The 56,313-nt window shown below is 66.6% G+C and carries 54 protein-coding genes (1 of these 54 only partly in view); 21 read left to right on the forward strand and 33 right to left on the reverse strand.

The genetic code is table 11. The features are described from left to right. The 4 genes from OSH10_RS20910 to OSH10_RS20925 form a co-directional block, all read right to left on the reverse strand. A protein-coding gene (locus OSH10_RS20910) for a tellurite resistance TerB family protein (protein ID WP_266334336.1) crosses the window boundary here: on the reverse strand, positions 1-302 show its 5' portion. 184 nt of this gene lie to the left of the window's left edge; 302 of the gene's 486 nt are visible here — the first part of the coding sequence; its start codon is at positions 300-302; its stop codon lies beyond the left edge, outside the window. A 683-nt stretch (positions 303-985) separates the two neighbouring features. Next, positions 986-1,267 (reverse strand): translation initiation factor IF-1, encoded by a 282-nt coding sequence (gene infA, locus OSH10_RS20915; protein WP_018182468.1) that lies wholly within the window; start codon positions 1,265-1,267, stop codon positions 986-988. 10 nt (positions 1,268-1,277) lie between these two features. After that, positions 1,278-1,484, reverse strand: coding sequence for a cold-shock protein (locus OSH10_RS20920; protein ID WP_018182467.1), 207 nt, complete (start codon positions 1,482-1,484; stop codon positions 1,278-1,280). A 53-nt stretch (positions 1,485-1,537) separates the two neighbouring features. After that, the gene (locus OSH10_RS20925) at positions 1,538-2,758 is read right to left on the reverse strand and encodes a DEAD/DEAH box helicase (protein WP_266334340.1); all 1,221 of its coding nucleotides are present in this window, start codon (positions 2,756-2,758) and stop codon (positions 1,538-1,540) included. A 356-nt stretch (positions 2,759-3,114) separates the two neighbouring features. Between OSH10_RS20925 and OSH10_RS20930 the strand changes: the two genes are divergently transcribed. The 3 genes from OSH10_RS20930 to OSH10_RS20940 all read left to right on the forward strand — a co-directional run bounded on the left by OSH10_RS20930 (position 3,115) and on the right by OSH10_RS20940 (position 6,824). Next, positions 3,115-4,059 carry a DMT family transporter gene (locus tag OSH10_RS20930; protein ID WP_266334342.1) on the forward strand — a complete coding sequence of 315 codons (945 nt, stop codon included), beginning with the start codon at positions 3,115-3,117 and terminating at the stop codon, positions 4,057-4,059. A gap of 155 nt (positions 4,060-4,214) precedes the next feature. After that, positions 4,215-5,360, forward strand: coding sequence for a GNAT family N-acetyltransferase/peptidase C39 family protein (locus OSH10_RS20935; protein ID WP_266334344.1), 1,146 nt, complete (start codon positions 4,215-4,217; stop codon positions 5,358-5,360). A 3-nt stretch (positions 5,361-5,363) separates the two neighbouring features. Then, entirely contained in the window at positions 5,364-6,824 is a 1,461-nt protein-coding gene (locus OSH10_RS20940; RefSeq protein WP_266334346.1) for a RimK family protein, read from the forward strand. Positions 6,825-6,839: 15 nt separating this feature from the next. Here the strand turns inward: OSH10_RS20940 and OSH10_RS20945 are convergent, their stop codons facing one another. The 3 genes from OSH10_RS20945 to gndA form a co-directional block, all read right to left on the reverse strand. Further along, positions 6,840-7,193, reverse strand: a complete 354-nt coding sequence (locus OSH10_RS20945; RefSeq protein WP_266334348.1) for a nuclear transport factor 2 family protein — start codon at positions 7,191-7,193, stop codon at positions 6,840-6,842. Positions 7,194-7,379: 186 nt separating this feature from the next. Further along, positions 7,380-7,754: a hypothetical protein gene (locus tag OSH10_RS20950; RefSeq protein ID WP_266334350.1), complete on the reverse strand. Its 375-nt coding sequence runs from the start codon at positions 7,752-7,754 to the stop codon at positions 7,380-7,382. Positions 7,755-7,916: 162 nt separating this feature from the next. Next, positions 7,917-9,347, reverse strand: coding sequence for an NADP-dependent phosphogluconate dehydrogenase (gene gndA, locus OSH10_RS20955; RefSeq protein ID WP_266334352.1), 1,431 nt, complete (start codon positions 9,345-9,347; stop codon positions 7,917-7,919). A gap of 239 nt (positions 9,348-9,586) precedes the next feature. On the opposite strand from gndA, the gene OSH10_RS20960 reads away from it, so the two are divergent. Continuing rightward, positions 9,587-9,988: a lysozyme inhibitor LprI family protein gene (locus tag OSH10_RS20960; RefSeq protein ID WP_266334354.1), complete on the forward strand. Its 402-nt coding sequence runs from the start codon at positions 9,587-9,589 to the stop codon at positions 9,986-9,988. Positions 9,989-10,012: 24 nt separating this feature from the next. Here OSH10_RS20960 and gyrB read toward each other — a convergent pair whose 3' ends face one another. The 10 genes from gyrB to mutM all read right to left on the reverse strand — a co-directional run bounded on the left by gyrB (position 10,013) and on the right by mutM (position 22,572). Next, on the reverse strand, positions 10,013-12,442 hold the full coding sequence (gene gyrB / locus OSH10_RS20965) for a DNA topoisomerase (ATP-hydrolyzing) subunit B (RefSeq protein WP_266334356.1): 2,430 nt from the start codon (positions 12,440-12,442) through the stop codon (positions 10,013-10,015). 207 nt (positions 12,443-12,649) lie between these two features. Then, positions 12,650-14,458 (reverse strand): DNA helicase RecQ, encoded by a 1,809-nt coding sequence (gene recQ, locus OSH10_RS20970; RefSeq protein WP_266334358.1) that lies wholly within the window; start codon positions 14,456-14,458, stop codon positions 12,650-12,652. Positions 14,459-14,564: 106 nt separating this feature from the next. Next, complete coding sequence (locus OSH10_RS20975; protein WP_266334360.1) at positions 14,565-15,188, reverse strand: LysE family translocator; 624 nt, start codon at positions 15,186-15,188, stop codon at positions 14,565-14,567. Positions 15,189-15,225: 37 nt separating this feature from the next. After that, a complete protein-coding gene (recF, locus tag OSH10_RS20980; protein WP_407660746.1) occupies positions 15,226-16,365 on the reverse strand; it encodes a DNA replication/repair protein RecF in 1,140 nt (379 codons plus the stop codon). Beyond that, positions 16,365-17,486, reverse strand: a complete 1,122-nt coding sequence (gene dnaN / locus OSH10_RS20985) for a DNA polymerase III subunit beta (RefSeq protein ID WP_266334364.1) — start codon at positions 17,484-17,486, stop codon at positions 16,365-16,367. Before dnaN ends, recF begins: the two co-directional genes overlap by 1 nt. 201 nt (positions 17,487-17,687) lie before the next feature. Then, the gene (gene dnaA / locus OSH10_RS20990) at positions 17,688-19,130 is read right to left on the reverse strand and encodes a chromosomal replication initiator protein DnaA (RefSeq protein WP_266334509.1); all 1,443 of its coding nucleotides are present in this window, start codon (positions 19,128-19,130) and stop codon (positions 17,688-17,690) included. A 109-nt stretch (positions 19,131-19,239) separates the two neighbouring features. Continuing rightward, positions 19,240-19,686: a rhodanese-like domain-containing protein gene (locus OSH10_RS20995; RefSeq protein ID WP_266334366.1), complete on the reverse strand. Its 447-nt coding sequence runs from the start codon at positions 19,684-19,686 to the stop codon at positions 19,240-19,242. A gap of 662 nt (positions 19,687-20,348) precedes the next feature. Next, on the reverse strand, positions 20,349-20,615 hold the full coding sequence (gene rpsT, locus OSH10_RS21000) for a 30S ribosomal protein S20 (protein WP_018182451.1): 267 nt from the start codon (positions 20,613-20,615) through the stop codon (positions 20,349-20,351). Between the two features lie 155 nt (positions 20,616-20,770). Continuing rightward, positions 20,771-21,574, reverse strand: a complete 804-nt coding sequence (locus OSH10_RS21005) for an enoyl-CoA hydratase (RefSeq protein ID WP_266334368.1) — start codon at positions 21,572-21,574, stop codon at positions 20,771-20,773. 128 nt (positions 21,575-21,702) lie between these two features. Continuing rightward, on the reverse strand, positions 21,703-22,572 hold the full coding sequence (mutM, locus tag OSH10_RS21010) for a bifunctional DNA-formamidopyrimidine glycosylase/DNA-(apurinic or apyrimidinic site) lyase (protein WP_266334370.1): 870 nt from the start codon (positions 22,570-22,572) through the stop codon (positions 21,703-21,705). Positions 22,573-22,736: 164 nt separating this feature from the next. Here mutM and ubiE point away from each other — a divergent pair, with 164 nt between their 5' ends. From ubiE to cysK, 6 genes are all read left to right on the forward strand, one after another. Then, positions 22,737-23,516, forward strand: coding sequence for a bifunctional demethylmenaquinone methyltransferase/2-methoxy-6-polyprenyl-1,4-benzoquinol methylase UbiE (gene ubiE / locus OSH10_RS21015; protein WP_266334372.1), 780 nt, complete (start codon positions 22,737-22,739; stop codon positions 23,514-23,516). A 4-nt stretch (positions 23,517-23,520) separates the two neighbouring features. Then, positions 23,521-25,095: a 2-polyprenylphenol 6-hydroxylase gene (ubiB, locus tag OSH10_RS21020; RefSeq protein ID WP_266334374.1), complete on the forward strand. Its 1,575-nt coding sequence runs from the start codon at positions 23,521-23,523 to the stop codon at positions 25,093-25,095. A 45-nt stretch (positions 25,096-25,140) separates the two neighbouring features. Then, a complete protein-coding gene (gene coaBC, locus OSH10_RS21025; RefSeq protein ID WP_266334376.1) occupies positions 25,141-26,403 on the forward strand; it encodes a bifunctional phosphopantothenoylcysteine decarboxylase/phosphopantothenate--cysteine ligase CoaBC in 1,263 nt (420 codons plus the stop codon). 64 nt (positions 26,404-26,467) lie between these two features. Beyond that, entirely contained in the window at positions 26,468-27,427 is a 960-nt protein-coding gene (locus tag OSH10_RS21030) for an Lnb N-terminal periplasmic domain-containing protein (RefSeq protein ID WP_266334378.1), read from the forward strand. 38 nt (positions 27,428-27,465) lie between these two features. Further along, positions 27,466-27,942 (forward strand): dUTP diphosphatase, encoded by a 477-nt coding sequence (gene dut, locus OSH10_RS21035; protein WP_266334380.1) that lies wholly within the window; start codon positions 27,466-27,468, stop codon positions 27,940-27,942. Positions 27,943-28,013: 71 nt separating this feature from the next. Beyond that, positions 28,014-28,979, forward strand: coding sequence for a cysteine synthase A (cysK, locus tag OSH10_RS21040; protein WP_266334382.1), 966 nt, complete (start codon positions 28,014-28,016; stop codon positions 28,977-28,979). A 667-nt stretch (positions 28,980-29,646) separates the two neighbouring features. On the opposite strand, the gene OSH10_RS21045 is transcribed toward cysK, so the two are convergent. Together OSH10_RS21045 and OSH10_RS21050 are read right to left on the reverse strand one after the other, a co-directional pair. Then, a complete protein-coding gene (locus tag OSH10_RS21045; protein WP_266334384.1) occupies positions 29,647-30,408 on the reverse strand; it encodes an SDR family NAD(P)-dependent oxidoreductase in 762 nt (253 codons plus the stop codon). 139 nt (positions 30,409-30,547) lie between these two features. Further along, positions 30,548-31,441: an MBL fold metallo-hydrolase gene (locus tag OSH10_RS21050; protein WP_266334386.1), complete on the reverse strand. Its 894-nt coding sequence runs from the start codon at positions 31,439-31,441 to the stop codon at positions 30,548-30,550. A gap of 83 nt (positions 31,442-31,524) precedes the next feature. On the opposite strand from OSH10_RS21050, the gene OSH10_RS21055 reads away from it, so the two are divergent. The 6 genes from OSH10_RS21055 to OSH10_RS21080 all read left to right on the forward strand — a co-directional run bounded on the left by OSH10_RS21055 (position 31,525) and on the right by OSH10_RS21080 (position 35,536). Continuing rightward, entirely contained in the window at positions 31,525-31,863 is a 339-nt protein-coding gene (locus tag OSH10_RS21055) for an ArsR/SmtB family transcription factor (protein WP_266334388.1), read from the forward strand. A gap of 17 nt (positions 31,864-31,880) precedes the next feature. Beyond that, positions 31,881-32,408 carry a rhodanese family protein gene (locus OSH10_RS21060; protein WP_266334390.1) on the forward strand — a complete coding sequence of 176 codons (528 nt, stop codon included), beginning with the start codon at positions 31,881-31,883 and terminating at the stop codon, positions 32,406-32,408. 16 nt (positions 32,409-32,424) lie between these two features. Continuing rightward, positions 32,425-33,213 carry a sulfite exporter TauE/SafE family protein gene (locus OSH10_RS21065; RefSeq protein ID WP_266334392.1) on the forward strand — a complete coding sequence of 263 codons (789 nt, stop codon included), beginning with the start codon at positions 32,425-32,427 and terminating at the stop codon, positions 33,211-33,213. An 84-nt stretch (positions 33,214-33,297) separates the two neighbouring features. Further along, positions 33,298-34,224, forward strand: a complete 927-nt coding sequence (locus tag OSH10_RS21070; RefSeq protein ID WP_266334394.1) for a cation diffusion facilitator family transporter — start codon at positions 33,298-33,300, stop codon at positions 34,222-34,224. Positions 34,225-34,340: 116 nt separating this feature from the next. Continuing rightward, the gene (locus OSH10_RS21075) at positions 34,341-35,054 is read left to right on the forward strand and encodes a DUF899 family protein (protein WP_266334396.1); all 714 of its coding nucleotides are present in this window, start codon (positions 34,341-34,343) and stop codon (positions 35,052-35,054) included. 41 nt (positions 35,055-35,095) lie between these two features. Beyond that, positions 35,096-35,536, forward strand: coding sequence for a YciI family protein (locus OSH10_RS21080; protein ID WP_266334398.1), 441 nt, complete (start codon positions 35,096-35,098; stop codon positions 35,534-35,536). Here OSH10_RS21080 and deoA read toward each other — a convergent pair. From deoA to OSH10_RS21115, 7 genes are all read right to left on the reverse strand, one after another. Next, entirely contained in the window at positions 35,502-36,812 is a 1,311-nt protein-coding gene (gene deoA / locus OSH10_RS21085; protein WP_266334400.1) for a thymidine phosphorylase, read from the reverse strand. The two genes, OSH10_RS21080 and deoA, sit on opposite strands and share 35 nt — an antisense overlap. A 99-nt stretch (positions 36,813-36,911) precedes the next feature. Beyond that, positions 36,912-37,730: a purine-nucleoside phosphorylase gene (locus tag OSH10_RS21090; RefSeq protein WP_266334402.1), complete on the reverse strand. Its 819-nt coding sequence runs from the start codon at positions 37,728-37,730 to the stop codon at positions 36,912-36,914. After that, positions 37,730-38,155 (reverse strand): cytidine deaminase, encoded by a 426-nt coding sequence (gene cdd, locus OSH10_RS21095; RefSeq protein WP_266334404.1) that lies wholly within the window; start codon positions 38,153-38,155, stop codon positions 37,730-37,732. Before cdd ends, OSH10_RS21090 begins: the two co-directional genes overlap by 1 nt. 1 nt (position 38,156) lies before the next feature. Further along, positions 38,157-39,125 carry an ABC transporter permease gene (locus tag OSH10_RS21100; protein ID WP_266334406.1) on the reverse strand — a complete coding sequence of 323 codons (969 nt, stop codon included), beginning with the start codon at positions 39,123-39,125 and terminating at the stop codon, positions 38,157-38,159. Between the two features lie 9 nt (positions 39,126-39,134). Next, on the reverse strand, positions 39,135-40,265 hold the full coding sequence (locus OSH10_RS21105) for an ABC transporter permease (RefSeq protein WP_266334408.1): 1,131 nt from the start codon (positions 40,263-40,265) through the stop codon (positions 39,135-39,137). 196 nt (positions 40,266-40,461) lie between these two features. Continuing rightward, the gene (locus OSH10_RS21110; RefSeq protein ID WP_266334510.1) at positions 40,462-41,994 is read right to left on the reverse strand and encodes an ABC transporter ATP-binding protein; all 1,533 of its coding nucleotides are present in this window, start codon (positions 41,992-41,994) and stop codon (positions 40,462-40,464) included. Between the two features lie 220 nt (positions 41,995-42,214). Beyond that, the gene (locus OSH10_RS21115) at positions 42,215-43,207 is read right to left on the reverse strand and encodes a BMP family lipoprotein (RefSeq protein WP_266334410.1); all 993 of its coding nucleotides are present in this window, start codon (positions 43,205-43,207) and stop codon (positions 42,215-42,217) included. A 409-nt stretch (positions 43,208-43,616) separates the two neighbouring features. On the opposite strand from OSH10_RS21115, the gene OSH10_RS21120 reads away from it, so the two are divergent. Next, positions 43,617-44,009 (forward strand): methylglyoxal synthase, encoded by a 393-nt coding sequence (locus OSH10_RS21120; protein WP_266334511.1) that lies wholly within the window; start codon positions 43,617-43,619, stop codon positions 44,007-44,009. Positions 44,010-44,062: 53 nt separating this feature from the next. Then, positions 44,063-45,100 (forward strand): glucokinase, encoded by a 1,038-nt coding sequence (glk, locus tag OSH10_RS21125; protein ID WP_266334412.1) that lies wholly within the window; start codon positions 44,063-44,065, stop codon positions 45,098-45,100. A gap of 225 nt (positions 45,101-45,325) precedes the next feature. On the opposite strand, the gene OSH10_RS21130 is transcribed toward glk, so the two are convergent. The 5 genes from OSH10_RS21130 to fabA form a co-directional block, all read right to left on the reverse strand. Further along, positions 45,326-45,553, reverse strand: a complete 228-nt coding sequence (locus tag OSH10_RS21130) for a DUF2442 domain-containing protein (RefSeq protein ID WP_266334414.1) — start codon at positions 45,551-45,553, stop codon at positions 45,326-45,328. Between the two features lie 86 nt (positions 45,554-45,639). Then, positions 45,640-48,093, reverse strand: coding sequence for an ATP-dependent helicase HrpB (hrpB, locus tag OSH10_RS21135; RefSeq protein WP_266334417.1), 2,454 nt, complete (start codon positions 48,091-48,093; stop codon positions 45,640-45,642). A 274-nt stretch (positions 48,094-48,367) separates the two neighbouring features. After that, positions 48,368-49,213: an enoyl-ACP reductase FabI gene (fabI, locus tag OSH10_RS21140; RefSeq protein ID WP_266334420.1), complete on the reverse strand. Its 846-nt coding sequence runs from the start codon at positions 49,211-49,213 to the stop codon at positions 48,368-48,370. Between the two features lie 26 nt (positions 49,214-49,239). Beyond that, positions 49,240-50,463, reverse strand: coding sequence for a beta-ketoacyl-ACP synthase I (gene fabB, locus OSH10_RS21145; protein ID WP_266334422.1), 1,224 nt, complete (start codon positions 50,461-50,463; stop codon positions 49,240-49,242). A gap of 67 nt (positions 50,464-50,530) precedes the next feature. After that, on the reverse strand, positions 50,531-51,058 hold the full coding sequence (fabA, locus tag OSH10_RS21150; protein WP_266334424.1) for a 3-hydroxyacyl-[acyl-carrier-protein] dehydratase FabA: 528 nt from the start codon (positions 51,056-51,058) through the stop codon (positions 50,531-50,533). 219 nt (positions 51,059-51,277) lie between these two features. Between fabA and OSH10_RS21155 the strand changes: the two genes are divergently transcribed. Further along, a complete protein-coding gene (locus OSH10_RS21155) occupies positions 51,278-51,616 on the forward strand; it encodes a hypothetical protein (RefSeq protein ID WP_266334426.1) in 339 nt (112 codons plus the stop codon). Between the two features lie 75 nt (positions 51,617-51,691). On the opposite strand, the gene OSH10_RS21160 is transcribed toward OSH10_RS21155, so the two are convergent. After that, positions 51,692-52,249 carry an ActR/PrrA/RegA family redox response regulator transcription factor gene (locus tag OSH10_RS21160; RefSeq protein WP_266334428.1) on the reverse strand — a complete coding sequence of 186 codons (558 nt, stop codon included), beginning with the start codon at positions 52,247-52,249 and terminating at the stop codon, positions 51,692-51,694. A gap of 134 nt (positions 52,250-52,383) precedes the next feature. After that, positions 52,384-53,751, reverse strand: coding sequence for an ActS/PrrB/RegB family redox-sensitive histidine kinase (locus OSH10_RS21165; protein WP_266334430.1), 1,368 nt, complete (start codon positions 53,749-53,751; stop codon positions 52,384-52,386). Positions 53,752-53,972: 221 nt separating this feature from the next. Between OSH10_RS21165 and phaZ the strand changes: the two genes are divergently transcribed. Continuing rightward, complete coding sequence (gene phaZ, locus OSH10_RS21170) at positions 53,973-55,637, forward strand: polyhydroxyalkanoate depolymerase (protein WP_266334512.1); 1,665 nt, start codon at positions 53,973-53,975, stop codon at positions 55,635-55,637. 67 nt (positions 55,638-55,704) lie between these two features. Continuing rightward, the gene (locus tag OSH10_RS21175; protein ID WP_266334432.1) at positions 55,705-56,178 is read left to right on the forward strand and encodes a DUF2852 domain-containing protein; all 474 of its coding nucleotides are present in this window, start codon (positions 55,705-55,707) and stop codon (positions 56,176-56,178) included. The last annotated feature ends 135 nt before the right edge of the window (positions 56,179-56,313 follow it).

Genomic DNA, 56,313 nt, shown 5'->3' on the forward strand with positions numbered 1-56,313 from the left:
TCGCGATCGATCTCGTCCAGCTGCGCCTTGAGCACGCTGGTGAAGCGATAGAAATCGACCGCCTCGTCATCGGCCTCGACGGCGGCGCGCACGAGATCGTCCGTCGCCTCCTCGTCCAGGCTGTAGCGCGCCTTGAGCAGTTCATGCAGGCGCACGCGCTCGGCTTCGGCCACGTCACCGTCAACCGCGACGACGTGATAGAGAAGCGCCGCGGCGGCGAGGCGATGGTCGTCATCGCCAAACTGCCGGGGAGCCGTCTCACCCGTCAGTTCGGCAATGAAATTGCGAAGCACATTCAGCATTCGATCTCTCCGGGGCCGGCCGATTCCAATATCGATTCGACCAACGTGACGGTCCAAGCTGCATGACAATACGGCAAGGTTAGGAAACAGGCACGCGACAAGCCGTCGCCGGACCCAGATCATTCCGGCGCCGCCGCGGAAATGCCGGAATCTCGCCTGGCGGGGAAGGCGCCCCTGGCAACGGTTGCGAAAGCAAACCGCGCACAAAAACAAACCGCCGACCTTTTGGGCCGGCGGCTAAAACATAACTAAATAAGAACAACTCTTTGCCCGAACCAAAAAAAACTCGAGCTCATTAATTCTAACTACAACTGCGCGTCAAATAACCTTCGAATACACTTCTAACCGGGAAATTCCCGAAGCTGCCTTGGACTACGGGACTTAAGATCTTTTGAATCGTCCGCCCCGCGACAAGAAAAAGAATATGGGCTTCCGTGGCGGGACGCAAGTGGGTTTTGCCCTCCGGGCGCCACATTTTCACAATCTGCCGGATTTCAGCCCAAAATAGCATGAATCCCGATAAACCATATCTGCCGTAGCAACGCCGCGCCGGCGGCCGGCGGCAGCGCCCGCCCGAGGTGGCCGCAAGCGAACGGCCCATTCCTCGCAGCCGACCGGCCAAAGGAAAAGGGCCGGCGCGATAACTCGCGTCGGCCCCCTTGATCTTCACCTGGCGTCGGATGTCAGCGTCGACGCGCCGCGCCACCGCGGAAAGGCGGCCTGGGTGCTTGCGAGGCAAGCGGTTCGCCCTTGTGCCGGAAAACCAGTCGCGCACGATCGAGATCGTATGGCGTCATCTCGACGGTTACGCGGTCGCCCGCCAGCGTCTTGATCCGGTTCTTCTTCATCCGGCCCGCGGTGTAGGCGACGACGACATGCCCGTTCTCGAGTTCCACGCGGAACTTGGCGTCGGGCAGTACCTCGACGACCGTACCCTCGAATTCGAGCGCTTCTTCCTTCGCCATGTGTTGTTCCTTACGAGACCTTCAGTTCCGTCGCGGACGTCTTGCCGCGACGATCGGTCTCGAGTTCGTACGAGATCTTGGCGCCGTCGCGCAGCGTCGACAAACCAGCACGCTCAACCGCGCTGATGTGCACGAACACATCCTGACCACCCTGATCGGGCTGGATGAATCCATAGCCCTTCGTCGCATTGAACCACTTCACTGTACCCGTCGCCATGGAAATCTCCTTCAGTCTGGCGGTAGAGAACTTTGCTAACGACCGTCCCGTCGTCAAGCCGCTCGGCGGCGTTGTTGGCCACGCCACCGATTTTTCTTGCTCTTTTCTTCGTTCGGCAGGCTGTCACGCACCGACTTGTCGCCCCGCTGCGTATCCGCAACGGGCCGAGGCGCGGCGTGCGAGGCCTTGAATTGGGTCGCGACTTCGGGGATCGGACGGCGAATCAGCCGCTCGATGGCCTTCAGGCGCGCCGATTCACCGGCGTCGAACAGAGAGAGGGCGAGCCCGCTGCGACCGGCGCGGGCGGTACGTCCAATGCGATGGACATACGATTCCGGCTCGTCGGGCAGGTCGAAATTCACAACATGGGTGATGCCGGAGACATCAATGCCGCGAGCGGCGATGTCGGTCGCGACGAGCACCCGGAGACTTCCATCCTTGAAGCCCTCCAGCGCCTTCTGACGGGCGCCCTGGGACTTATTGCCATGCAGGGCCAGCGTCTCGACGCGGGCCTTCTGCAGGTGCTGCGCGACGCGGTCGGCGCCGTGCTTGGTGCGCGTGAAGACGATCACGCGCTCCATCTCCGGATTGGCGAGCAGATCCAGGAGGAAATTACGCTTCTCGGCCGTCGGCACGCGATAGAGCTTCTGGTCGATACGGTCGACGGTGACCGCTTCCGGCGTGACCTCGACCCGGACCGGGTCCTTGAGGATCTTGCGCGAAAGCGTGGCCACTTCGGCCGGCATGGTGGCCGAGAACAGCAGCGACTGGCGGTTTTCCGGCAGCAGCGCCACGATCTTCATGACGTCGCGGACGAAACCCATGTCGAGCATGCGGTCGGCCTCGTCGAGCACCAGGTGGGAGACCTGGTCCAGACGGACGACGCGCGCCTGCAGATGGTCGAGCAGTCGGCCAGGCGTGGCGACGAGAATGTCGACACCCTTTTCGAGCGCCCGGATCTGCGGCTGATGGCCAACACCGCCAAAGACGAGCGCGTGCCGGATGCCGAGGAACTTCGAGAACTTGCGCAGCTCGGAATCGATCTGGATCGCAAGTTCGCGCGTCGGGGCGAGAATGAGGGAACGGGCACTCTTCGGCTGGAGACCATCCGCGCGGCGCGACAGATGCTGCAGGAGCGGCAGGCCGAACGCGGCGGTCTTGCCGGTTCCGGTCTGCGCAATGCCGAGCATGTCGCGGCCTTCGAGAAGTGCGGGAATTGCCTGGGCCTGGATCGGCGTCGGCGTCGTAATGCCGGCCACGTCAAGCGCACGCACGAGCGGCTCGGCAAGTGCCAAAGCCGCAAAATTTGTCAATTGATTCAAGAAGAAAGCCTAATTATGCGAACACCATCCGGTATCCGACTTCTAGCCATGACCCACGCGCGACAGGATCAGAGGACGGGGTCGTGTCCTACCTTACCAGCAGGATAGAGCCACCGAAATCTCGTGTGGCACAGCGCGATCACGATGATCGTCGCCGCGTATATGCAGACTCGCGACGGAAAAAGCAAACGAAAAGTCGCACGGTCGCAGAATAGATCGCGAGATCGCGGCGGAAGCGCCCGGATGTTCTTGTCTCTGCCGCCCTTCTGTGCAGAGTGCCCATTCTAGCAGCCCCTTGTGTGATTTGCATGTCCGCCAGCAGCCCAACCGCCCCCGCCCGCGCATTTTCCGGTCCGCTTCTCGGCATTGCGCTGATGATTCTCGGCATCCTGCTGTATTCGGTCAATGACACGCTGGGCAAGTGGCTGGTCGGGACCTATTCGGTCGGCATGATCCTGCTGATCCGGTCGCTGGCCGCGCTTCTGGTCATGCTGCCGGTCATCTGCCGCGACAATGGCGTGCGCCAGCTCGCCCAGGCGCCGCGTCCCTGGATGCAGCTGCTGCGGGTGGGCGTGATCACCGGCGAGATCGGCTTCTTCTATTGGGCCGTGTCGCTGCTGCCGCTGGCCGACGTCATGACCTATTACCTGGCCGGACCGATCTATGTGACCGCGCTGTCGGCGCTGCTGCTGAAGGAAAAGGTCGATGGCCCGCGCTGGGCGGCGATCGTCGCCGGCTTCCTCGGCGTGCTGATCGTGCTGCAGCCCTCGTCCGACAGCCTGAGCTGGGGCGCGCTGATCGCCATTGGCGGCAGCCTGTTCTTCGCCGCGCTGATGATCGTGACCCGCCAGCTGCGCGGAACGCCGGACAAGACGCTGCTAACCTTCTCGACGGTAAGCACGCTGGTGGTCGGCGCCGTGATCGCCCCCTTCGCCTGGGTGATGCCGACGGGGATCGATTTCGGGCTGCTGGGGCTGCTCGGCGTCGTCGCGCTGATGGCGCAGTTCTGCGTCACGCGCTCGCTCAAGCTGGCGCCGGCCTCGGTGGTCGTGCCCTATCAGTACACGATGCTGATCTGGGCCGTGGTGTTCGGCTATTTCGTCTTCGGCGACCAGCCGAAGCCGTCCATGCTGATCGGCGCCGCCATCATCATCGCCTCCGGACTGTTCATCTTCATGCGCGAGCAGCGCGAGGCGCGCACGAAGACCGGCGAGAGCATCGCCGAGGAAGTCGGCGACAACGTCCCCGGCTAGTCCCCGGAGACGGCCGGCCGAGGCTGGCCGGAACAGCCGCCACACTCACGATTGCGTGTGGGAATAGGCCATAGCCGCGCCGCAATTGCGGCCCGAGATCCGGCCTCCGGATGGCGCGTCGATCCCGATACGCCGGCTCTTGCGGATCGGTCGAAATGGGCGTTCCATCGCGCCTTGTGAGTGCAGTCGACACCCCCTCGCCTCCCCTGTTCACCGTGCGGCCCGCCTCGGCCGCCGATCTCGACGGGCTGGTCGCGATCGAGGCCGCCTCGTTCCAGACCGACAGGATGGCGCGGCGCAGTTTCCGCAAGCTGGTCGAAGCGCCGACCGCCGCCCTCACCGTCGCCGCCCTCGCCGACGGCCGCCTCGTCGGCTACGCGCTGCTGCTGTTCCGGGCCGGCACCGGCATGGCGCGGCTCTATTCCATCGCCGTGCTGGCGGCCCTGCGCGGCAGCGGCGTCGGCGCGGCGCTGGTGACCGAATCCGAGCGCGTCGCCTACGAGCGGGACCGCTTCCTGCTGCGGCTCGAGGTGCGCGAGGACAACGCGGCCGGCATCCGCCTCTACGAACGGCTCGGCTATCGCCGCATCGGCCGCTATCTCGACTATTACGAAGATCACGCCAACGCGCTGCGCTACGAGAAGCGGCTGCGCGGCGACGCGCTCTCGACCTCGGTGCGCTATTACGAGCAGACCACCGATTTCACCTGCGGCCCCTGCTGCGTGATGATGGCGCTCGGCCATCTCCGTCGGGACTACGCCATGAGCCCGGTCGAGGAGATCAAGCTCTGGCGGCAGGCGACGACGGTGTTCATGATGGCGGGGCTGGGCGGATGCGATCCGCATGGGCTGGCCGTCTCGGCCGCCCGCAACGGGCTCTCGGCCTCGATCCATGTCAGTCGCGAGGGCTCGCTGTTCCTGGAATCGGTGCGCGACCCGGAGAAGCGCCGCGTCATGCAACTGGCGCAGGAGGATTTCCGCCACCAGACGATCGCCTTCGAGATCCCGATCCACCACCGGCCGCTCGACGTCGCCGCGATACGCTCGGCCCTCGCGCAGGGCGCCCTCGTGATCGTGCTGATCTCGGCCTACCGGATGTTCGGCAAGAAGGTGCCGCACTGGGTGCTGGTGGTGGGCGATGACGGGCGTCATCTGTTCATCCACGACCCCTGGGTCGAGGACCGCGAGCACGAGACTCATTCGGACGCGGCCAACCTGCCGATCCCCTATGCCGATTTCGAGCATATGGCGCGCTGGGGCCGGGAACCGTTGCGCGCGGCCGTCGTTCTCAGACCGAGGTGAACCATGGCGGATTGGGTTATCCTGGTCGATGCGGCGAAGGACTTTCCAAACGAGGATACGCCCCACAAGGTCATCACGACGAAGGACTATCTGGCCCGTGCCAATCTGTTCCGCGGGTCCCGCCCCAAAATCATCAATCTGTCGCGCTCCTTCGCCTATCAGAGCCGGGGTTATTATGCCTCGCTGCTGGCCGGGGCGCGCGGCCACCGGGTCGTGCCGAACGTCGAGACAATGATCGATCTCGCCAGCCGCGCCCTCTATGCCCAGGCGCTGCCCGAGCTCGAGGATCAACTGGTCAAGGCGATCTCCGCCTCGGGCGACAAGGACATGCCCGGCCGGTTGCTGGTGATGTTCGGCATCAGCGACGACCATCGCTTCGATCGCTTTTCACGCCTGCTCTTCGACTGGTTCCGCTGTCCCGTGCTGGAGGTGACGATCGACCAGACGAGCCGGGCCGAAATCCGCAAGCTCGCCCCGGTGCCGATCAACAAGCTGACGTCGCACGAGCTCGCCTTCTTCCATGAGGCGCTGCACGACCACACCCGGCGCGAATGGCGCTCGAAAAAGGCGACGCGCTCGGCGCCGCGCTATTCCTTCGCCGTGCTGCACGATCCGACCGAGGCGATGCCGCCCTCCAACCTCGGTTCGCTGAAGCACTGGGCCCGCACGGTCGAAAAGCTCGGCGTCGAAGTCGAGCCGATCACCAGGAAGGACCTGGCGCGGCTGGCGGAGTTCGACGCGCTGTTCATTCGCGAAACCACCTCGATCGACAACCACACCTATCGTTTCGCCCGGCGCGCCGTCCAGGAAGGCATGCCGGTGATCGACGACCCCGTTTCGATGATCCGCTGCACCAACAAGGTCTACCTGCAGGAACTGATGACCGGCAACGGCATCGCTGTGCCGCCCACGATCATCCTGGGCGGCAATGGCGATCTCCAGCGCGCCGCAGACGAGCTGGGCTTTCCGCTCGTCATGAAGATCCCGGATTCCTCCTTCTCGCGCGGCGTCAAGAAGGTCGACAACCATCGCCAGATGGACGAGCTGGCGCGGGCCTGGTTCAAGGACACCGACCTGCTGCTGGCGCAGAAATTCATGCCGACGGAATTCGACTGGCGCGTCGGCGTGCTGGGCGGAAAGCCGCTGTTCGTCTGCCAGTACACCATGGCCAAGAAGCACTGGCAGATCGTCAAGCACCAGCCCAACGGCAAGGCGCTGGAAGGCGGGCTGCGCTCCATGACCATCAGCCAGGCGCCCCCCGAGGTGATCGACATCGGCCTGCGCGCCGCGCAGCTGATCGGCAACGGGCTCTACGGCGTCGACATCAAGCAGACCGAAGACGGGTTCTTCGTCATCGAGGTGAACGACAATCCCAACATCGAGCACGGCATCGAGGACGCGGCCGAAAAGGATCAGGTCTGGATCGAGCTGACCCGCTGGTTCGTCGACCGGCTGGAGCGGTGACGTATTCGGCCGACCCTAGTGATCCCAGGCCTGGATGTTGGTCTGGCGGCGGATCTTGCCGTCGGCGAGTTCCAGCATCGCGCTCATGTAGACCTTGACGCCATCGGGATAGGTGCAGGTCTCGGCGAAGGCGAGATGGCTGCCGTCCATGAGCCCGTCGTCGAGATGATGCTTCATGGCGCGGCCGCAGACATCGTTGAGCATGGCGCCGATCGCCTGCTTGCCCTTGAGCACCAGCGGACGGCTCGGCGGATGGTCCTGGTCGATCACGCGGACTTCGGCGTCATCGGCATAGAAAGCCGTCAGGGCCTTGGCATCATTGCCTTCCACCGCCCGGCGAAGGCTGGAGAGATTGACCGCGTTCTGCATGGCTTCCTCCTGCGAGAGCGCCGGGAGGCTGGCGGGGCAATGGCTGCATTTCTGTTCCGCCTCGTCCAAGACGACAAACCCCGGCGCGAGGGGACAATCTATCCCAATGCGGCCCGGGTGAGGCAGGATCTGGCGGCAAGGCGGATCACATTCGAGCGATCCGCGGCCAAAACGGGAGAGAGAGCGTCAGCGACGCTCTTCGTCGGTTTCGACGACGCGATATTCGGCGTCGATGATCACCTCGTCCGTCCGGCCCCGCGGCGGTGCGCGGAACGGATGGGGCTCTTCATACGCGGCCTGGGCGGCGGGATCGGGGCGCGGTCCCGGACCGGCAGCGCCGGGCGGCATAGCACGCGCCAGGAAGCTCCGCAGGATGCGTCGCCGGAACAGGTAGACCACGGCCAGCACGGGAATGAGGATCAGCGCGATGGACAACGACAGGACCAGCGCCGCGAAGACCACGCTGGCGCCAACCACAAGCGCCAGTCCGAGCCGAAGCTTGTCCTTCCAGCTCGTGGTGCCACGGGGGCCTGAAATCGTGAAGGTCCGGTAGGTCGTCATCGTCTCCGCCTGTTTCAATCGCGCACCACATGTGGGTGCGCTGTCCTCCTCGCGCAACGGCTGGGCCGCGGGAAGAAGACGCTGTGTCAGGATCGATGGCGATTGCGCCGGGAATTTGACCGGCCCGCAAGGAAACTTTGCGGGCCGGTATCGTTTTGTGGCTCAGGCGTCGATCTCGGAGCCGTCCTGGCTCCAGCGCGTGTGGAACTTGCCCGGCTTGTCGAGGCGGCCATAGGTGTGGGCGCCGAAATAGTCGCGCAGGCCCTGCAGCAGGTTGGCCGGGCCGCGCGCGCGGCGCAGGCCGTCGTAATAGGCGATCGACGACGAGAAGGCGGGGACCGGAATGCCCTGCTCGATCGCCAGGCCCACGACCTTGCGCCAGTTCGGCTCGGCCTTCGAAACCGCGTCGCGGAAGTAATCCTGCAGCAGCAGGTTCGGGCCGGCGACGCCTGCGTCATAGGCATCGCGGATGCGGTTGAGGAAGCGGGCGCGGATGATGCAGCCGCCGCGCCAGAGCGAGGCGACTTCGCCAAGCTTCAGATCCCAGCCGAACTGCTCGGAGGCAACCGTCAGATGCTCGAAGCCCTGGGCATAGGCGACGATCTTGGAGGCGTAGAGCGCATCCTTGACGGCGTCGATGTCGGCCTGGGTGATCTGGCGCTTGGCCGGAGCCGCGTGCGGGAACAGCTTTTCGGCTTCGGCGCGCTGGGCGCGACGGCCCGAAAGCGCACGCGCGAACACGGCCTCGGTGATCGAGGTCAGCGGGACGCCGAGATCGAGCGCCGACTGCGCCGTCCAGCGTCCGGTGCCCTTCTGCTCGGCCTCGTCGACGATCGAATCGACCAGCGGCTTGCCCGTGCTGTCGATCTTGCGCAGCACGGCGGAGGTGATGTCGATCAGGTAGGAATCGAGATCACCCTTCATCCATTCGGCGAAGATGTCGGCGATCGCCGGCGCCTCGAGGCCATAGACCGTCTTGAACAGGTCGTAGGCTTCGGTGATCAGCTGCATATCGGCATATTCGATGCCGTTATGGACCATCTTGACGTAGTGGCCGGAGCCTTCGGTGCCGATATAGGCGCAGCAGGGCTCGCCATCGACCTGGGCCGCCATCTTGGTGACGATCGGCTCGATGCGGGCATAGGCCTCGCGCGTGCCGCCCGGCATCATGCTCGGACCTTCGAGCGCGCCCTCTTCACCGCCGGACACGCCCATGCCGATGAACTTGATGTCGCGCTCCTTCAGATAGTGGAAGCGCCGGTTCGTGTCGGTATAGAGCGAGTTGCCGCCATCGATGATGATGTCGCCCGTCTCGAGATGCGGCAGCAGCTCCTCGATCACCTGATCGACCGGCTGACCGGCCTTGACCATGATGATGATGGCGCGCGGCTTGGCGATCGAAGCGACAAAATCCGGAATTGTCTTCGACGGCGTGAAGCGGCCCTCGGAGCCGTGCTCGCCGATCAGTTCGTCGGTGCGGGCCCCATTGCGGTTGAACACGGCGACGCCGAATCCCTTTCGGGCCGCGTTGCGGGCGAGGTTCGCGCCCATGACGGCGAGACCAAGCACGCCAATATCAGCGAGTTGCTGCAAAGTGTTTCATCCCTGATGCGTGTTAGACTTTTGGACCATCGCGGGGAACTACGTTGGCCTGCGAGTTTGACATCAGCCGAGAGGCTGATCGGACGGGTGCACAGACAGACGGTATGGACCGAGGACGGGATCAGGGCAATATGCCGCCCGAAAATTGCTGCGACACCCGAAACATCGACGGCTTGCCGGAAAGCCGGATTCCGACTCTACTCGGGCTGCACAACCTCCAGGAGAAATCCATGCGCCGTATCATCCTCACCGCCGCGCTGACACTTGCGGGAATCTCGGTCGCGAACGCGATGGATTGCGACAATGCCCCGGACCAGGCGACGATGCATGTCTGCGCCGACATGGCGCTGAAGGCGACCGACAAGCAGCTCAACATCACCTATCAGGCGATCACCCGCCGCCTCGCCGACAACCCGGATACGGCGAAGCTTCTCGTCAAGTCGCAGCGCGCTTGGATGGCCTTCCGCGATGCGGAATGCGCGTTCCGCACTTCCGGCGTCAGCGGCGGCAGCGCCTATCCGACGGTACTGCTCACCTGCATCGACGGCATGACGCGCACCCGTCTGGATACGCTCAAGGAACTCATGAATTGCCAGGAAGGCGACATGAGTTGCCCCGTGCCGGCGGAATGAGGCCGCCGGCGGGGAGCGAAACCGTCAGACGTCGAGATTGACGACGCTGAGCGCGTTGTCCTGGATGAACTCGCGGCGCGGCTCGACTTCGTCGCCCATCAGCTTGGTGAAGAGATCGTCGGCGGCGTCCGCCTCCTTGATCTTCACCTGCAGCAGCGAACGGACGTTGGGATCGAGCGTCGTTTCCCAGAGCTGGCTGGCGTTCATCTCGCCAAGGCCCTTGTAGCGCTGCATCTGGATGCCCTTGCGGCCCTGCAGGAAGACGGCTTCCAGCAGCGAGCGCGGCCCGAAGATCGGCGTGCTCATCTCCTTGCGGCGCAGGGTCGACGGCTTGGCGAAGACATCGGAAATGCGGGACGAAACGGCGTGCAGCTTGCGCGCGTCGGCCGAATCGATCAGCGCCATGTCGATGGTGTGCACCTCGCGCACGCCACGCACCTCGCGCTCGAAACGATACCCACCCTGGGGGTCGAGCGTGCCCTGCCAGCCGCGCTCCGTCTCCTCCGCGATCAGGTCGAGCCGGGTCGCGATCGCCTGGGCGGCGGCGGTGGCGCGATCCTTGTCTTCCAGCAGAGCGGGGTCGAGCCCGCCGGCCATGGCGGCCTGCTCGACCATGCCGCGATCATAGCGGGTATGGATGCCGCTGAGGATCGAGGCGATCTGGCGCGCATCCTGGATCAGGTGATCGAGATCGGCGCCGGCGCGGGCTTCCCCGTCCTCCAGCAGGAGGGCGGCCTCGTCGAGGCCCTGCTGGATCAGGTAATCCTCCAGCGCGCGCTCGTTCTTCAGATACTGCTCGGAACGGCCCTTGGTGACCTTATAGAGCGGCGGCTGGGCGATGTAGACATGGCCGCGCTCGATGAGTTCCGGCATCTGCCGGAAGAAGAAGGTCAGCAGCAGGGTGCGGATATGGGCGCCATCGACGTCAGCATCCGTCATGATGATGATCTTGTGATAGCGCAGCTTGTCCGGCGCGAACTCGTCCTTGCCGATCGAGGTGCCGAGCGCGATGATCAGCATGCCGATCTGCTCGGACGACAGCATCTTGTCGAAGCGCGCGCGCTCGACGTTCAGGATCTTGCCGCGCAGCGGCAGCACGGCCTGGTTCTCGCGGTTGCGGCCCTGCTTGGCCGAGCCGCCTGCCGAGTCACCCTCGACGATGAAGATTTCGGACTTGGCCGGGTCGCGTTCCTGGCAGTCGGCGAGCTTGCCGGGCAGCGAGGCGATGTCGAGCGCGCCCTTTCGGCGGGTCAGATCGCGCGCCTTGCGCGCCGCCTCGCGCGCCGTGGCGGCCTCGACAACCTTGGCGAGGATGATCTTCGATTCCGCCGGATGTTCCTCGAACCACATGCCGAGCATCTCGTTGACGGCGTTCTCGACGATTGGACGCACTTCCGACGAGACCAGCTTGTCCTTGGTCTGCGACGAGAATTTCGGATCCGGCACCTTGACCGAAAGCACCGCCGTTAGGCCTTCGCGGCAATCGTCGGCGGACAGAGTCACCTTCTCGCGCTTCGAGATGCCCTGGCTGTCGGCATAGCCGGTGACCTGGCGCGTCAGCGCGCCGCGGAAACCGGCGAGATGCGTGCCGCCGTCGCGCTGCGGGATGTTGTTGGTGAAGCAGTGGACGTTCTCGTGGTAGCTGTCGTTCCACCACATCGAGACCTCGACGGTGATGCCGTCGCGCTCGCTGGTCATGTAGATCGGCGCCGTCATCAGCGGCTTCTTGGTGCGGTCGAGATAGCGCACGAAGGCATCGAGGCCGCCGTCATAGACCAGCTCTTCGCGCCGGACTTCAACGCCGCGCTTGTCGGTCAGCACGATGCGCACGCCCGAATTCAGGAAGGCGAGCTCGCGCAGGCGATGTTCCAGCGTGTCGAAATCGAACTCGACCTGGGTGAAGGTGTCGGTCGAGGGCAGGAAGGTGACCTCGGTGCCGTTGCGCCCGTCCCAGTCGCCGATGATCTTGAGCGGCGACACGGCGTTGCCATGCGCGAACTCGATCTCGTGCACCTTGCCGTTGCGCCAGATCGTCAGCTTCAGCATGCTCGACAGCGCATTCACGACCGAGACGCCGACGCCGTGCAGACCGCCGGAGACCTTGTAGGAATTCTGGTCGAACTTACCGCCGGCATGCAGCTGGGTCATGATGACCTCGGCCGCCGAAACGCCCTCCTCGGCATGCAGATCCGTCGGAATGCCGCGGCCATTGTCGCGAACCGTGACGGATCCGTCCGCATTGAGGGTGACATTGACCTCGTCGGCATGGCCGGCGAGAGCCTCGTCGATGGCGTTGTCGACCACCTCATAGACCATGTGGTGGAGGCCGGAGCCGTCGTCCGTGTCGCCGATATACATGCCCGGGCGCTTGCGGACGGCATCCAAGCCCTTGAGCACCTTGATAGAATCGGCGCCGTAGGCATCAGAGGCTTGATCGCGGGCGGTATCGGACATTCAGGCTTCCTTGAAAGCGTCGCGCGCCTGCGCGCGCGATACGTCGAATCGAGAGGCTAATATATTGCTTCGACAAGCAAATTGCACGGTTACCCTTACACGCAAACGCGGCGCTTCGGTGACAAAAACGGCAGAATCGCTGGCCTTGCCGGGCGCGCGACGATCAGCCGCCGCGCCAGCCTGCCGAAGGTCGCGTCGTGGCAATCGTCAGCGGGCGGAATGCAGCGCCTCGAGGAAGGCCTCGCCATAGAGCGTGAGCTTGCGCTCGCCGACCCCCTGCACGCCGCGCATCTCGTCGAGCGTGCCGGGCATGGCTTCCGCCATCTCGATCAGCGTACGGTCGGGGAAGACCATATAGGCCGGCACCCCCTCGTCGCGGGCGATCTCGCGCCGCAGCGCGCGCAGCTGCTCGAACATGGTCGCCGTCGCCTCGTCGAGACCGTCGGCGCGGTCGTCCTTCTCGCTCCGCCTGCCGCGGCCCTTCGCCGGCGCCTCGCGGATCGAGCGCAGCGCGATCCGCTCGTGCCCGAACAGCACCGCCTCGCCCTCCGGCGTGATGCGGAAGCCGCCATGCTCCTCGCTCGCCTGGGCCAGCGCGCCGGCGGCGAAAAGCTGGCGCACCAGCGTCCGCCAGACATGGGCGCTGCGGTCGATGCCGACGCCGAATGTCTTGATCTTGTCATGGCCCTGGCGTTGCACGGCGTCGGTCGCCTCGCCCCGCAGGACATCGACCAGATGCGCCGCGCCATAGCGCTGGCCGGTGCGCACCACGGCCGAGAGCACCTTCTGCGCGTCGACCGTCGCATCGACCAGTTCCGCGCCGCCCTGGCAGAGGTCGCAATGGCCGCAGCGGCCGGTCGGCTCGCCGAAATAGGCGAGCAGAGCCTGCCGCCGGCAGGTCGCGGACTCCGCGAGATCGGTCATCGCCGCGAGCCGCTTCTGCTCCACCCGGCGCTGCGCCTCGCTGATCGCCTTCTCGTCGATCTGGCGACGGCGGAAGGCCATGTCGTCGAGCCCGTACAGCGTCAGCGTATCGGCCGGCAGCCCATCCCGGCCGGCGCGGCCGATCTCCTGGTAATAAGCTTCGACACCGGCAGGCATGTCGGCATGGATGACGAAGCGGACATCCGGCTTGTTGATGCCCATGCCGAAGGCGACGGTGGCGACGACGACCACGCCATCCTCCTGCAGGAAGATGTCCTGATGCTTGGAGCGGATGCCGGCGTCGAGACCGGCATGATAGGGCACCGAGCGGATGCCCTTGCCGACCAGCCATTCCGACAGCTTCTCGGTCTTGTCGCGCGACGAGGCATAGATGATGCCGCTGCCGCCCTTGTGGCGGGCGAGGAAGTCGGCGATCTGCGTGCGCGGCCGGTCCTTGGCCTCGAAGCGGAGATGGATGTTGGGCCGGTCGAAGGAATGGACGACGACGCGCGGCGGCGCCGGGAAGAGCTGGGCCGCGATATCGTTGCGGGTCGCCTGGTCGGCCGTCGCCGTCAGCGCCACCACCTGCACGCCGCCCAGCGCCTCGCGCACGGAGGCGAGCTGGCGATATTCGGGGCGGAAGTCATGGCCCCATTGCGAGACGCAATGCGCCTCGTCGATCGCCAGCCGGCGCACGTCGCAGGCGGCCAGCAGCGAGACCAGCCCATCGCCGGCGAGCCGCTCGGGCGAGACGAACAGAAGCGAGATCTCGCCGGCGCGCAGGCGGCGCAGCGTCTCGCGATTGGCGTCGTCGCCATTGGTCGAGTTCAGCGTCGCCGCCGCCACGCCGACATGCTGCATCTGCTGCACCTGATCGCGCATCAGCGCGATCAGCGGCGAGACAACGACCGTCAGGCCGCCGTCGACGATCGCCGGCAGCTGGTAGCACATCGACTTGCCGGAACCGGTCGGCATGACCGCGAGCACATGCTCGCCGCTCATCACCGCCGCGATGACCTCGTCCTGGCCGGGGCGGAAATCATCGTAGCCAAAGACAGTTTTAAGCGCTGCGCGGGCGCGCGATAGCGGCATGGAGCATCCGGGGGAAAGTGATTCGAGTTTCCGGCGATGCTAGCCGCTCGGCAGCCGGCTTACACGCGCGAATGCCGCCCCGCGTCGATCCGTCTGGCCCGGCGCGCTATCGCGTGGCGATCGCGATGGCTGCTCCCGCCATGACCACGCTGCTGCCGCGGTTGACCCGCTGCACCGCTTTCGCGCTGGTGATCAGGCGGCGTGCGCGCAGGGTCACGCCGACATAAAAGGCGAACACCATGCCGACCACGGACAGCGTCACCATCGAGAGCTCGAGGAAGGCCAGCCCGTCAATGCGGGTGACGTCGAGGATCGAGGGCAGCAGGGCCAGATAGAACACCATCGTCTTCGGGTTGCCCATGCAGACGGCGAGGCCGGCCAGGAACAGCCGAAGGCGGCTCTCGCGCAGGGCGACCGGCGCGATGTCAGGGGCGGCGGCCGGGGCCTTCCACATCTTCCAGGCGACATAGAGCAGATAGGCGGCGCCGGCATATTTGAGCAGCGCGAACACTTCATGGAAGGTCTGCGCCACCATGGCGAGGCCCAGCACGGCCAGCGTCAGCCAGACGATATCGCCGATCGCCATGCCGGCGGTGAAGGCAAAGGCGCCATGACGGCCACGACCGAGGACGCGGGCGACGATCGCCGCGATGCCGGGGCCCGGCGAAAAAGCGGCGACCGCGAGGGCGGCGGCGAACAGCGCCAGTCCGGAAATCGAAAGTCCTGTCATCCCACCCTCTTCGGCCGTGTCCGAGCAGCCCGGCGCGTCACAATGTTTCGACGCGTCCCGGCGTCACCGTTAAAATCTGGGCCGAATCCGGCAATTCGGCAAACAGCGCCGGATCGGCCCCCGTCATGAACACCTGTCCGCCCAGCCTGTCCAGTGCCTCGAACAGGGCCGCGCGGCGGCGCTGGTCGAGATGGGCGGCGATCTCGTCGAGCAGGACGATCGGCGCCAGCCCGCTCATCCGCGCCACCAGCCTGGCATGCGCCAGCACGATGCCGACGAGAAGCGCCTTCTGCTCGCCGGTCGAGGCGCGGCCGGCGGGTACGTCCTTCGGGCCGTGGCGCACGACGAGGTCGCTCGCCTGCGGGCCGATCAGCGTACGGCCGGCGGCGCGGTCGCGGGCCCGGCCGTTGCGGAGGGCGGCGCGATAGCGATCCTCGGCCTCGACGGCCGGTCCCTGACCGATCCAGCCCTCGACATCGCCTTCAAGCGCCAGCACCGCGAAGGGAAAAGGCGAACTGTCGTCGCGCTCCTCGGCGATGAGACCGGCGAGCCGCTCCGCCGTCTCCTTGCGGGCGGCGGCGACCGCGACGCCGATCTCGGCGATCTCGGCTTCCAAGCCGTCGAGCCAGGCCCGGTCCGGCGACGGATCTTCGAGCAGCCGGTTGCGGCCCCGCACCGCCTTCTCGAAGGCATTGACCCGCGTGCCATGCTGCGAATCGACCGCCAGGACCAGGCGATCGAGGAAGCGCCGGCGGTCGCCGGCGGGGCCCGTGAACAGGCCATCCAGCGCCGGCGTCAGCCAGACGATGCGCAGATATTCGGCGAAAGCGGTGGCCGAGGAAACCGCCGCGCCATCGATGCGGCAGCGGCGCGACGGCGGCGTGCCGTCCAGCGCCGTGCCCAGCCGGACGGGGCCGTTCGCCGTATCGAGATCGACCGCGACGACGAAGCCGCCGCCCCCGCCAATCCGCGCCATCTCGGCCATGTCGGCGCGGCGCAGGCCGCGGCCGGGCGACAGCAGCGAGATCGCTTCGAGCAGATTGGTCTTGCCGGCGCCATTCTCGCCGGAAAGGGCGACCAGGCGACCGGAGATGGCGACATCGAGACGGCTATAGGATCGGAAGTCGGCCAGCGTCAACCGCGTGATGCGCGGCTGGCCGGCCTCGGCCGTGAGGATCACACGCGCATCGGCATCAGGACGTAGAGCGCGTCCTCGTCGCCGTCATCCTGGATCAGCGTCGGCGAGCCGGGATCGGCCAGCTTGAACAGCGCCGTGCCGGTCTTGAGCTGGCCGGCGATGTCGAGCAGATAGCGCGAATTGAAGCCGATATCGATCGGATCGGCGGCGTAGTCGACGTCAAGCTCTTCCGTCGCCGAACCCGAATCCGGATTGTTGACGGTGAGCGCCAGGCGGCCCTCCGACGACAGCGACAGCTTGACGGCACGTCCGCGCTCGCTGGCGATGGTCGAGACGCGGTCGACGGCGTTGGAGAAGGTGCCGCGATCGACCTTGAGCAGCTTGTCATTGCCCTGCGGGATGACGCGGGCATAGTCCGGGAAAGTGCCGTCGATCAGCTTCGAGGTCAGGACCACCGCGCCAAAGGAGACGCGGATCTTGGTCTCGGACAATTCGATGGTCGCGACCTCTTCCGAGCTTTCGAGCAGCTTCTGGATCTCGCCAACCGCCTTGCGCGGCACGATCACGCCCGGCATGCCTTCCGAGCCGATCGGCGCATTGGTCTGCGCCCGGGCCAGGCGGTGGCCATCGGTCGCAACCGCGCGCAGCACCGTGCGGCCTTCGATCGTCGGCGTGTGCAGGTAGATGCCGTTCAGATAATAGCGGGTTTCTTCCGTCGAGATCGCGAACTGGGTGCGATCGATCAACGTCTTGAAGGCCGAGGCCGGCATTTCGAAGCGGATCGGGAACTCGCCCGTGGTCAGGTCCGGGAAATCGGTCTCCGGCAGCATCTGCAGCGAGAAGTTGGAGCGGCCCGAGCGAACCGTCAGCGTCTGGCCATCGGCCGAGGTCTCCAGCGCCACTTCCGAGCCGTCCGGCAGCTTGCGCACGATGTCGTAGAGCATATGCGCCGGCACCGTGGTGGCGCCCGGGCGACCGACATCGGCGGCAATGGTTTCCAGGATCTCGAGATCGAGATCGGTCGCCTTCAGCGTCAGTTCCGAGCCGGAGGCCCGCAGCAGGACGTTGGAGAGGATCGGGATCGTGTTCCGTCGTTCGACCACGCGGTGAACGTGGTTGAGGGACTTCAGGAGGTTGGATCGCTCGAGGGTCGCTCTCATGAAACGCAGGAACCTTGATAGAAAAGCCGCGCAGATGGCGCGGCATCGACATAAGGCGGACAGAGCGTCCGGTACGGACCGTGGAAATTGGCTTGTTCGAGGCCGGAACGCAAGGCCCCCTCGACAATCGGCCGGGGGTGGCGCGGAAGGCCCGAACGAGAAAGGGCCGGCGAAGATCCCCGCCGGCCCCGGGCAGACCGACTATTCGTCGATCATGCGCTTCAGCAACTCGATCTCTTCCTTCAGATGCTGGTCTCCCTGCATCATCTCCTCGACCTTGCGGACCGCATGCAGCACCGTGGTATGGTCGCGGCCGCCGAAACGACGGCCGATTTCCGGCAGCGAGCGGGGGGTCAGCGTCTTGGACAAATACATAGCGATTTGACGGGGACGCACGATGGTGCGGGTGCGTCGGCTCGACAGCAGGTCGGCCTTCGACACGTTGTAGTGGCGCGAGACGACCTTCTGGATGTCCTCGATCTTGACCCGGCGCGGCTCGGAGGCGCCGACGAGATCGCGAAGCGTGATCTCGGCCGAATTCATCGTCACCGGCTGGTTGGTGAACTGCCACTGCGCCACGAGGCGGTTCAACGCGCCTTCCAGGTCGCGGCCGTTCGAGACGACCGACTGGGCGACATATTCGATGACCGTCTCGGGGACGTCGACGCCGGGATTCTGCGACTGCGCGATCGCATAGCGTGACTTCAGTATATCGCGGCGCAGATCCAGATCCGGCGAGCCGATCTCGAAGGCGACGCCGCCGCGAAGGCGCGAGCGGACGCGTTCGTCCAGCGTCTCCAGCTCGGCCGCGGGACGGTCCGCCGCCACCACAACCTGGCGCGCGCCGTCGATCAGCGCGTTCAGCATGTGGCAGAATTCCTGCTGCACCGACTTGCCCTGCAGGAACTGCAGATCGTCGATCAGCAGCAGATCGATGTCGCGCAGGTTCTCCTTGAACGCGATCGCCGACTGGTTCTTCAGCGCCGCGACGAAGCGGAACATGAAGTGCTCTGCGGTCAGATAGACCACCTTGCGGTTCGGATCGGCGCGGCGCGCCGCCTGGGCGACGGCATGCAGCAGATGCGTCTTGCCGCGACCGACACAGGCGTGAAGGTAGAGCGGGTTGTAGGGCGTCGGCCGGCCGGCCGGGGTCTCGGCGACGGCGCGAGCGGCGGCATAGGCAACGCGGTTGGCGCCGCCCTCGCAGAAGGTCTCGAAGGTGAAGCGCGGATCGACCGGCGAGCCGGCGCCATCGGCCTCGATGCGGGCGGGGCTCGCCTGCATCAGGACCGGGGCAGCACTGGCCGCGGGAATGAAGGTCGGGGTCGGATTGGCGGCGACGCTTGCCACGGCCGGCTTGTCGACCTTGGCGGGAGCGCGCGCCCGGACGGCGCCGCGGACGACGAGCTCGACGCGGCGGACGCTGTCGACTTCCGCCGTCCAGAGACCCAGCAGCTTGTCGAAATAATGCGCCTGGATCCACGATTTCAGAAACCGCGTCGGCACCGAAAGATTGACGGATGCGCCATCGGCGCCTTCGAACTCAACACGCGCAAACCAGCTTGAGAAGACGTCCTCGCCCAGCTCCGTCCGAAGCCGCGTCTTGACGCGCTCCCACAGCACCGCATCGGCACGCCCGCTCATCGGCTGAACCTCTTCGACGGCGATAGCCCGCAGGGCCGAAGCCCCCGATCCGAATTCGCCAGTCCTGTCGTCGCGCATCTGAGCCCCTCTCGTAACGATTGGCATCTAATCATGATTGGACCCAAGGCAGTCCCGCAGCTTTCCAGCCATCCACGGAACCGCGATGTCGGCCCTCGTCCAGCGGCCCTTCAAAGCCGCCGGCAATGTTGAAGCACCGGTCGAAACCGGCATCGGCCAGGGCGTTCGCTGCCGCGAGGCTGCGCGCGCCGGACCGGCACAGAAAATACAAGGCCGTCTCGCGACCGACGCCGCGTCGGTCCAGTTCGGCCGCGAGCACCTCGGCGAAGTCGGCATTGACCGCCATCGTCGGGTAGCTCTGCCATTCCACCAGCAGCGTCTCCTTGCCGATGGCGCTCAGGTCGACAATGCCGACATAAGCCCACTCGGCCCGGGTCCGCACGTCGATCAGCATCGACTGCGGCTCGCTGGAGAGACCTTCCCAAGCCTCATCGGCCGAAACGTCGCCGGCGAAGCTGCCGGCAGGCGAACGAGACATACTGCCCCCTCACGCACATGACCGGCGGGTCACGCACTATGTAAAACGGTCGTTGATACAGGGTGGTGGAGGTTCTTCCAGAACGCGGAAGCAGTTAAATACGCAAAAACACTACATATAGAGCAAACTTAATGTTCGCGATTTCACTGCCGTTGCGCCCCTAGACTCTCAGAGGCGAGAAACGCCTGTTTGAATAATTGCCGGATCACCCCTCCGGCGGACGACGACTTTTGCTGTCGTGTCCATGAAGGGGAAAATACACAGCGGGTTGGTGGCTCGCAACGGCGCAACACCAAGATTCGCCCGCGCCCCGGCGCCGCACCCCCTGGCTCCCACCCCATCCCCCCCTCCAGCCCGTCCGAATCCCTTACGACTCAAAGGGTTCAGATGGCGGCGGCGGGGGCCGAGAAAAGATCCGAAGCAGGCGAAAAATATTCGACCCGCGGCCCTTGACTCGACTGGAATCCCGCCGAGTCGATGGGGGTCATGCCGACCGCCCGATAAGCCATTGATTTTGCTCACTAAATGATGCGAAGCAGTCTGGCTTGCCGCGCTTCCGCAAGGGCCATAACGGCATTTCTGAGGCAGGGCAGACACTTACCCGCATAACAAAAAAGCCCGGCCGAAGCCGAGCTTTTGTCAATCCCCAGAAAGTCTGCAGATCAGGCGGAAATCGCCTTCACGCGCGCTGCGAGGCGCGAAACCTTGCGGGAAGCGGTGTTCTTGTGCAGCACGCCCTTCTGGGCAGCGCGCATCAGTTCCGGCTGGGCGTTCTTGAGCGCCTCGGCGGCAGCGGCGGCGTTGCCGGACGCGATCGCCTCTTCAACCTTGCGCACATGCGTGCGCATGCGGCTGCGGCGATTGCGGTTGACCTCGGCACGGCGAGCAATCTTGCGGGTCGCCTTCTTGGCGGACGGCGTATTGGCCATGAGGGGCCTTCCTGAAAAAGCGGTTCGTTGGACTTTCCGTGCCACGAACCCATAGGAGTTCAGGCTAAACGGAAGAGGCAGCTTCGCGGCCGCCCCGGGTTCATGGGCGGCTTATAATCATCTGCCCGCGCGCCGTCAATCGGGAAGCGCAGGATTCAGCGGTTGCGGAACGCCGCTGGCCGCTTGTCGAGGAACGCCGCCATTCCCTCCCGCGCGTCCTCGGTTGCGAACAGCGAATGGAACAGCCGCCGCTCGGTACGGATGCCGTCGGCGAGCGGGCTTTCGAAGGCGCGGTTGACCGCCTCCTTGGCCATCAGCACGGACGGTCGCGACAGGCTCGCGATCTTCTGCGCGGCGGCAATCGCCTGGTCGACCAGTTCCGCCGTCGGGACGACGCGCGACACCAGGCCGATACGCTCGGCCTCCGCCGCGTCGATCATCCGGCCGGTCAGCACCATGTCCATGGTCTTGGCCTTGCCGATCGAACGGGCGAGGCGCTGGGTGCCGCCGGCGCCCGGCATCAGGCCCAGCGTGATCTCCGGCTGGCCGAACTTCGCGTTGTCAGCCGCGATGACAAGATCGCACATGAGCGCCAGTTCGCAGCCGCCGCCCAGCGCGAAGCCCGCCACCGCCGCCACGACCGGCTTGCGGACGGCCGCGAGGCGCTCCCAGCGGGCGACGAAATCATCCAGGAAGACGTCGACATAACCGAGCGCCTGCATCTCCTTGATATCGGCGCCGGCGGCAAAGGCCTTTTCCGAGCCCGTGAGCACGATGGCGCCGATGCCGTCATCCGCCTCGAAACCGTCGAGCGCCGCATTCAGGTCGGCGATCAGCTGGCGGCTCAGCGCATTCAGCGCCTTCGGCCGGTTCAGCCGGATCAGGCCGACGGCGGAATGGGTCTCGACCAGGACGGTCTCGTAGGTCGCGTCTTCGGACGGCGTGATCTTCGACGACATGGCGCGCTCCCGCATTCGGCTCGTCGCCCTCCCGCCAATCGGCAAATCAGCAGGGCGACCTTGCCGCAGGCCTAAAGGAGGCAGGCCCGGCATTCAAGCGGCGCGGCGGGCGGCGGCGCCGTTCCCGCTCATTTCTGGCAGACAGGGCAATAGAAGGTCGAGCGGCCGGACTGCACCTTGCGCGCAATCACGCCGGAACAGCCAGGCGTCGGGCATGGCTCGCCTTCGCGGTCATAGACGCGAAACGAGTGCTGGAAATAGCCAAGCTCGCCATTGGCCTGGCGGTGATCGCGCAGCGACGAGCCGCCGGCGGCGATGGCGGCGGCCAGAACCTCGCGGATCGAGGTGGCGAGCCGCTCCGCCGATTTCGCCGTGAGCGCCCCGGCGCTTTTCTCCGGCGACAGGCCGGACATATGCAGCGCCTCGCAGACATAGATATTGCCGAGGCCGGCGATCAGCCGCTGGTCGAGCAGCGCCGCCTTCAGCGGCGTCTTCTTGCCCTGGAACAAAGCGTGCAGCGCCTTGCCATCGAAAGCATTGCCGACCGGCTCGATGCCGAGGCCGACGAGATGCCGGGCCGCCTCGATCTCCGCGCGGGCCACCAGATCCATGAAGCCGAAGCGGCGCGGGTCATTATAGATGACGCGCTTTCCGTTCGAGAGATGGAACACGACGTGGTCATGCGCGGCGGCTTTTCCGCGCGGATGATGGAACTCGCCCGGCGTCTCGGCATCGACGCCCGGCCCGTCCTCGATCCGGAACGAACCCGACATGCCGAGATGCATGATCAGCACCGCGCCATCGTCGAGATCGGCGAGCAGGTATTTCGCACGCCGGCCGAGCCCCTCGATCCGCCGGCCTGTCAGCCTTTCGGCAAAGCGCTCGGGAAAGGGAAAGCGAAGGTCGGGCCGGCGCTGCTCCAGGCGTTCGATCACGGCGCCCTCCATGGCGGGGGCAAGGCCCTGGCGGACGGTTTCTACCTCGGGAAGTTCTGGCATTTAGGCTGCGTCAACTCTGCGGGTATGGGGGCCGTGGCGCGCTGGATGCGCATCAGCTATCAAGGACTTCGATTTTTCCCAGATCGGGCGGTGGTCGCCGCATTCGCGGGCTTTCCCGCACCGCGATCGCTGGCTCACATGCGTAATATAAGGAGTGGGACGCCATGGCGACCGAATCTCGCAGCGAGACGCCCGAAAAGGGCCGTGCCTCCTTCGGATTCCGCGATGTCGACGTCGATGCCAAGCAGGGCATGGTCAACGACGTCTTCCACAAGGTGGCCTCGCGCTACGATCTGATGAACGATCTGATGTCGGCCGGCCTGCACCGCATCTGGAAGGATGCGATGGTGTCGTGGCTGACGCCGCCGCGCAACCGGCCATTCGAGGTGCTGGATGTCGCCGGCGGCACCGGCGACGTGTCGTTCCGCATCGTCGAGCGCTCGCAGAAATCGGCGACCGCGACGGTCTGCGACATCAACGCCTCGATGCTGGAAGTCGGCCGCGAGCGCGCGGAAAAGCGCGGCCTCGCCGACCATGTCAGCTTCGTCGAGGGCAATGCCGAGGAGCTCCCCTTCGAGGATGGCCGTTTCGACGCCTATACGATCGCCTTCGGCATCCGCAACGTGCCGCGCATCGACCAGGCACTGAAGGAGGCCTATCGGGTACTGAAGCCCGGCGGCCGCTTCCTCTGCCTGGAATTTTCCGACGTCGACGTTCCCGGCCTCGACAAGGTCTACAATTTCTATTCGTTCAACGTCATTCCGGCGATGGGCAAGGCGGTCGCCGGTGACAGCGAGAGCTATCGCTATCTGGTCGAATCGATCCGCCGCTTCCCGCATCAGGAGCGCTTTGCCGAGATGATCCGCCAGGCCGGCTTCGCCAAGGTCTCCTATCGCAATCTGACGGGCGGCATCGCCGCCATTCACTCGGGCTGGAAAATCTGACGCGATGGCGCTCGGCATAGCCGCCCTTTTCCGCCTCGCCGCGGCCGGTTTCGTTCTGGCGCGTGAAGGCGCGTTCAGCCTCGTCGATATCGATGACCTGCCCTCCGGCGCGCGCCTCGGCGTCCGGCTCGGCCGCCTGGTCGAGCGCCGCTCGGCGCTGGTCGCCGATCGCGGCGAGCGGATCACCGCCGCCCTCAACAGGCTCGGCCCTTCCTATGTGAAGCTCGGCCAGTTCATGGCGACCCGGCCCGACTTCGTCGGCGAGGATGTCGCCGATGCGCTGGGGAGGCTGCGCGACGAGATCGAGCCCTTCGGCGAGCCGGCGGCCCGTGTCGTCATCGAGAAGAATTTCGGCAAGCCGGTCGAGGCGATCTTCGCCAATTTCTCGCCGCCGATCGCCGCCGCCTCCATCGCCCAGGTGCACAAGGCCGACGTGATCGAGGCCGACGGCACCTTGCGCGCCGTGGCCGTCAAGGTACTGCGCCCGGGCGTGCGCAGCCGCTTTCGCCGCGATCTCGAGACCTTCTATGCCGGCGCGCATCTGGTCGAGCGGCTCGATCCCGCCATGCAGCGGCTGAAGCCGCTCGCCGTGGTCGACACGCTGGCGCGCTCCGTCTCGATGGAGATGGATCTGCGCCTCGAGGCGGCGGCGCTTTCCGAAATGGCCGAGCGCACCCAGGGCGACCCCGGCTTCCGCGTGCCCAAGGTCGACTGGGCCCGCACGGCGCGCGACGTGCTGACGCTGGAATGGATCGACGGCGTCAAGCTTTCCGATCCCGCCGGCATCGAGGCGGCCGGCCATGACCGCAAGGCGGTCGCGCGACGGCTGATGCAGGCCTTCCTGCGCCACGCCATGCGCGACGGCTTCTTCCATGCCGACATGCACCAGGGCAACCTGTTCGTCGACGCGGCCGGCGATGTCGTGGCCGTCGATTTCGGCATCATGGGACGGCTCGGCCAGGCCGAGCGGCGCTTCCTCGCCGAAATCCTCTACGGTTTCATCAAGCGTGACTATCTGCGCATCGCCGAAGTGCATATGGAGGCCGGCTACGTCCCCGCCCGCCACGCGCCGGAGGATTTCGCCCAGGCGCTGCGCGCCATTGGCGAGCCGATCCACGGCCAGCCGGCCAGCGACATCTCGATGGCCAAGCTGCTGACGCTGCTGTTCGAAGTCACCGAACTTTTCGACATGCAGACGCGGCCGGAGCTTCTGATGCTGCAGAAGACGATGGTCGTCGTCGAAGGCGTCGCCCGCTCGCTCGATCCCACCTTCGACATGTGGGACGCCTCCGAGCCGGTGGTGCGCGAATGGATCGAGCGCAATCTCGGCCCCCTCGGCAAGCTGCAGGAGGCCGGCTCCGGCATCGCCGATCTCGGCCGCGCCGTCACCAGCCTGCCCACCATGCTGCAGCATGGCGCCCGGATCGCCGCGCAGTTGAGCGACGCGACCCGCGACGGCATCACCCTGTCGCCGGAAACTGTCGAGGCGATCGGCCGCGCCGAGGGCCGCGGCAATCGCTGGCTGACGGTCGGCGTCTGGGTGGCGGTTGTGCTGCTCGCCTGGAATATGTTCACGTAGCTCTGGCCCTCGCGCACCGCGCGGAGACGACAGCGGGGAAGCATCATGGCGCATTCGGACGCGACGCTTCAGGACAAGCGCATCCTGCTCGTCATCGCCGGCGGCATAGCCGCCTATAAGGGCCTCGACCTGATCCGCCGCCTCAAGGAGCGCGGCGCGACGGTTCGAGTCGTCATGACCAAGGGCGCGACGGAATTCATCACCCCGCTCGCAGCCGGCGCGCTCGCCGGCGGCACGGTCTATACCGAGCTGTTCGACCGGGAAGCCGAGCAGGATGTCGGCCATATCCGGCTGGCCCGCGAGGCCGATCTGATCGTTGTTGCCCCCGCCACCGCCGACCTGATGGCAAAAATGGCGGGCGGCCATGCCGACGACCTCGCCAGCGCGATCCTGCTCGCGACCCGACTGCCCGTCCTCGTCGCGCCGGCGATGAACCCGGCCATGTGGGTGCATCCGGCGACCCAGCGCAATATCGCGACCCTGCTCGCCGACGGCATCCGGCTCGCCGGTCCCGAACGCGGCGAGATGGCCGAGAGCGGCGAGGCCGGAACCGGGCGGATGTCCGAGCCGCTCGCTATCGTCGCCGCCGTCGAGGCGCTTCTTGCGGCAGGCAAAGCTGATTCATCCGACAACGTCGCCGATGCCAAGCCTTTGTTGGGCAAGCATGTTCTTGTGACAGCCGGACCGACGCACGAGCCGATCGATCCCGTCCGCTACATTGCCAACCGCTCCTCCGGCAAGCAGGGCTTTGCCATCGCGGCCGCGGCCGCCGCCGCCGGCGCCCGCGTGACGCTGGTCGCCGGGCCGGTCGGCTTGGCGGATCCGGACGGCGTCTCGGTGCGCCGGGTCGAGACGGCGCGCGACATGCTCGCCGCCGTCGAGATCGCGCTTCCCGCCGACATCGCGATCTTCGCCGCCGCTGTCGCCGACTGGCGGCCGGCGCATGAGGCGGGCTCGAAGCTGAAGAAGGACGGCAGCGGTATCGTGCCGCCCCTGCACGTGACCGAGAATCCCGACATCCTCGCGACCATCGCGCATCGCCGGGATGGCCGCCCCGGCCTCGTCGTCGGCTTTGCCGCCGAGACGGACGATGTACTTGAAAACGCGGAGAAAAAGCTGGGTCGCAAGGGCGCCGACATCATCGTCGCCAACGATGTTTCGCCGGCGAACAATGTCATGGGCGGCGCCGCCAACACCGTGCATCTGGTGACGCCGGAGGGGATCGAAAGCTGGCCGCAGCTGCCGAAAGACGAGGTGGCGCGCCGCCTGGTGCACTGGATCGCCGGCCGCCTGAAGCCGACCGCCTGAACGAGGCCCCATCATCCGCGCCCTCCTGACCCTCCTCCGCTGGATCGGACGACTGCTCCTCTGGTTGCTGATCGCGCTCACGGCCGCGCTGGTCGGCATGGCCTTCTGGTACCAGCTGCCGCTGCCGCCAACGGCCGTGAAGATCGCCATCGGCATCTGGGGCGCGTTCGCGCTCGGGGTTCTTTTCCTTGAAATGACAAGACGTTCGTGGATCGTTCGCGGCGTCTATGCGCTGGCGCTGATCGCGGCGCTGCTGTGGTGGACGAGCATAAAGCCGAGCTTCGATCACGAATGGGCGCCGGATGTCGAACACATCGTCACCGGCACCCGTGACGGCGACATCGTCACGCTGCAAAACGTCCGCAACTTCGACTGGCAGACCGAGACCGCGTTCACGCCGCGCTGGGAAACGCGGTCCTACGACCTGTCGAAGATCGAATCGGTCGACCTGTTCCTGTCCTATTGGGCGGGACCGGCGATTGCCCACACGCTTGTCTCCTTCGGTTTCGAAGACGGACAACATGTTGTTTTCTCGGCGGAAATCCGCAAGGAGCAGGGCGAGAGCTTCTCCTCGATCGGCGGTTTCTTCAAGGAATTCGACCTGGCGCTGATCGCCGCCGACGAGCGCGACATCATCCGCCTTCGCACCAACATCCGGGGAGAGGACGTCTATCTCTATCCCGTCCACATGCCCAAGGCCGGGATGCGGGCACTGTTCCTGTCCTATCTGGAGACCGGCAACCATCTGGCGGAGGTGCCGACCTTCTACAACACGGTCACCACCAATTGTACGACGGTGGTTTTCCAGCTGCTGCGCGCGCTCGACCCGGCGCTGCCCTTCGATTACCGCATCCTGCTATCCGGCTATCTGCCGAGCTATATCTACCAGAATCAAGGCTTTAGCACCGGCCTGTCCGAGGCCGAATTCCGCCGCCGCGCGGCGATCAGCGCGCTCGGCATCGCCGCCGGCGACAGCCCCGACTTTTCCCGCGCCATCCGGGTTAACAGCCTACTCTCGCGTTAACCCCTCGTTAGCCTTCCGTTACCGTTGAGGACCTTGCCGTGCCGAACCAGCCGACCATCGAACTGAAGGTGCTCGACCCGCGCCTCGAGGCCTGGGGCATGCCCGCCTATCAGAGCGACATGGCGGCGGCGATCGACCTGCGCGCCGCGATCGACGCCCCGCTCTCGATCGAGGCCGGCTCGCCGGCCGTGCTGATCCCGAGCGGGCTGTCGCTGTTCATCCGCGACCCGTTCGTTGCCGCGATGATCCTGCCCCGCTCCGGCCTCGGCCATAAGACGGGCCTGGTGCTCGGCAATTCGACCGGGCTGATCGACGCCGACTATCTCGGGCCGATCCTGGTCAGCGTCTGGAACCGCAACGCGTCCGGCACGCCGCCGATCACCATCCAGCCGGGCGACCGCATCGCCCAGATGATGTTCGTGCCGGTGGTGCGGCCGCGCTTCAAGGTGGTCAGCGAGTTCTCGGCCGAAACGACGCGCGGCGCCGGCGGCTTCGGCTCGACCGGCGGGAAATAGCGAGGCTCGACCCGGCCGGCCGGCTGGACTAGGATTTCGCCCACAAGAGCAACGGGTTGAGGAGACGACCAATGGCGGACGACAAGAAGCGCGGGCGCGGCAAGATCTATGCGTCGATCACCGACACGATCGGCGACACGCCGATCGTCCGGCTCGATCGCCTCGCCGCCCAGAAGGGCGTGAAGGCCCATCTGCTGGCCAAGCTCGAATTCTTCAACCCGATCGCTTCCGTCAAGGACCGCATCGGCGTCGCCATGGTCGACGCGATGGAGGCCGCCGGCACGATCACGCCCGGCAAGACCACGCTGATCGAGCCGACCTCCGGCAATACCGGCATCGCCCTCGCCTTCGTGGCGGCGGCGCGCGGCTACCGGCTGATCCTCGTCATGCCGGAGACGATGTCGATCGAGCGGCGCAAGATGCTGAAGCTGCTCGGCGCCGAACTGGTCCTGACCGAGGGGCCGAAGGGCATGAAGGGCGCGATCGCCCGCGCCGAGGAACTGAAGGCGGAGATCGGCGACGCCGTCATCCCGCAGCAGTTCCAGAACCCGGCCAATCCGCAGATCCACCGCGAAACCACGGCGGAGGAGATCTGGAACGATACCGATGGCGGCATCGACATCCTGATCTCCGGCATCGGCACCGGCGGCACGATCACCGGCGTCGGCCAGACGCTGAAGCCGCGCAAGCCGTCGCTGAAGGTGATCGCGGTCGAGCCGGCCGAAAGCCCGGTCCTCTCGGGCGGCGCGCCCGGCCCACACAAGATCCAGGGCATCGGCGCCGGCTTCATTCCCGGCGTGCTCGACACGACGATCTATGACGAGGTGGTGCAGATCGCCAGCGCCGAGGCGCTGGAAACGGCGCGCGAAGTGGCGCGGGTCGAAGGCATCCCGGTCGGTATCTCGTCGGGCGCCGCGGTCGCCGCAGCCCTGAAGGTCGGCGCGCGCCCAGAAAATGCCGGCAAGAACATCGTCATCATCATCCCCTCCTTCGCCGAGCGCTATCTGTCGACGGCGCTGTTCGAAGGGCTGGAATAGGCCTCGGCCTGCCCCGCTCTTCGCACGCGGCGAACGGGGGGCTGGATTTGCCCTTCACGATTGTGGGAGGATTTTCCCTCAGCCTGCAAGCAAGCCCCTCACCCAACCCTCTCCCGCGCGCGGGCGAGGGCTTTTCGGACGGCGTGTTTGGATCGGGTGTGTGGTCTGAACGGAGATCGGTGCAGAAGGAGCGAGGCTCGACCTGCGCCCTCTCCCGTCCACGGGAGAGGGCTGGGGTGAGGGTTTTTCCCTCAGCCTGCAAGCAAGCCCCTCACCCAGCCCTCTCCCGCGCGCGGGAGAGGGCTTTTCGGACGGCGCGTTTGGATCGGGTGTGTGGTCTGAACGGAGATCGGTGCGGAAGGAGCGAGGCTCGACCTGCGCCCTCTCCCGCGCGCGGAAGAGGGCTGGGGTGAGGGTTTTTCCCTCAAACCCTGCGCCAAACGCCTCATCTCTCGCCTGGCAGGGAGCAAAACGGCGCCGTATCCGACTCCGGCGGCATCCCGCGAAGGCGGGATCCATGCAGCTTCCCTGGGCCGTCGGCTGCATGGATCCCGGGTCAAGCCCGGGATGACGGCGAGGGTGAGTGTCGCGGATAGGTCCTTCCCCATCAAAGGCATAAAAAAGGCCGGCGCGAACGCCGGCCTTTTCCTGGTGAAGCAGAAAAGTCTCAGACCCAGCCGCCGTCGACGACATAGCTCTGATTGGTGCAGCCCGAGGCCTCGTCCGAGGCGAAGAACAGCACCGGCTTGGCGATGTCGTCCGGGTAGAGCTTGCGCTTCAGGCACTGCTTGGCCATCAGGTCGGCTTCGGCTTCCGGCGTCAGCCACAGATCGATCTGGCGCTGGGTCATGATCCAGCCCGGGACGACGCAGCAGACGCGGATGTTGAACGGTCCGAGATCACGCGCCAGGCCGCGGGTCAGGCCCTGCACGGCGGACTTCGCCGAGGTGTAGGCCGGCATGCCGCCCTGGCCGATCATCCAGGACGTCGAGCCCATATTGATGATCGCGCCGCCGCCGGCTGCCTTCATGTCCTCGGCCACGGCCTGGGCGGCGAAGAACTGGTGGCGGATGTTGACCTGATAGCGCTCGTCCCAATATTCGGGCGTCACGTCTTCCAGCTTGTGACGCTGGTCGTGGGCGGCGTTGTTGACCAGGATGGTGATCGGGCCGAGCTTCTGGCGCACGTTCTCGATCGACTGGCGCAGCGCCGCGATGTCGCGCAGGTCGCACTTCTCGAAATGCACGGTGCCGGTGGCGGAAAGCTCCTTCACCAGCGCCTCGGAAGCCTCGGCGTTGATGTCGAGGAAGCCGACTTTCGAGCCCTGCGCGACGAAGTGGCGAACGATGGCTTCGCCGATTCCGCTGCCGCCGCCGGTGATGAGCACGGTCCGGCCCTTGAGGCTCGGATAGATGGCGCCGCTGGTCATGAGGTTTTCCGTCCCTGAAACGATCCGTCTTTGCCGGCTGCGCCGGCCCGCGCCTTTTCTAGGCCAAAGCTGGAAAGAGAGAAATCGAAATTTGAGGGGCGCACGTCAGAAAACGCCCCTCTGCCGGTGACGCTTCCGATCACAGGAGTGCCGTGTCGGGAGCGGCCTTCACCGGAATCTTCAGATATCGCACGCCGTTGCTTTCGGCGGCGGGCATCCGCCCGGCGCGGATGTTGACCTGGATCGAGGGCAGCAGCAGCGTCGGGGCCGACAGGGTCGCGTCGCGGCTCTCGCGCATCGCGACGAACTCGGCCTCGCTGGTGCCCGCGCCGACATGCACGTTGCCGTCGCGCTGCGCCTGCACGGTGGTCTCCCAAGCGTAGCGGTCGCGGCCCGGCGCCTTGTAGTCATGGCACATGAACAGCCGCGTCTCGCCCGGCAGGTCCAGCAGGCGCTGGATCGAGCGATACAGCGTGCGGGCGTCGCCGCCGGGAAAATCCGCCCGCGCCGTTCCATAGTCCGGCATGAACAGCGTGTCGCCGACAAAGGCGGCATCGCCGACCCGATAGACGATGTCGGCCGGCGTATGGCCGGGCGTGTGCAGCACCGAGGCCTCAAGCTCGCCGATGCGGAAGCGCTCGCCATCCTTGAACAGATGATCGAAATCGCTGCCATCGGTCTTCAGGTCGGTCGCGTTGAAGACCGGCCGGAAGATGCGCTGCACGTCCTTGATGTGCTCGCCGATGCCGATCGTGGCGCCGGTCTCGGCCTTGATATAGGGAGCGCCCGACAGGTGATCGGCATGGGCGTGCGTCTCGAGCGCCCAGACGATATCCCATCCCGCCTCGCGCGCGGCGGCGAGGATGGCACGGACCGAGCGCAGATCGACCGTTCCGGAACGCGGGTCATAGTCGAGCACCGGATCGATGACGGCGGCCTTCCGGGTGACCGGATCGGCGACGAGATAGCTGATCGTATGGGTGGGTTCATCGAAGAAGGCCCGGATGACGGGCGCGCTTGGGGACGACGACATGAATGTCTCCTTTCTCGGTTAGTTCTTGACATATATATTAGAGATCACTAATTTAGCAACACCTAATAGAAAGGAAAGCTCTCATGCCGCACGACCTCGCCGCCCTGGATCTGGCCGCCTTCGAAGCCAATGCGATGGAAGTCGCCGATCTGCTGCGGGCGCTGGGCAATGAGAGGCGGCTGATGGTGCTCTGCAGGCTCGTCGAGAATGGCGAAATGACCGTCGGTGCCCTCGCGGAAACGGTGGGCCTCAGCCAGTCGGCGCTGTCGCAGCACCTCGCCAAGATGCGCGAGAGCGGCATCGTCACCTCCCGGCGCGACAGCCAGACGATCTGGTATCGCCTCGACGACCCTCGCATCGGCGAACTGATCGCCGTGCTGCACCGACTCTATTGCCGTACGGCAACCACACCCCAGACCTGACACAAAGGAACGAAACCATGACCCTGAAGGCAATTCCGGCAGACCGGGCGAAGGAACTGATCGAGAGCGGCGCGCTGCTGGTCGATGTCCGTGAAGCGGACGAATTCCGCCGCGAACACATTGCAGGCGCCAGGCCCCGGCCGCTTTCGACGCTGCAGGCGCTCGATACGGAGCCCGGCCGGACCGTCATCTTCACCTGCCGCTCCGGCGCCCGCACGACGGCGCATGCCGACCGGCTGGCCGCCGCCGCGCCCAGCGAGGCCTATCGGCTGGAAGGCGGACTCGACGCCTGGAAGAAGGCCGGCCATGCCGTCGTCGCCGACCGGCGGCAGCCGATCGAGATGATGCGCCAGGTGCAGATCGTGGCCGGCAGCCTGGTCGTCATCGGCGCGCTGCTCGGCACGCTGGTACATCCGGCCTTCTACTGGCTGTCCGGCTTCGTCGGCGCGGGCCTGGTCTTCGCGGGCGTCTCGGGCACCTGCGCCATGGCGCGGATCCTGCGGCTGGCGCCATGGAACCGCACGCCGTCGACGATGGCGGGCTGAGGTTCAGGGGATGATCATGCCAAGCCTCTTCACAGACCTGCTCGGCGCCTTCTTCGGCTCGATCGTCGGCTTCGTGCTGGCGCTGGTCGGCGGCGGCGGCTCGATCCTCGCGGTTCCGTTCCTGGTCTATGGCGTCGGCGTCGCGTCGCCGCATGTCGCGATCGGAACCGCGACGGTGGCGGTGGCGGCCAGCGCCTTCGCCAATCTCATGCCGCATTGGCGGGCGGGCCGGGTGAAGTGGCGCTGCGGCGCGGTCTTCGCGGCGGCGGGCGTGATCGGCGCGCTCGCCGGCGCGGAACTGGCCAAGGCCATTGACGGCCACAAGCTGCTGATGCTGTTCGGCGCGCTGATGATCGTCGTCGGGCTGATCATGCTGCGCCGGCGCGGCACGGCCGGCAAGGAGGAGGTCCGCCTGACGGCGGAAACCGCCCGCCATCTGCTGCCGCGCCTGATCGCGACCGGCTTCGCCGTGGGCGGCCTCTCCGGCTTCTTCGGCATTGGCGGCGGCTTTCTCATCGTCCCCGGCCTGATGCTGGCGACCGGCATGCCGCTGACCTTCGCCATCGGCACGTCGCTGGTGGCCGTCAGCGCCTTCGGCGCGGCGACGGCGTCGAGCTATGCCGCCAGCGGCCTGGTCGACTGGCCGCTGGCCTTCGTCTTCGTGCTGGGCGGCGTGGCCGGCGGCCTTGTCGGCGCGGCGGCCGGCCGGCACCTGTCCAGCCGCAAGGCCTGGCTCGGCCCGATCTTCGCCGGCGTGGTGATATCGGTCGGCAGCTACGTGCTGCTGCGCGGCCTGCTTGCGTGAAAGCGGGCGTGCATCCCAGCGTCCGTCTCGCTAAGGTCCGCGCCGCCGCCGGCGGCCGGCCGACGCGACGCCAGGGAGAAACGATTGCTCACCGAACAGACCATCCTCCGCGCGTCGATCGCGATCACCTTTGTCGTCGCGGCGTTCGGCATCAGCTTTGGCCTGCTTTCGGGGTCGTTTTCCATCGCCTTTGACGGCGTCTATGCGCTGGCCGACGCCGCCATGACCACGGTGGCGCTCGGCGTGTCGCACCTGATCGTGCAATCCGCCCAGCGCGACGCAATTTCGGGAAAACTGCGCAACCGCTTCAGCATGGGCTTCTGGCATCTCGAGCCGATCGTGCTGGGCCTCAACGGCACCATCCTGATCATCGTCGCCATCTATGCGCTGATCAACGCCATCCTCTCGATCCAGGGCGGCGGGCGCGAGCTGGAATTCGGCTATGCCATCATCTATGCCGCGGCGACGCTGGTCGTCTGCATCGTGATGACGGTGGTCGACTGGCGCGCCAACCGCAGGATCCAGTCGGATTTTCTCAAGCTCGACATCCATTCCTGGGTGATGTCGGGCGCGATCAGCGGCGCGCTGCTCATCGCCTTCGCCATCGGCTATGCCGTCGAGGGCACGGCGCATGAATGGATCTCGCCCTATATCGATCCCGTCGCGCTCGCCGTGATCAGCGCCGCCATCATCCCGATCCCGATCGGCACGGTGCGGCAGGCGGTCTCGGAGATGCTGCTGCTGGCGCCGGCCGATCTGAAGGAGCATGTCGACCAGGTGGCGACGGATACGGTCCGGCGGCATGGCTTTCTCGCCTATCGCGCCTATGTCGCCAAGGTGGGACGCGCCAAGCAGATCGAGATCTATTTCATCGTCGCCAAGAACGAACCGGCGCGGCGGCTGGAGGCATGGGACCGGATCCGCGACGAGATCGGCGAGGCGATCGGCGACGAGAGCTATAATCGTTGGCTCACCATCGCCTTCACCACCGACAGCGAATGGGCCGAATAGGGCGTCGGCGACACTTTTTTGCCCGGACCTGTCGATTTCTCCCACGCTCGCTCGTTGAGGGGATGAGGCGCCGTCGTTCCGGCGGCGCCCGCGCATGGCGGCAAAGGGAGGAAGTGATGCCTCATGACCAGATCGTCCCGCCGGAGACGCTCGTCCCGGCCCGGGAAATGGCGGCCCGCAACACCGGCCGCGTGCCGAACGAGAGCGAGGCCTATCGCCAGGCGCGGCAGGCGCTGCTGGCGGAGGAAATCGAGCTTCGCCGCCATATCGAGCGGGTGGCGGCGCAGCGCCGCGCCCTGCCGCCGGGCGCCATCGTCGAGAAGGACTACCGCTTCGAGAGCGAGGTGGGGCCGGTCGATCTTGCCGGCCTGTTCGGCGAGCACACGACGCTGGTCGTCTACAACTACATGTATGGGCCGCAGCGCAAGCGCCCCTGCCCGATGTGCACGGCGCTGCTGAGCGCCTGGGACGGCGAGGCGCGGGATATCGAGCAGCGCGTCGCCTTCGCCATGGTCGCCCGCTCGCCGATCGAGCGGCTCCAGGCGTTCAAGCAGGAGCGCGGCTGGAAGGCGCTGAAACTCTATTCGGACATGAGCGGCGATTACACGCGGGATTTTGCCAGTCGCGAGGATGCCGACATCCCGGCGCTCAACGTGTTTACACGCAAGGATGGCGTCATCCGCCATTTCTGGCGCGACGAGATGGGCGAGACGGCCGACCCCGGCCAGGATCCGCGCGGCGCCCCCGACGTGATGCCGATCTGGACCGTGCTCGACCTGACGCCGGAAGGCCGCGGCACCGACTGGTATCCGGAGCTGGAATACCGATAGAGGCCAAGCCCGCGCTCGCCCCCCGATCGAAGGAGCTTCCGATGCAGTTTGCCTGCCTGGTCTATATCGACGGCGACGCGATGGCGGCGTTGTCGAACGAAGAGCAAGCCCGGCTCACCGACGAGACGATCGAACAGGATTGGGCCCTGCGCCGGGCGGGGCAGCTGATCCTGGCGCGGCCACTGCAACCGCCCGAGACCGCCGCCGTGGTGCGCGTCCGGGCGGGGCAGGCCAACGTCACCGACGGCCCCTTCACCGAGGCCAAGGAGATGCTGGGCGGCTTCCTGATCATCGAGGCGGAAGACCGGGACGCGGCGATCGCGATCGCCAGGGCCTCGCCCATGGCGCGGATGGGCAGCATCGAGGTCCGGCCGATCCTCGACCACACCCACAGCCTGACGGGCGAAGCAAGGCCGCCCGCGCTGGCGCCGGCCGACGAACAAGAGATCAGCCCTCGACCCGCTCATACACCGTCGCGGTGACTTCCGGGCGCGGGCCGAGGCGGTAGGCGGCGCGCAGCAGCGCCGAGGCGCGGTCGGCGTCGGATTCCGATTTCGCGTGCACCCGGCCGAGCGGCGTCTGCGCGTCCACCGGCGCGCCGATGCCGGCCAGATCGGAAAAGCCGACGGAGAGGTCGATCGGGTCGCTCGCCATGCGGCGGCCGCCGCCAAGCTCGATCACCGCTATGCCGACGGCACGGGTGTCGATGGCGCTGACATGACCCTCCTCCCCGGCCAGCACGTCGCGGACGATCTCGGCGCGGGGCAGGTAGTCGTCGACGCGCTCGACGAAATCGGCCGGCCCGCCGAGCCCCGCCACCATGCGTCCAAAGATTTCCGCCGCGCGGCCGGAGGCGAGCGCCGTCTCGATGCGCTCGCGCGCGGCGCTGACGCCCTCGGCGCGGCCGGCGGTGATCAGCATCTCGGCGCCGAGCGCCACGGTGACCTCGTGCAGCCGCGCGTCGCGGGCCGCGCCTGTCAGGTAGTGCACCGCATTGCGCATCTCGAGCGCGTTGCCGGCGGCCGGCGCCAGCGGCTCGTTCATGTCGGTGATCAGCGCGGTGGTGGGGACCCCGGCGCCGTTCGCCACCTCGACCAGGCTTCTTGCCAGCGCGCGGGCGTCGGCATGGCTCGCCATGAAGGCGCCGGTGCCGGTCTTGACGTCGAGGACGAGCCCCTGCAGCCCGGCGGCGAGCTTCTTCGACAGGATCGAGGCTGTGATCAGCGGGATCGATTCGACCGTCGCGGTGACGTCGCGGATGGCGTAGAGGCGCTTGTCGGCCGGCGCGAGATCGGCCGTCTGGCCGATGACGGCGGTGCCGCAATCCTTCACCACCTGGCGAAACAGGGCGAGGTCCGGCTGGCTCCTGTAGCCGGGGATCGAATCGAACTTGTCGAGCGTGCCGCCGGTATGGCCGAGGCCACGGCCGGAGATCATCGGCACATAGACGCCGCAGGCAGCCACCATCGGAGCCAGCATCAGCGAGACATTGTCGCCGACGCCGCCGGTCGAATGCTTGTCGACGACGGGGCCATCGAGATGCGACCAATCGAGCACCGAGCCGGAATCGCGCATGGCGAGCGTCAGCGCCACCGCCTCGTCGCGGGTCATGCCACGGAAGAAGATCGCCATGGCGAAGGCGGCGACCTGGCCTTCCGATACGGCGCCGGAGGTCAGGCCCTCGACCATGAAGCGGATCGCCTCGGGGGCAAGCGCCTCGCCCTCGCGCTTGGCGCGGATGATTTCCTGCGGCAGCATCTTCTTGGCACGCCTCCCAAACCGATACGCGTCCAGCCATGGTCACGGATCGCACTATACCTCACCTCTCCCCATGGGAGAGGTGGCGGGCCCCCTTCGTCAGTCCTCCAGATCCCGCAGGAACCGGCGGATGATCTTTTCGAGCTTCTTCGCGCCTAAGGGAGCCATTTCCTTGGTCTCCTCATGCGACAGCTCGCCCGCCGCCATGCCGGCGCCGAGATTGGTGATGTTGGAGATGGCGGCGACCTTCAGCCCGAAGAACCGCGCCAGAATGGTTTCCGGCACGGTCGACATGCCCACGGCGTCGGCGCCGAGGATGCGCGCCATGCGGATTTCGGCCGGCGTCTCGAAGGACGGGCCGGAGAACCACATATAGACGCCGCTTTCGAGATCGACGCCCTCGCGCTTGGCCGCGCGCTCCAGTCCCGCGCGCCAGACCAGGTCATAGGCGACCGAAAGCCCGACGAAGCGCGCATCGGTCTCTTCGCCGATCAGCGGATTGCGGCCGGAGAGATTGATGTGGTCTTCCAGCATCATCAGCGAGCCCGGCCCCATTTCGGGGCGGAGCGAACCGGCCGCGTTGGTGAGGATCGCGCCCTCGCAGCCGAGCGCCTTCAGCATGCCGATGGCGTTGCGCATCACCGAGGCATCGCCGGATTCGTAGAAGTGCGAGCGGCCGGAGAAAACGAGGACCTCGACGCCTTCCAGCCGCCCCGCCACCAGCGACCCGGCATGCGCCGAGACCTTCGAAACGGGCATGCCCGGCAGCTCGGCATAGGGGATGCGGACAGCGTCAGTCACCGCTTCGGCCAGCGGACCGAGGCCGGAGCCGAGCACGATACCGATGCGGTAGGGCGCGTCGCGCCGGTCGCGCAGCACGGCGGCCGCGGCGCGGCCGTCGTCCCGAAGCGCGGACATCAGAACCGCTCGTCCATCGAGAAGCCGGCCGGCAGCAGCTGCGCCATGGTGAAATCCTGGCCGTCGCCGGTCGGATCCGAGCAATGGATCAGCGTGCTGGGATGCGAGAATTCCTTCAGCCTCTGGCGGCAGCCGCCGCAGGGCGTGCAGACGATGCCGCCATCGACCCGGTCGGCCACGACCACCACGGCGGCGATGCGGCGGCCCTCGCCGGGGATGCCGGCGGCGATCATCTGACCGATCGCCGAGGTCTCGGCGCACCAGCCCTCGGGATAGGCGGCGTTCTCGACATTGGCGCCGACATAGACCTCGCCATCCTCGGTCAGCACCGCGGCGCCGACCCGGAACTTCGAATAGGGCGCGTGGGCGTTGAGGCGGACTTCCTGCGCCCGCTGCAGCAGTTCCGCCTTGAGGTGGTCGTCCATCTTAGCGTTCCTTCACATAGGGCACGCCGCCAGCCTTGGGCGGGATCGCCTTGCCGATGAAGCCGGCAAGCAGGATCACGGTCAGGATGTAGGGCAGTGCCTGGATCAATTGCACGGGAACCTCGCCGATGCCGGGCAGGATGATGCCCTGCAGGCGGATCGAGGCGGCGTCGAGGAAGCCGAACAGCAGGCAGGTCAGAAGCACGTTGAGCGGCTTCCATTTGGCGAAGACCAGCGCCGCCAGCGCGATATAGCCCTTGCCGGCCGACATCTCGCGGATGAAGCCGGCGGACTGGGCGATCGACAGATAGGTGCCGGCAAAGCCGGCAAGGATGCCGCAGCAGATCAGCGCGCGGTAACGCAGCCAGGCGACCGAAATGCCGGCCGTATCCACGGCGCCGGGGTTTTCGCCCACCGCGCGGACGCGCAGCCCGAAGCGCGTGCGATAGAGCGCCCACCAGGTGAACGGCACGGCGAGGAAGGCGAGGTAGACCAGGATGTTCTGGCCGGAGACCAGCCCCGAATAGAGCGGGCCGAGGAAGGGGATCGGCGCGATATCGGCGGCGAAGGGCAGCGTGATCTCGGTGAAGCGCGCCGTATTCGGCAGTTGCGGCGTGCGGCCGCCCTGGCCGAACCAGGCGTTGCCGAGCAGGATCGTCAGGCCGGAGGCGATGAAGTTGATCGCCACGCCCGAGATGATCTGGTTGCCGCGCTGGGTGATCGAGGCGAAGCCGTGCAGCAGGCTGAGCAGAACGCCGGTCAGGATGCCGGCGAACAGGCCGAGCCAGGGCGAACCGGTGACGGTGGCGACCGAGGCGGCGGAGAAGGCCGAGAACAGCATCTTGCCTTCCAGGCCGATGTCGAAGATGCCCGACCGTTCGGCATAGAGGCCCGCAAGCGCGGTGAAGATCAGCGGCACGGAGAGGCGAACCGTGGCGGCGAGGATCTGGATCAGATCGGCGAAGTCCATGATCGCTCCTCAGGCCGCGCCGGCGGACGAAGCCGCGACGGATTTGGGTTTCGGGGCGAACAGCACGATCAGCGCCGGGCGGAACATGTGCTCGAGCGCGCCGGCGAACAGGATGACCAGGCCCTGGATCAGGATGATCACCTCGCGCGAGATGTTGGGCATGTCGAAGGCGAGCGCCGCGCCGCCCTGATAGAGCACGCCGAACAGGATCGAGGCGATGATGATGCCGACCGGATGCGAGCGGCCCATCAGCGCGACGGCGATGCCGACGAAGCCGGCGCCGGCGGGAAAATCGATCTGCAGCTTGCCGGCGTCGCCCATCACCGGGTTCAGCGCCATCATGCCGGAGAGGCCGCCCGAGATCAGCATGGTGATGACGACGGTCTTCACATAGGGAATGCCGGCATAGACGGCCGCCGTCGCATTGGTCCCCATGGTGCGGATCTCGTAGCCGAAGCGGGTGCGCCAGATCAGCAGCCAGACGGCCAGGGCCGCGACCAGCGCGATCAGGAACGAGACGTTGAAGGGCGCGGCGCCGATATCGAGGCCGAACACCTGCATCAGCCAGCCGAGCTTCGGCAGCTGGCCGCCTTCCTCGAACAGGCGGGTCTGCGGCGACATGTTGCCGGGCTGCTTGATGACGTTGACCAGCAGATAGACCATCAGCGCCGCGGCGATGAAGTTGAACATGATCGTCGTGATGACGATGTGGCTGCCGCGCTTGGCCTGCAGCCAGGCGGGGATGAACGCCCAGGCCGCGCCGAAAGCGAAGGCCGCCGCCGTGGCGAACACGGCCGTCACGTACCAGGGCATGTAGCGGTCGAGCGTCAGCGCCGCGAAGGCGACGCCGAGTCCGCCGAGATAGACCTGGCCCTCGCCGCCGATGTTGAACAGGCCGCCATGGAAGGCGACCGCCACCGCGAGGCCGGTGAAGATGAAATTGGTGGCGTAATAGAGGGTGAAGGCGATGCCCTCGCCATCGCCGAGCGCGCCGGCGACGAGGTATTTCACCGCCTCGATCGGGTTCTCGCCGATGAACAGCACGACGAGGCCGGAAAGCGCGAAGGCCACGGCGACATTGATCAGCGGCAGCAGGCCGAAATTGACCCAGCGCGGCAGGGTTCCGAGTGGGACGCTCATGGCTGTGCTTCCGGGTGGGGGACCGTGGTGGTGGCGTTCGGGGTGGCCTGCCAAAAGCCCCTCACCCCAACCCTCTCCCGCAAGCGGTAGAGGGGGCGCGCCGGACCTAGGCTCGCCGTCGACGCCGAACTGGCCGAAAAGCCCTCGCCCGCTCGCGGGAGAGGGTTGGGTGAGGGTTTTGCTTGGGCGTCGATCATCATTCCGCCGCCTCCCGGCCGATGCCGGCCATCATCAGGCCGATCTCCTGCTCGTCGGCATGGGAATCCGGCTCGCCGACGATGGTGCCGGCGAACATCACCAGGATGCGGTCCGACAGCGAGCGGATCTCGTCGAGCTCGACCGAGACCAGCAGGATCGCCTTGCCCTGGTCGCGCAGCGCCACCAGGCGCTTGTGGATGAACTCGATGGCGCCGATATCGACGCCGCGCGTCGGCTGGCCGACCAGCAGGCAGGCGGGATCCCGCTCGATCTCGCGCGCCAGAACGATCTTCTGCTGGTTGCCGCCGGAGAAATTCGCCGTCTTCAGCCGCGGATCGGCCGGGCGGATGTCGTATTTCTCGATCTTCTCCATCGCATCCTTGCGGATCGCATCGATGTCGAGGAACGGTCCCTTCAGATATTTCGGGTCGTCCTGATAGCCGAGAATGGCGTTCTCGTTTTCTTCGAAGGAAAGCACCAGGCCCATATGGTGCCGGTCCTCCGGCACATGGGCGAGGCCCTTCTTGCGCAGAAGCGCCGGGTCGATGCGGCCATTCCTGTCGACCGGCTCGCCATTCATGATGATCCGCCCGGACGAGGCCTTGCGGATGCCGGCGATCGCCTCGAGCAGTTCCGACTGGCCATTGCCGGCGACGCCGGCGATGCCGACGATCTCGCCGGCGCGGACCTCGAAGGAAACGTTGTCGACCATGGTGACGCCACGGCCGTCCTTGACGGTTAGGTTCTCGACCGAGAGCACGACGGGGCCGGGCTTGGCCTCGCTCTTCTCGACGCGCAGCAGCACGCGGCGGCCGACCATCAGCTCGGCCAGCTCCGGCATGGTGGTCTCGGCGGTCTTGCGGGTGGCGACGATCTCGCCGCGCCGCATGACCGAGACGGTATCGGTGATCGCCATGATCTCGCGCAGCTTGTGCGTGATCAGGATCACGGTTTTGCCCTGCGCCTTCAGCTGCGCCAGCATCTTGAACAGATGGTCGGCTTCGGCCGGCGTCAGCACGCCGGTCGGCTCGTCGAGGATCAGCACCTCGGCGCCGCGATAGAGCGCCTTGAGGATCTCGACCCGCTGCTGCTTGCCGACGGGGAGCTCCTCGATGATCGCGTCGGGATCGACGTCGAGCCCGTATTCGCGCTCGATCTGCTGCAGCGCCAGGCGCACGGCGGTCTCGCCGCCCTTCAGCAGCGCGCCGCCCTCGACGCCAAGCATGACGTTTTCGAGGACGGAGAAATTCTCGACCAGCATGAAGTGCTGGTGGACCATGCCGATGCCGGCCTGGATCGCCGTCTGGCTGTCGGTGATGCGGATCGCCTTGCCGTCGACCAGGATCTGGCCGCTGTCGGCATGGTAGAATCCGTACAGGATCGACATCAGCGTCGACTTGCCGGCGCCGTTCTCGCCGATGATGCCATGGATCGAGCCCTTGGCGACGGCGAGGTGGATGTTCTTGTTGGCGTGGACCGGCCCGAAGCGCTTGTCGATGCCGACAAGCTCGATGGCGGGCGTGGAATCCAAGGTCGAAGCTGTCATGCAGGGGCCCCGAAACGGCTGCACCTTCGCGAGGAGGGCGGCCGGACTATTCATCGCCATGACCGGGAAAGGGGCCGGACCTCCGAACCCGTCGCGAAGCGCTCGCTCCGCCGGGATGCCCCTTCGCCGGCGCCGCCGGCCGCATCGGATCCGTCGCGATGCCGGACGGATCCGGCATCGCGACGGTTTCAGAAACGGACCGCGATCAGCTCGGGCACTTCTCGTCGGTCATGTAGTCATGAACCTTGACGGCGCCGGAGATGATGTCGGCCTTGGCCTTTTCGACGGCAGCCTTCATCTCGTCGGTGACGAGCGGCTTGTTGTTGTCGTCGAGCGCCCAGTCCACGCCGCCTTCCTTGAGGCCGAGCGCCTGGGTGCCGGCGGTGAACTTGCCGTCCTTGACGTCGGCATAGGCATTGTGCACGGCGACGTCGACGCGCTTGACCATCGAGGTCAGGATCTTGCCGGGATGCAGGTGGTTCTGGTTGGAATCGACGCCGATGCCGAGCTTGCCGGCGTCGACGGCGGTCTGCAGCACGCCGAGGCCGGTGGCGCCGGCCGCCGCGTAGATCACGTCCGCGCCCTGGTCGATCTGCGACTTGGCGAGCTCACCGCCGCGAACCGGATCGTTCCAGGCCGCGCCGGTGGTGCCGGTCATGTTCTGGAAGACTTCCGTCGCGCCGGCCGCCTTGGCGCCCTGGACGTAGCCGCAGCCGAACTTGCGGATCAGCGGGATGTCCATGCCGCCGACAAAGCCGACCTTCTTGGTTTCCGACTTCAGGCCGGCGAGCACGCCGACGAGATAGGAGCCCTCGTCCTCGGCGAAGACGACCGAACGGACGTTCGGAGCGTCGACGACGGAATCAACCAGCACGAACTGCGTCTCGGGGAATTCCTTCGAAACCTTGGCGACCGCATCGGTCCAGGCGAAGGAGAGCGCGACGACGGGGTTGAACCCGCGCTTGGCGAAATTGCGGATGGCCTGCTCGCCCTGCGTGTCGTTCTGCGGCTCGAAATCCTTGTAGTCGATGCCGGTCTCCGCCTTGAACTTCTCCGAGCCGTTGAAGCCGGCCTCGTTGAAGGATTTGTCGAACTTGCCGCCGGTGCCATAGACGATGGCCGGCTTGACGTCGGCAGCCCAGGCCGAACCCGTGGCCATAAGCGCCACGAAGGCTACCCCGATAAACTTGCGGATCATGATGGTGACTCTCTCCTCTTGAAGGCGTTTTCGTCGGGCGTTGATCGCCAGACCGAAAGTTCCCCTGACGTTACCGGCGAGCGGCCGTTCTTTTCCATTTTGCATGGAGCCCGGCAAATTTCATGCGCTTTCTTTATTCAAGCTCCCGCGCAACCCTGCCCTTCACAAGCAAGGCGGATCGTGGCCGTCAGATTATGCGGCGGCATTTTTTTATACAACTGATCAAAGAAACGCCGTCGCGGGGGCGCCATCAAATTGTCGTCCCGCCTCACTTTCGGCTTTTCCTCGGACCCCGATTTTTCTATCACTGGCGAGCCGGTCCGGGAGACCGCTTGGAGAACAGACAATGACGATCGACCCGGCCCTGCTGCACCCGGCCAACCCTCGTCCTGCCACGCCCCGTCCGGCCATGCCCCGTCCGGCCCTGGCCCTGGTTGCCCATGACAAGAAGAAGGACGACCTCGTCGCCTTCGCCGTGTCGCACCAGACCAAGCTCGGGGATTTCGACCTCTATGCCACCGGCACCACCGGCAGCCGCATCCTCGCCGCCGTGCCGACCCTGCCGGTGACGCGGCTGAAGAGCGGGCCGCTCGGCGGCGACCAGCAGATCGGCGCGCTGATCGCCGAAGGCCGGATCAAGGGCCTGATCTTTTTCGTCGACCCGCTGACGCCGATGCCGCATGACGTGGACGTCAAGGCGCTGATGCGGCTTGCCGCCCTCTACGACATTCCGATGGCGCTGAACCAGGCGACCGCCAATCTCCTGATCGCCCATCCCGACGCCTTCCTGCAGACATCGTGACGCGCTCCGGACCGCCCGGCTTGCCAACGCCCGCTCAGCCAAACCAAGGCACCATGACCCCCACCACCCCGCCTCGCGCCTTCGTCCCGTTCCCGACGCTGATCGGCGATATCGGCGGCACCAATGCCCGCTTCGCGCTGGTGCCGGACGAGACCGGCCGGGTCATCCGCTTCCCGACCGTGCTGACGGCCGATTTCGACACCATCGACGACGCGATCGCCGCCGTTCTGCCGGAGGGCGCCGTGCCGCATTCGGCCGTGCTGGCGCTGGCAGGGCCGATCCAGGGCGACCAGGTACCGCTCACCAATTGCCATTGGGTGGTCGAGCCCAAGCGGATGATCGCGCGCTTCGGGCTGGACGAGGTGATCCTGCTCAACGATTTCGAGGCGCTGTCACTGTCACTGCCCGCGCTGGCCGGCGAGGACCTTGTGACCATCGGCAGCGGCACGCCGCTCGCCAATGCGGCGCAGGTGGTGGTCGGCCCCGGCACGGGCCTGGGCGCCGCGGCGCTGATCCACGCCAACGGAACCTGGCTGCCGGTGCCCGGCGAGGGCGGCCATATCGACCTCGCGCCGGTGAGCGCGCGCGATTTCGAGATCTGGCCGCATATCGAGCGGCCGCACCAGCAGACCGACCCGTTTGCCCGCATCGAGGGCGAAACGCTGCTCTGCGGCAGCGGCCTGCTGCGGCTCTACCGGGCGGTCGCCAGCGCCCGGGGCGAGACGGCGCGCTTCGACAACCCGTCCGAGATCACCGCCGCGGCGATGGATCGCTCCGACGCGGCGGCGGAAGAAGCGCTCGAACTGTTCTGCGTGCATCTCGGCCGGCTCGCCGGCAATCTGGCGCTGATCTTCATGGCCAATGGCGGCGTATTCCTCGCCGGCGGCATCGCCGCCAAGATCGCGCCCTTCCTGAAGGAAAGCGGTTTTCGCGCCGCCTTCATCGACAAGGTGCCGCATGGCGCGATGATGGACCGGATGCCGACCTCGGTCGTCGTCCACCCCGAACCGGCGCTGGCCGGCATCACCGCCTATGCCCGCCACCCCGACCTGTTCGGCATCGCCACCGAGGGCCGCCGCTGGCATAAGTGAGGGCGATCCCTTTCTTCGCCTCTCCCTCAGGGCGAGGTGAAGGTGCGCCGACGCAAACATCCAAAACGCCGTCATCCTCGCGAAAGCGAGGATCCATGCAGCGGAGGCGTGGGCAGCTGAATCTCCGGCTTTGCGTCGAAAAAACCGGATGAAGAAGTCCCCGCCTGCGCGGGGATGACGGCGAGCGTGTGGCGGCCTCCTGCCACCATCCGGCATGGCCGAACGTCAGCTCGTGCGCAGCAGTGTGGCGATCTCGATGTCCTCGCCGAGGTCGGGCCAGTGGATGGCCTCGCCGCGGCCGGTCAGCCGCCAGTTCTCGCGCTCGGCGCGGGTGGCGCCGAGAAGGCGCGGAAACCAGTCGATCGGGGTCGCGAGTTCGCGGCCATCGGCGAGGCTGACCAGAAGCGCCTCCTTGGTCACGGCCGCATCGATGGCGACGGGATCAATCTTCATGGTCGTTCCTTTCCGCGACGGCCGGATGATTCGATTCTTCCAGAATGCCCACAGCAGGATGGCAATTCCGAGTCCCGCTCCCGCCTTTACGTCCCGCGCGGTTTGGCCCGGGCCGTCGCCTGGGCGGCGAGCGGATCGTCGGGCCAGACATGCTTGGGATAGCGCCCGCGCATGTCGGAGCGCACATCCTTCCAGGAACCACGCCAGAAGCCGGGCAGGTCCCGGGTGATCTGGATCGGCCGATGGCCGGGCGACAGCAGCGTCACCGTGACCGGCACCGCGCCGTCCGCCACCGCCGGGTGGCGGTCGAGCCCGAACAGTTCCTGGACGCGGATTTCCAGCACCGGGCCGTTCTCGTTCGAATAATCGATCGGCACGCGCGAGCCGGACGGCGCATCGAAATGGGTCGGCGCAAGCCGGTCGAGGGTGCCGCGCTTGTCCCAGGGAACGAGGCTTGCCAACCCCTCATGCAGCACGCCCGGCGTCACCGCATCGAGCCGGCGCTTGCCATTCAGGAACGGCCCGAGCCAATCCTCCAACGTCTCCGCCAGCGCTTCATCCGAGACCTCGGGCCAGTCATCACTGAGCCGGGCATGCAGAAAGGCGATGCGGGCGCGAAACTGCTCCGCCGATTTTTCCCACGGCAGTTCGGCCACGCCGCGCCGACGGATTTCCGCGAGCAGGGCCGCCTGCACGGCTCCATCCGAGACCTTGGCAATCGCCCGGTCGCCCAGGACCAGGCGGCCGAGCCGGCGCACGGCGCGGCCGCGCACCGAGCCGGTCTGCGGATCGAAGGCGACGCTTTCCTCGTCCGTGATCGAGCCGCCGAAATGGGCCTCGATCTCGGCCAGTGTGATCGGCGCCGCCGTCAGGATGCGGGCCTTTTCGGCCGCGCCCTGCAGGCTGGCGATGGCGAGATACGGCTCGCGCGACAGCGCATCGGACGCATCGAGCACGCCGCCCCGGCCATTCGCCATGACGAAGGCGCCGGGCGCGCCGCGCGCCATGGCGATGCGATCGGGGAAGGCGAAGGCGGTGAGCAGGCCCGCCTCCTCCGGCGCCTGCCGCCCGTCATCCGGCCGCGCCCCGACATCGCGGGCCCAGCGGGCGGCGAGACCGAGCGAATCGCGGGATCTGGGATCGCGGGCGGCAAAGAGCCGGCGCACGCGCTCGCGCAGATCGGTGTCGCTGCCGCCGAGGCCGATCTCGGAAAGCACGGCGGCGACCGCGCCGGCGAGACCGCCAAGACCGAGTTCCGCGCCCTTGCGCAGCATGTGGCCGAGGCGCGGGCTGAGCGGCAGGCGGGCGAGCGCCGCGCCTTCTTTCGTCAGGCGGCGATCGGCATCGAGCGCGTCGAGCCGGGTCAGCAGCGCGACGGCTTCCTCCCAGGCCGGCCTGGGTGGCGGATCGAGGAAGGCGAGCTGGCCCGGATCGGCGACGCCCCAATTGGCGAGATCGAGCACCAAAGGCGCGAGATCAGCTTCCAGAATTTCCGACCGGTCGAAAGGCGCGAGCGCCGCCGTCTGGCCCTCTTCCCAGAGCCGGTAGCAGATGCCGGGTTCGGTACGGCCGGCGCGGCCGCGACGCTGATCGGCCGCCGCGCGCGAGACGCGGCGCGTCTCCAGCCGGGTCAACCCGGTCGCCGGCTCGTAGATCGGCGCGCGCGCCAGACCGGAATCGATGACGACGCGCACGCCCTCGATGGTCAGCGAGGTTTCGGCGATCGAGGTCGCCAGCACCACCTTGCGCCTGCCGGGTGCGGCCGGGCGGATGGCGCGGTCCTGCACGGCGAAATCAAGCGCGCCATAGAGCGGGGCGATCTCGACCTCGGGCCCGACGCGCCCCTCCAGCCGCTCGGCGACGCGGCGGATTTCCGCCTGTCCCGGCAGGAAGACGAGCAGGCTGCCGCTATCGGCGGCGAGCGAGCGCCGCACGGCGTCGGCCACATCGTCCTCCATGCGGCGGGCGGGGTCGCGGCCGCCATGCCGGGTCTCGATGGAAAACATCCGACCGAGGCTCTCGACCACCGGGGCCTCGCCGAGCAGCCGGGCGACGCGGGCGCCATCAATGGTGGCCGACATGACGAGGATGCGCAGATCGTCCCGCAGCGCGCCTTGCGCATCGAGGGCCAGCGCGAGGCCGAGATCGCCATCGAGGCTGCGCTCGTGGAACTCGTCGAAGATCACCGCCGCGACGCCATCGAGCGAGGGATCGTCGAGGATCATGCGGGTGAAGACGCCCTCGGTGACGATCTCGATGCGGGTCCTCGCCGAGACCTTCTTTTCGAGCCGGACGCGGTAGCCGACGGTCTGGCCGACCGCCTCGCCGAGCGTCTCGGCCATGCGCCGGGCGGCGGCGCGGGCGGCGAGCCGTCGCGGCTCCAGCATCAGGATGCGGCGATCGCCCCGCCAGGGCGCGTCCAGCAGCGCCAGGGGCACGCGCGTGGTCTTGCCGGCGCCGGGCGGCGCCACCAGCACGGCGCTCGTGCCGCGTTCGAGCACGGATTTCAGCTTTGGGAGGACGTCATCGACGGGCAGCATGCCGCCGTCATAGAGGGCGACGGGCCTTCGTGCCAGTGGGGGAGCGTTGCGCCTCACGGAGGCGAGGCTAGCAAAACCCTCACCCCGCCCTCTCCCGCAAGCGGGCGAGGGCTTTCGGGTGGCGGGCTGCATCGGCGGGGGCGCCATCGCGCAACAAGAGTCGGCGAGCCCCCTCTCCCGCGCGCGGGAGAGGGTCGGGGTGAGGGGCTACCCAGCCCCAAAACAAAAAGGGCGCCACCTGGGCGCCCTTCGAAACTCTAAACCCAAAAAAGAATCAATCCGCCTGCGGGTTGATCGCCTCGGCGTGGGCCTCGTGGACCTTCAGCTCTTCCAGGCGCGGCATCGAGACGATGTTGTAGCCGGAATCGACGAAATGCACGTCGCCGGTGACGCCGGCGCCCAGTTCCGACAGCAGATAGAGCGCCGAGCCGCCGATCTCGTCGAGCGAGACGGTGCGGCGGAGCGGGGCGTTCTTCTTCTGGTAATTGTACATGATGCGCGCATCGGCGACGCCGGAGCCGGCCAGCGTGCGGACGGGGCCGGCCGAGATCGCGTTGACGCGGATGTTGTCGCCGCCGAAATCCATGGCGAGATAGCGCACCGAGGATTCCAGCGCCGCCTTGGCCACGCCCATGACGTTGTAGTTCGGCATGACGCGGGTCGAGCCGCCATAGGTCAGCGTCAGGATCGAGCCGCCATCGGGCATCAGCGCCGCGGCGCGCTTGGCGATCTCCGTGAAGGAGAAGCAGGAGATCACCATCGTCTTCACGAAATTGTCGCGCGTCGTGTCGGCGTAGCGGCCCTTCAGCTCGTTCTTGTCGGAGAAGCCGATGGCGTGAACGATGAAATCGATCTTGCCCCACTCGGCCTTGAGCGCCGCGAAGACGCTGTCGACGGACGCGACATCCTCGACGTCGCAGGGCAGCAGCAGCTTGGCGCCGATGCTGTCGGCCAGCGGCTTCACGCGGCGGCCGAAGGCATCGCCCTGATAGGTGAAGGCGAGCTCGGCGCCATGCGCCACCAGCGTGCGGGCGATGCCCCAGGCGATCGAATGATCGTTGGCGACACCCATGATGAGCCCGCGCTTGCCGCTCATCAGGTTGCTGATTGGTGCCGTCATTCGATCGTCCTTGTTTTTGTTATGTCTCAGGCGACGTAGCGCTGGAAGACCAGCGAGGCGTTGGTGCCGCCGAAGCCGAAGCTGTTGGAGAGTACGGTGTCGATCTTCGCGTCGTCGATGCGCTTGCGCACGATCGGCATGTCGGCGAAGGCCGGATCCAGTTCTTCGATATTGGCCGATTCCGCGATGAAGCGGTTGTTCATCATGAGCAGGCTGTAGATCGCTTCCTGCACGCCGGTCGCGCCCAGCGAATGGCCGGTCAGCGCCTTGGTCGCCGAGATCGGCGGGCACTTGTCGCCCGAGCCGAACACGGTCCGGATCGCCTCGATTTCCGGCGCGTCGCCGGCCGGGGTCGAGGTGGCGTGCGGGTTGATGTAGTCGATTCCGCCCTTCACGGTCGAGATCGCCTGCCGCATGCAGCGGATGGCGCCCTCGCCCGACGGCGCGACCATGTCGTAGCCGTCCGAAGTGGCGCCATAGCCGACGACCTCGCCATAGATGCGCGCGCCGCGCGCCTTGGCATGCTCGAGCTCTTCGAGAACCAGTACGCCGGCGCCGCCGGCGATCACGAAGCCGTCGCGGTTCTTGTCATAGGGGCGCGAGGCGACGGCCGGGCGGTCATTATACTTGGACGACATGGCGCCCATGGCGTCGAACAGGACGGAAAGCGTCCAGTCCAGCTCCTCGCAGCCGCCGGCGAACATCACGTCCTGCTTGCCGTACTGGATCATTTCATAGGCGTTGCCGATGCAATGATTGGACGTCGCGCAGGCCGACGAGATCGAATAGTTGACGCCCTTGATCTTGAACCAGGTGGCGAGCGTCGCGGAAGCGGTCGACGACATCGCCTTCGGCACCGCGAACGGGCCGACGCGCTTGGGCCCCTTGGAACGGGTGATGTCGGCGGCCTCGACGATGGCGCGGGTGGACGGACCGCCCGAGCCCATGATGATGCCGGTGCGCTCGTTGGAAACCTCGTTTTCCTCGAGGCCCGAATCGCGGATCGCCTGCTCCATGGCGACATGGTTCCAGGCGGTGCCGCCGCCGTGGAAGCGCATGGCGCGACGGTCGACGACCTCGGCCGGGTCGAGCGTCGGCATGCCCTGAACCTGGCAGCGGAAGCCGAGCTCGGCGAAGGACTGGGCGGAGGTGATTCCGCTCTTCGCTTCATGCAGGCTCGCCAGGACTTCCTGGGTATTGTTGCCGATGGAGGAGACGATACCCGTCCCGGTCACTACGACCCGCTTCATCGCTCAGTCCTTCCTGAATTCTATCGTTCGGCCCTGACCGACCGGCCCAAACAGGCCAGCCCCGCCATCAACCGACGGCAGGTGTCGCTTCGCCCTGGAACAGGCCGACGCGAAGGTCCTTGGCCCGGTAGATGGTGACGCCATCGGCCTTCAACCACCCGTCGCCGATGCCGAGCACCAGCTTCGAGCGCAGGACGCGCTTCAGGTCGACGCCATATTCGACGTGCTTGACGCTGGGAACGACCATGCCGGAGAACTTGATCTCGCCGGTCGACAGCGCACGGCCGCGACCCGGCGACCCGCTCCAGCCGAGGAAGAAGCCCAGCATCTGCCACATGGCATCGAGGCCGAGGCAGCCCGGCATCACCGGATCGCCCTTGAAGTGGCACTGGAAGAACCAGAGATCCGGATTGACGTCGAGCTCGGCGCGGATATGGCCCTTGCCGAATTCACCGCCCTCTTCGCTGATCGACGTAATGCGGTCGAACATCAACATGGGCGGCAGCGGCAATTGCGCGTTGCCCTCGCCAAACAATTCCCCTCGCCCGCAGGCGAGCAGAGCCTCATAGTCGAAGCTCGACGGGCGATCTGCCATGCCGTCAATCTACCTCTGTTTGGCGAGCCCCCTCGAAAATCGAGGCGCGCGCACTATCCTGTCGCATGGGGATATTCGCCCCCCAGCGTTGATCGTGTGCTTCCTAACATAGCCGCCCAGCGTTCGAAAGCCCGCCGGGATCCATGCGATCGTCGAGCGATGCCGGGGCTGATAGCATGGCCGGACCGTGGCGCCCCTGCGCTGCATGGAGAGATTTTGATGCAGAGATCGCTCGGCCGGCGCCTGGCCTTCAGCGCAGCGGCGCTGTTCTGGAGCCTTGCGCCGCTGCCTGCCCTGGCCGGCAGCGGCATCGACACGCCCGGCCTTTTCCAGCAGCCCAACCTTTTTGCCCAGCCGAAGCTGTTCACGGCGCCGCAGCCCCGCGTGCGCACGCCGGCCGCGCCGAAGATCCGGCCCATGGCCGGCAGCGAATGCCGCACCCTGCTCGGCACCTGCACGCTGGGCCGGCTGGAGCAGGTGGGCGACCGCTGCTTCTGCCGCACGCCCAAGGGCGCGGTGCAGCAGGGCACGACGGAAATCCGCCGCCAGGGACGATAGACGCGCATCTGCAGCGTTCGCGACATGCAAACGGGCGCCTCGGCGCCCGTTATCGTTCCGCGAGGCTGGCTCGCCTCAGCGCGGCGCGCGCTTTGCCAGGATGCGCTGCAAGGTGCGCCGATGCATGTTGAGGCGGCGGGCCGTCTCCGAGACATTGCGCTCGCACAGTTCATACACGCGCTGGATATGCTCCCAGCGGACGCGATCGGCCGACATCGGATTGTCCGGCGGCAGGGCGCGTTCGGTCGGATCGCGGGTCAGCGCCGAAAAAACCTCGTCGGCATCGGCGGGCTTGGCCAGGTAGTCGACGGCGCCCAGCTTCACGGCGGTCACGGCGGTGGCGATGTTGCCATAGCCGGTCAGGACGACGGTGCGCGATTCCGGCCGGCGCTTGCGGATCAGCTCGATCACGTCGAGGCCGTTGCCATCTTCCAGGCGCATGTCGACGACGGCATAGGCCGGCGGCTTCTGGTCGACCTTGCGCATGCCTTCCGCCACCGAATCGGCCGTGTCGACGAGAAAGCCGCGTGCTTCCATCGCCCGGGCAAGTCGCTGCAGGAAGGCCTTGTCGTCATCCACGATGATGAGCGAGGTGTCCGTGCCGGCGAGACCGGCCGATTCCAGATCTGTCATAGACGTTTAACTCCGCGCCTCCCCGAATTTTCTTTTCCTTCCAGAAGGGGTTATAGGCACCCGAAGTCCCCTCGCCAAGGCCACCATGCAACCGGAAGGGCCGAAACAGGGCCCGGCGGACGCTATGCTCGGCATCAACTGTGCGCCGAAAGGCCGTCATGGCCCTCGCTGAAATCCGATTTGCCGGAAATGCCGAGCCGATCCATCGCCTCGCGCGACCAGACGATGCGCACAATCGCGCCATGCGCCGGCGCCTCGCGATTGGAGAGATCGAGCCGGGCGCCGGTACGTTCCAGCAGCGTCTTGGCGATGAAGAAGCCGAGGCCGAGCCCACCGGCCTCGTGATCCTCGACACCCTCGATCGTGCGGGAGCGGGTCGTGACATAGGGCTCGCCGATATGGTCGATCACCTCGGAAGCGAAGCCCGGGCCGTCATCGGCGATGGTCAGCGACACATTGTCCGCATTCCACTGCGCCGCGATCTCGACCGTTGTTTCGGCGAAGTCGACGGCGTTCTCGACCAGATTGCCGATGCCATACAGGATCGACGGGTTGCGGCGGCCGACCGGCTCGCTGCCGGCTTCGCCGCTGAACTTGACCTGGATGTCGATGCCGGTATCGGCATGCGGCTCGACGACCTCGGCCAGCATGTGGCTGAGCGGCAGGCGATCGACATGCTGGCCCGGATCCGTCGACAGCGAGGTCAGCTTGCCCAGGATGTCGCGGCAGCGCTGCGACTGGCTGCGCAGCAAGGCGATGTCATCGGCATAGGGGCTGCCCGGCGGCAGCTCGCGCTCCAGTTCCTTGGTCACCAGCGCGATGGTGGCCAGCGGCGTGCCGAGCTCGTGCGCGGCGGCGGCGGCAAGCCCGTCCAGCGCCCAGAGATGCTGCTCGCGCGCCAGCACCAGTTCCGTCGCGGTCAGCGCGTCGGCAAGCTGGCGCGCCTCCTCGGCGACGCGGAAGGCGTAGACGCCCATGAAGAACACCGCCGAGACCAGCGCCACCCAGACGCCCAGCACATAGAGATAAGGCATGGTCAACGCCTCGCCCTCGGGCCAGGGCAACGGCATGTGCCAGAGGCCGAGCGCCGTCACGGCGACGATCACCAGCCCGCCCAGCATCACGGTCAGGCGCGGCGCCAGCGTGGTGGCGGAAACAATGACCGGCACGATGATCAGGATGGCAAAGGGATTTTGCAAACCGCCGGTCAGCGACAGCAGCGCCGACAGCTGCAGCACGTCATAGGCGAGCAGCAGCGCGGCGGTGCGGCCCTGCAGGCGCAGGCTGGAAGGATAGCGGATCTTGATGAACAGGTTGAGCCAGGCCGAAAGCGCGATCGCCGCCAGGCAGAGCCCGATCGGCATCGGGTATTCCAGCCAGAACCGGACGAAGACGACGGTGGCCGTCTGGCCGATGACCGCGAGCCAGCGCAGCCGGACCAGCGTGTCGAGCTTCAGCCGCCGCGCGCCGAAATCGTGCGAGGGGGGAGCTTGCTCGGGCATGACGCGTCACCTGACGTTGAAAGTTGCGCAATAGCGCCGGCTTATAGCACGTGCCGAACGATCTCAGGCGACTGCGAAGGCGCCCGCTTCCGCATGGCCCTTGCATCAAGGCAAAAATCGTCCTTACATATTGCAATGCACAAGGCTGGCCGCCGCCCTTACTGCCCGACGGAATACTCGGCCGGTCCGATCCCTTCGCGGAGCGGCAGGTGGACGGCATGATGGGTCCCTTATCCTACTATCAGCTCTACGAGCTGAACCATGCGGCGCTGTCGCCGATGCGGGCGGCCGCCGACATGTTCGGCCTGCTTCTGAAGAATCCGCTGAACCCGATGAGCCAGACGCCGCTCGGCCGCAACTGGCAGGCCGGCCTGGAGCTGTTCGAACGGACGACCCGACGCTACGCCAAGCCCAGCTTCGACCTGCCGACGACGCTGGTCGGCGGCATGCGCGTGCCGGTCACCGAACAGATCGTTTGGCAGAAGCCCTTCTGCGACCTCATTCATTTCGAGCGCGAGCTGGAGCGGCCGCGCCGCGATCCCAAGCTTTTGATCGTCGCGCCGATGTCGGGCCACTACGCCACGCTGCTGCGCGGCACGGTCGAGGCGATGATGCCGCGCCATGACGTCTACATCACCGACTGGATCGACGCCCGCATGGTGCCGCTTGCCGAGGGCGGTTTCGATCTGGACGACTACATCGACTATCTGGTCGAGATCCTGCATTTCCTCGGCGACGACGTGCATGTGGTCGCCGTCTGCCAGCCGGCCGTGCCGGTGCTGGCCGCCGTGGCGCTGATGGAAGCGGCGGGCGACCGATTCGCGCCGCGCTCGATGACGCTGATGGGCGGCCCGATCGACACCCGAATCAATCCGACCGCCGTCAACGAGATGGCGCAGGGCAAGAGCCTCGACTGGTTCGCCGAGAATGTCGTGATGAAGGTGCCGTTCCCGCATGCCGGCTGCATGCGCGACGTCTATCCCGGGTTCCTGCAGCTTTCGGGCTTCATGAGCATGAATCTGGACCGCCACGTCACGGCGCATAAGGACCTGTTCAAGCATCTGGTCGAGGGGGACGGCGACAGCGCCACCAAGCACCGCGACTTCTATGACGAATATCTCGCCGTCATGGACCTGACGGCGGAATTCTACCTGCAGACGGTCGAGACGGTGTTCATCACCCACGCCCTGCCGAAGGGCGAGATGACCCATCGCGGCGTTCCCGTCGACCTGACCGCCGTCCGCAATGTCGCGCTGCTCACCGTCGAGGGCGAGAATGACGACATTTCCGGCGTCGGCCAGACCGAGGCGGCGCAGCATCTCTGCATCAACATCCCCGACGACATGCGGGCGCATTACATGCAGCCCAAGGTCGGCCATTACGGCGTGTTCAACGGCTCGCGCTTCCGCGCCGAGATCGCGCCGCGCATCAGCGATTTCGTGCTGACGCACGATCGCGACCGCGCCGCCAATGGTGCGAGCGCCAAGGCCCCGGCTGCCAAGGCCCCTGCCGCCAAGGCGGAGCCCGAGGCCAAATCGGCGGTCACGCCCGCCGCGCGCAAGCCCGCCGCGGCGCGGCCTGCCAAGGTCAAGCCAGCCGCCCCGGCCAAGGCGACCGCCGCCAAGCCGGCCGAACCGGCCGATGATCTCAAGCGCATCGCCGGCATCGGCCCCAAGCTGGAGGCGAGCCTCAACGCGGCCGGATTCACGCGTTTCGCCCAGATCGCCCGGCTGACGGTGAAGCAGCAGACCGCGCTCGACGCAAAGCTCGGGCTCCGCGGCCGCGTGGCACGAGAAAAATGGATCGAGCAGGCCAAGGGACTGATGCAGGAACCGACGGCCCAGCTACAGGCCAGCCTGGAACCTGCCCCCGTTTCCGCCGACTAGATTCTTCTTGAATCGCGTTCTGCCTCTTCCCACTTCCGATGCTGGGGGTGCGAGAGAGGAAGGTTCAATGTCTCATACTCAGGCCTTGCGTCCGGGATGGACGCCGCTCACCATCGCGTTGATGGTCCTCGGCTTCTTCGTGTTCTGGCCGCTCGGCCTCGCCATGCTCGCCTACATCATCTGGGGCAACCGGCTACCCGAGTTCCGCCGCAACGCCGAGGGAATGCGCAACGACTTCAAGCGCTCCTTCTCCGGCTGCGGCTGGCAGAGCCGGCGTGAGACGTCATGGGGCGCCTATCGCAGCGAGAGCGGAAATTCCGCCTTCGACGCCTATCGCGCAGCCGAACTGAAGCGGCTCGACGAAGAGCGTCGCAAGCTCGATGAAGAACGCGCCGAATTCGAGACCTTCGTCCAGAACCTGCGTCGCGCCCGCGACCAGGAAGAGTTCGATCGCTTCGCCGCCGAGCGCGCCGCCGCTCGCCGCAACCAGACCCCGCCCGCGACGGGCGACAAGGGTCCCGGCCCGGTGATCGATCTCTGATCGACGGCGAATACTGACGGGAAGGGCCGTGCCGCAGGGCGCGGCCCTTTTTCATTGCGGCCTCGTCGGCCCCGCCGCCGCGCCGGCGGAACCGTCTCGTCCCTCCGGGACTTGATGCTTCAGGTCCATCGAAAA

The organism is Kaistia defluvii, assembly GCF_026343955.1.
Lineage (GTDB): Bacteria > Pseudomonadota > Alphaproteobacteria > Rhizobiales > Kaistiaceae > Kaistia > Kaistia defluvii.

What these genes read in the sequence shown, in the direction of transcription:
- infA (WP_018182468.1), bottom strand. Translation starts at nt 1,267, where the DNA reads ATGGCGAAGGAAGAAGCGCTCGAATTCGAGGGTACGGTCGTCGAGGTA.
- OSH10_RS20920 (WP_018182467.1), bottom strand. Translation starts at nt 1,484, where the DNA reads ATGGCGACGGGTACAGTGAAGTGGTTCAATGCGACGAAGGGCTATGGA.
- OSH10_RS20930 (WP_266334342.1), top strand. Translation starts at nt 3,115, where the DNA reads ATGTCCGCCAGCAGCCCAACCGCCCCCGCCCGCGCATTTTCCGGTCCG.
- OSH10_RS20935 (WP_266334344.1), top strand. Translation starts at nt 4,215, where the DNA reads ATGGGCGTTCCATCGCGCCTTGTGAGTGCAGTCGACACCCCCTCGCCT.
- OSH10_RS20940 (WP_266334346.1), top strand. Translation starts at nt 5,364, where the DNA reads ATGGCGGATTGGGTTATCCTGGTCGATGCGGCGAAGGACTTTCCAAAC.
- OSH10_RS20945 (WP_266334348.1), bottom strand. Translation starts at nt 7,193, where the DNA reads ATGCAGAACGCGGTCAATCTCTCCAGCCTTCGCCGGGCGGTGGAAGGC.
- OSH10_RS20950 (WP_266334350.1), bottom strand. Translation starts at nt 7,754, where the DNA reads ATGACGACCTACCGGACCTTCACGATTTCAGGCCCCCGTGGCACCACG.
- OSH10_RS20960 (WP_266334354.1), top strand. Translation starts at nt 9,587, where the DNA reads ATGCGCCGTATCATCCTCACCGCCGCGCTGACACTTGCGGGAATCTCG.
- gyrB (WP_266334356.1), bottom strand. Translation starts at nt 12,442, where the DNA reads ATGTCCGATACCGCCCGCGATCAAGCCTCTGATGCCTACGGCGCCGAT.
- recQ (WP_266334358.1), bottom strand. Translation starts at nt 14,458, where the DNA reads ATGCCGCTATCGCGCGCCCGCGCAGCGCTTAAAACTGTCTTTGGCTAC.
- OSH10_RS20975 (WP_266334360.1), bottom strand. Translation starts at nt 15,188, where the DNA reads ATGACAGGACTTTCGATTTCCGGACTGGCGCTGTTCGCCGCCGCCCTC.
- dnaN (WP_266334364.1), bottom strand. Translation starts at nt 17,486, where the DNA reads ATGAGAGCGACCCTCGAGCGATCCAACCTCCTGAAGTCCCTCAACCAC.
- dnaA (WP_266334509.1), bottom strand. Translation starts at nt 19,130, where the DNA reads ATGAGCGGGCGTGCCGATGCGGTGCTGTGGGAGCGCGTCAAGACGCGG.
- OSH10_RS20995 (WP_266334366.1), bottom strand. Translation starts at nt 19,686, where the DNA reads ATGTCTCGTTCGCCTGCCGGCAGCTTCGCCGGCGACGTTTCGGCCGAT.
- rpsT (WP_018182451.1), bottom strand. Translation starts at nt 20,615, where the DNA reads ATGGCCAATACGCCGTCCGCCAAGAAGGCGACCCGCAAGATTGCTCGC.
- OSH10_RS21005 (WP_266334368.1), bottom strand. Translation starts at nt 21,574, where the DNA reads ATGTCGTCGAAGATCACGCCGTCCGAAGACGCGACCTACGAGACCGTC.
- mutM (WP_266334370.1), bottom strand. Translation starts at nt 22,572, where the DNA reads ATGCCAGAACTTCCCGAGGTAGAAACCGTCCGCCAGGGCCTTGCCCCC.
- ubiE (WP_266334372.1), top strand. Translation starts at nt 22,737, where the DNA reads ATGGCGACCGAATCTCGCAGCGAGACGCCCGAAAAGGGCCGTGCCTCC.
- ubiB (WP_266334374.1), top strand. Translation starts at nt 23,521, where the DNA reads ATGGCGCTCGGCATAGCCGCCCTTTTCCGCCTCGCCGCGGCCGGTTTC.
- coaBC (WP_266334376.1), top strand. Translation starts at nt 25,141, where the DNA reads ATGGCGCATTCGGACGCGACGCTTCAGGACAAGCGCATCCTGCTCGTC.
- cysK (WP_266334382.1), top strand. Translation starts at nt 28,014, where the DNA reads ATGGCGGACGACAAGAAGCGCGGGCGCGGCAAGATCTATGCGTCGATC.
- OSH10_RS21045 (WP_266334384.1), bottom strand. Translation starts at nt 30,408, where the DNA reads ATGACCAGCGGCGCCATCTATCCGAGCCTCAAGGGCCGGACCGTGCTC.
- OSH10_RS21050 (WP_266334386.1), bottom strand. Translation starts at nt 31,441, where the DNA reads ATGTCGTCGTCCCCAAGCGCGCCCGTCATCCGGGCCTTCTTCGATGAA.
- OSH10_RS21055 (WP_266334388.1), top strand. Translation starts at nt 31,525, where the DNA reads ATGCCGCACGACCTCGCCGCCCTGGATCTGGCCGCCTTCGAAGCCAAT.
- OSH10_RS21060 (WP_266334390.1), top strand. Translation starts at nt 31,881, where the DNA reads ATGACCCTGAAGGCAATTCCGGCAGACCGGGCGAAGGAACTGATCGAG.
- OSH10_RS21065 (WP_266334392.1), top strand. Translation starts at nt 32,425, where the DNA reads ATGCCAAGCCTCTTCACAGACCTGCTCGGCGCCTTCTTCGGCTCGATC.
- OSH10_RS21075 (WP_266334396.1), top strand. Translation starts at nt 34,341, where the DNA reads ATGCCTCATGACCAGATCGTCCCGCCGGAGACGCTCGTCCCGGCCCGG.
- OSH10_RS21080 (WP_266334398.1), top strand. Translation starts at nt 35,096, where the DNA reads ATGCAGTTTGCCTGCCTGGTCTATATCGACGGCGACGCGATGGCGGCG.
- deoA (WP_266334400.1), bottom strand. Translation starts at nt 36,812, where the DNA reads ATGCTGCCGCAGGAAATCATCCGCGCCAAGCGCGAGGGCGAGGCGCTT.
- OSH10_RS21090 (WP_266334402.1), bottom strand. Translation starts at nt 37,730, where the DNA reads ATGTCCGCGCTTCGGGACGACGGCCGCGCCGCGGCCGCCGTGCTGCGC.
- cdd (WP_266334404.1), bottom strand. Translation starts at nt 38,155, where the DNA reads ATGGACGACCACCTCAAGGCGGAACTGCTGCAGCGGGCGCAGGAAGTC.
- OSH10_RS21100 (WP_266334406.1), bottom strand. Translation starts at nt 39,125, where the DNA reads ATGGACTTCGCCGATCTGATCCAGATCCTCGCCGCCACGGTTCGCCTC.
- OSH10_RS21105 (WP_266334408.1), bottom strand. Translation starts at nt 40,265, where the DNA reads ATGAGCGTCCCACTCGGAACCCTGCCGCGCTGGGTCAATTTCGGCCTG.
- OSH10_RS21115 (WP_266334410.1), bottom strand. Translation starts at nt 43,207, where the DNA reads ATGATCCGCAAGTTTATCGGGGTAGCCTTCGTGGCGCTTATGGCCACG.
- OSH10_RS21120 (WP_266334511.1), top strand. Translation starts at nt 43,617, where the DNA reads ATGCCCCGTCCGGCCCTGGCCCTGGTTGCCCATGACAAGAAGAAGGAC.
- glk (WP_266334412.1), top strand. Translation starts at nt 44,063, where the DNA reads ATGACCCCCACCACCCCGCCTCGCGCCTTCGTCCCGTTCCCGACGCTG.
- OSH10_RS21130 (WP_266334414.1), bottom strand. Translation starts at nt 45,553, where the DNA reads ATGAAGATTGATCCCGTCGCCATCGATGCGGCCGTGACCAAGGAGGCG.
- hrpB (WP_266334417.1), bottom strand. Translation starts at nt 48,093, where the DNA reads ATGCTGCCCGTCGATGACGTCCTCCCAAAGCTGAAATCCGTGCTCGAA.
- fabI (WP_266334420.1), bottom strand. Translation starts at nt 49,213, where the DNA reads ATGACGGCACCAATCAGCAACCTGATGAGCGGCAAGCGCGGGCTCATC.
- fabB (WP_266334422.1), bottom strand. Translation starts at nt 50,463, where the DNA reads ATGAAGCGGGTCGTAGTGACCGGGACGGGTATCGTCTCCTCCATCGGC.
- fabA (WP_266334424.1), bottom strand. Translation starts at nt 51,058, where the DNA reads ATGGCAGATCGCCCGTCGAGCTTCGACTATGAGGCTCTGCTCGCCTGC.
- OSH10_RS21155 (WP_266334426.1), top strand. Translation starts at nt 51,278, where the DNA reads ATGCAGAGATCGCTCGGCCGGCGCCTGGCCTTCAGCGCAGCGGCGCTG.
- OSH10_RS21160 (WP_266334428.1), bottom strand. Translation starts at nt 52,249, where the DNA reads ATGACAGATCTGGAATCGGCCGGTCTCGCCGGCACGGACACCTCGCTC.
- OSH10_RS21165 (WP_266334430.1), bottom strand. Translation starts at nt 53,751, where the DNA reads ATGCCCGAGCAAGCTCCCCCCTCGCACGATTTCGGCGCGCGGCGGCTG.
- phaZ (WP_266334512.1), top strand. Translation starts at nt 53,973, where the DNA reads ATGGGTCCCTTATCCTACTATCAGCTCTACGAGCTGAACCATGCGGCG.
- OSH10_RS21175 (WP_266334432.1), top strand. Translation starts at nt 55,705, where the DNA reads ATGTCTCATACTCAGGCCTTGCGTCCGGGATGGACGCCGCTCACCATC.